Below are 47,618 nucleotides of genomic sequence, written 5' to 3'. Positions count from 1 at the left end.
CTAAACTGGATAGTGAATCGCAGAACCTTCAGCTACTGCCAAAAGACCACCTACACCACCAGCACCTTGCATTGATCCACTGAGATCCATTCCCCAAACATAGCTTTTACTGAGCGTAGTGCCAGTGAATTCTGCTATCGGGTTCCAGCCGTCATAAACGAAGTTTGTGACTACACCTGCAACATCTTTGGTGATTCTACGACTTTGATAGTCATAATCGTATTCAGCGACAGTCACAGCACCTTGCTTCACAGCAATGAGGCGGTTTTCTGCATCCCATTCAAACTGCTTTGTGCCGTCATTTGTGAGATTGCCATCGTCATCAAACGATCTAGCAACTGCACCTACAGCAGGATACTGGTTCAGCGCGTTGCTGGTGTAGTTATCTGTCGCTGGAAGCGTCAGACTATCGGCTGATTTCTTGCGATTGCCTATGCCGTCGAACAGATACGAGCGGTCAAAAGCGTTGTTTGTACTGTGATCGGCACTAACAGTTTCGCCTACGGCATTATAGTTCCAGGTTTCTGTATTAGCGGATGTGAAGGCGGTGCCTGATCGAGATACATCGTCTCGTTGGCCTAGGTCGTTGACGGTGTAGGCGAAGTTGGAGCGGATATTGACTCCCGCTTTGTTTTCCTTGTTGGTCAGGACGTTGCGGTTTGTTTCGTAAGTATTCGTCACTGTGTGGGCTGGGCCGGTGACGGTTTCAAGTAAACTACCGGAGTTCGCCAAGTAAGCATAGCTGAAGTCAGGAGTTGCTGAATAAGTAGCAGCTGTATGCAAACCTGCTAATCTGCCAACTGCGTCGTAGCCGTAGCTTGTTGCGTGCTCTTCTGTCGTTCCATTCATTAACTGGAAACCCGCTGGACGAAGTAGTCCGTCTTGTGAGCGGTCGAGTGTTCTTGAGAGACCATTGCCGTAGGAGATGATTTCTTTGTCGAGAACTAGAGTTGCAGCGTCATAGATGTAAGCATGCTGGTTGGCTGTGGCTCCAGTTCCTTGAGTGACCACAGTTGGACGTCCGAAGTTGTCGTAGGTGTAGACGACTCCTTGGGTGAGTCCATCGTTGTAGGTGGTGGAGACCATTTGGCCTTGGTCGTAACTGTACGTAGTTTTAAGTTTTACGTTTGATGTGTTAAGTCTAGACCATTCACGTGTTTCAAGGCGACCGGCTGAAGTGTAGGTGTAGTCGGTGCCCTTGTTGTCGTCGTAGCGCTTGTTGTCGAGCCAGCCACGAGTTGGGTTATAGTTCCACTTGGTGGAGGCAAATCCAGTAGTGCTAGCAGTAGGCTCAGTGCCGTGTGCTAGGTCCTGGTATGTACGGAGTTCGATGAAACGATTCTGAGAATCATACACATTGAAGCGTGCATAGGTTTGGTCGCCCCAAGTGCCAGCGACTTGGCCATTGCTGTAGTAACTGGTGTGGGTGATGTTATCGATGGTGTTACCGTCTTTGTCGGTAGTATCTGGGGCGTCGATTGTGATGGTGCGTCCGCGGGTGTCATAGGTGTAGGCGGTGGTGCGGCTGCCGGGGTCGGTGACGTTGGTTGGCACATCGGCGGTGGTGGTGAGGTATGCGGTGGTGGTGACGCCGGTGCGGGAGTCCGTGGTGGAGGAGGTGCGTCCTAAGGTGTCGTAGCCGTAGGAGGTGGAGGCGATGCTTACTGGGGTAGCACTGTTGTCGAAGGTTTCGGTTTTTGCGAGTCGGCCAGAGGTGTAGGTCTGGACGCTTTCTGGCCGTCGGGGGTGGGTGGAGGTGAGGGTCCAGTCGCCATTAGCTGGGGTGGAGCTAGAGGAGTAGGTTGTTCCAGCGAGGGTGACGGTTTTGCTGCTCATGCCGTCTGCTGAGCGGAAGCTGGTGCTGACGAGTTTGCCGTTGACGGTGGTGGTTGTCTTGTAGGCAGTGCCGATGCCGCTTTCGGTAGCGGTAGCGAAACTGCGCTCGGTGAGTGTGACCATGGTCTGTCCTCCGGCGATGGGCTGGGAGGTGGTGGTGCGTTCGCCTTCGGTGTTGTAGGTGTAGGTGGTGATGATGTCATCTAGGTCGGTGGATTTATCCATTTGACCGAGGGCGTTGTATTCTACGATGGCGACTGCGCCATCCATGTAGGTGGTGCTGAGCTGGCGGCCAGTCCAGTCAGATTGGCTGGTGGTGGTTTGACGGAGGTTGACGCCATCGAGGTAGGACTGGGTCGTGACTGGGCCAGTGGCATTGACGCTGTAGGCGTATTGCATGGCTGGTGACAGATCGCCAGAGGTGGTAGCAGTGCGCCCGTCGAGGAAGCTGTCGGTGGTTTGGGTGAAGCCGTCAGCAGTGGTGGTGACGGTGCGTCGGGAGAGACCAGCGGATGGCTGGTAGGTGGTGGCTGTGCTGGAGGATTTGATCAAGGTACCGGCGGTGGTGCTGGTGGAGTCGGGGGACCATGATTCAGAGAGCGTGCCGCTGAGGTTACGCACGGATCTGGATACGAGCGTGGCAGTAGTGCCGGCCAAGGTGGACGAGAGTGAGGCGCCAACGGTTTCTGCGTAGCGGTGAGTTTCAGTAATCAGACCGTTGCGGACGGTTTCGGTGGTGACGCCGAGGCGGTTGGTTTTGATCCGGCGTTGGAGTTCGTCGTAGGCGTAGTAGGTGATGATACCATACTGGTCTGTTTGCTTGGAAACTCCGCAGCAATTGTATTCCTGAGTGGTGGTCCATGCGGGGTTGGTGGCTGCGGCGACTTCACCGGTGAGAGTTACGGTTTCTGGATGGTAGAGGGTGGTGAGGGGGCGGCCGACATTGTCGACAGAGGTGACGGCCATAGAGCCGTAGACCTCACTATCTGCTGCGCCGTAGCCGATGGACTGGGTCTTACTAAAAATGGTGGTACCACGGGAGTTGACTGAGGTAGTGGTGCGAGTGCCTTTGGAGACGATGATGTTGTCTGTGGTGGCTCCATTGTCGGTGACGGTGGTGTAGCCGCCGGTGGTGTCTCGGTTATATGAGTAGGTGGTGAGGGTGCCATTGGGATGCTCGACGCGGAAGGGTTTGAGGACGAAGTCGCTGCCTTGTATGATGTAATGGGCCTTTGTCCTGAGCATTTCGCCTTCAGCGGTGTAAACATCGCGAGTTTTGTGGCTTTCGGTTTCGGTGACGAACTTGGCTGTGACGGTTTTAGAGGTTACAACTCCGCCAATAGTGGTGGTTACTGTAGTGGTGTTGCTGCCTGGGTCGTGACTGGTGGTGGTGGTTTTACCAGTCATGTTTCCAGCGTAGGGGGTGGTGATGCTTTCGTAATGTAAAGCGTAGGTGTGCAAGGACTCATAACCGTCATGACGGACATGGTGTTTGAGATTTGTGAGACCTTCGACAGAACCTCCTGGACCGGTGATTTCACCCGGCTGGTAGTAGGTCCAGGTGGAGGTGAGGGCTGCAGCGCCTGGATCGATGATCTCTTTGGTTTTGACCCAGCCACTAAGCTGGTTTTCCCATGTGGTTTCTGTGTCACTGACGGTTTGCCATGGATCGCTGGATGAGCAGCGCTCCTTAATGGTAGTGCGCTTGATTTGGATGCCTGGGGTGCTGGTGTCTTTTGCGAGAGTTTCTAGAGATAGGGGGATGAATGCCCCTGCGATAACGCGGCCTTTTTCGAGAACCGTGGTGCCAGGGCTGGTTTCGTATTGCTCGTGGCGGGTGGTGGAGCCGTCGAAGGTCGTGTCCATACGGAAGCCTGGGAGGCCACCACCAGTGGTGATTTTAGAGACAACTGTATGTCGGAACTCGACACCGGCAGCATCTTTATATGAAATCTCAATCGAATCTGGGGCTGTTCCGTCTTGGATGTCCATGACGCCAGCACCGGTATCAATTTGAGTGATGAGTTCGTTAGTATCACGTGTGACAGTGAAACCAGGTGGCATGATGGCCGTGAGACCAGCGCGCCCCGGGAAGGTAAAGTCGGGGGTAAAGAAATAGAGGGTTCCTTTCGTCATACCTCCATTCGAATAGGGCGTGGGAAGGTCAAGAAGGAAGCTGCCTTGGACCGTGGATCCGCCACATGATCCCCCTATCGAGCAGGACGAGCAGTCTCCTTTCTCGAATTCAACGATATCAATTTTTTCACCATTCACTTTAATATCCCATTTGCTACTTGCGGATATATTTAAGGAATCAAATGTAAGCGTAAACTCCTGTTCAGATTGTTCCTCGGTAAGTGTTACTGATGAAGGGGAAGAGGTTACTGTAACCCCTCCTCCTGATGAGGATGTTGCCGAAGCAGAAACCTCTAATTCATCGCACTCTTCTGAGGCTGTGAACGACACTTTAACCTTAACTATAGACTGACCATTTACTCCTATTGTGGTAATGGGGTATGAGCCAGCCTTACTTGCTGAGAATGTATTCGTTGAGGATTGAATACACGGGGTAGTTCCAGCAGAGGGGTTCAGGCTTGAGCCCGATACTTGCCCGTCAGCAGTATTCTGAAAAAAGAGGCATGCCATGGCCAAGACGGGCAAGGCTCGGGTGGGGATTAGGAAGGACTGAAGGAATTTGGATCGTTTGGAGTTCATGTGGAAAACGTTTGCTGAGGTAAAATTGATAGAAAGTGAGGATGTCTATGGACGTGAGGTGCCGGTGGCTTATTACTCGGTGAAGGTCTTGATGCTGTGGCAAAGCTTCGGTGCCGCGGCTGAAGAAGGAGCTTCGTAGTAGATGGTGGCGATGCCGTTGGCGTCGAAGTCCTCGGCGCGCAGCTCAAGAATGTCGCTGCCATTGGTGAAGAGTGAACCTTGGTTCTTGACTTGGAGTTGGATGAAAAAACCAGGTGGCAGATTCACCGCTACCATGGTGTGGCTCATCAGCCAGGTTCCATCATCGTAGCGAGTCACCACTTGGGCGTCGCTGGTTTCATCCACTCTGCCGATATCGAAGGTGTGAACGGTGCCTCGTGCAAGGATGGCTGATGGAGCGCCATCAATGCCTTCAGGTAGGCGAGCAATCACATGGCGACTGACTGGCTCCTCGGCCTTGACCAAGAACGTGCGTGGCCCGGTCTGCGGGTTGGCGGTGGTTTCAGTGACCACGATGCGCTCGTCGGCTTCGACAACTGCGTCGGCACCAAGTATAAAAATCACAGTTCTGTCCCTTAGTTCTGACAAAAATTCACAGTTGCCTAACGCAACAGCTGCAGCATGCATAAACTGCAATGACCCGACTATTCCTAATATGTTAATGCGATACGCTTTTTTCAGCCTGCTCACTTCTCTCGCCCTAGCCCCGGTTTCCGATGCCGCTCAGGCCATGCTGAGCTTCAACAACAAAACAATGGAAGTGACCGCAAAACCTGGCACCAAGATAGCAAGCACCAACAATAATTTCACCACCGAACTCAAGACCATCCGCGATGGATGGGAATACGAACTCATAGTGACCGCGAAGGACACCTCAAACACAAGCTTCGGAATCCTCAAGATTACCACGGACTCCACCGTGTCCCGATTCAGACGCACCCAGGCCTTTGTCCACGTACGCCGTAAGTCGACCACGAAGAAACAACCGTAACGTCGGCTGCCAGCTCAAAACAAATGAGCATAAAAAATTGCGGAGTGTTCCTGCCACCTGCTTTGCCACGCATTTACTGGAAAATGGGACCTATCTCCGAACGATCCAATGTCTACTGGGCCATGCCAAGCTGGAGACGACGCAGATCTACACCCACCTCACTAAGAAAGTCGGTTGCTCCGGGGTGCGGAGCCCTTTGGAGAGCAGGCGAGCAGTGAGGGAGCCTCGCTGCAACCACTGAACAAGTTCTTTTCTCGATCTTCAATTCCTTTAGGTAACCCAAAATAAATCAAATCTAAATAGTAACTTTGATTGCAAGCTATAATTACAGGTCCAGAAGTACCCATTTAAGCTCAATACAGCCCAGTCAAAACTGGCAGGTAACTGGCAGGTAAGCATCTTCACAACAAAAAACGCGACCTGTAAAAGTCGCGTAATTCATTGAAATGCAGATGGTACCACCGACCGGACTCGAACCGGTACGCCCCGAAGGACAGCAGATTTTAAGTCTGCGGCGTCTACCAATTCCGCCACGGTGGCATTTGCTCTAGAGCTTATAAATAAGCTCTTTTGCAACCTGCGAGGCGGAGACTACTCACGAGATTTGATCTCGTCAATGGTAGCTTTCAAAGACTTTTTCACATCGCCACTAGCTGATTCATACGCAAGGAGTAATGCGGGAAGGGCATCTGGAGTTCCGATCTTTCGGAGCACGCTGGCGGCTGAATCTAGCTCGATAGGCTCAAGCTCAGGCAGCATTTCAATCAAAGCTAGTTCTGCTAGTTTTCCAGCTCGGATCAGCGTAGATTCGTGCACTACACGTTCCTTCATCCAGGCGTAGAGAAGGATGTCACCGACTCCTTCTACCTTTTGTTCGATCAGGTAATTGAGGTAGGTCAGAGGAATTACTTTCTTACTCACGGCCATTCTGCGAGCCTGTGACACCACCGACTCTGAAGCATTATCCTGATCCTTCCGATCCCAGTGAATCAGAGCTTCAACTGTTGCTGCTTGGTGTTCAAACGAATCGAGGGCTAGTAGCGCCCTCAATTGCTTGGCTATGTCTGAGCGCAAAGAAAATTTCTGGGTATTGGAGAGTCGCTGGATCGCCGCTAATTGCCTTTCTTGGTCGATGTGCTTGAGTTCTTCTAAATTTTCCTGATAGAATTTGGCATTACTTTCATCGACTAAGACGTCAGACTTAGAATTCTTGAAGGTGTCGGGGTCGACTAACACTTCCACGATTTGAAGTTTTGGTCGAATTGCCGTCACGGTACCGAATTTACGTATCACCATCGCCGCTTCTCCAAGGGACAGCCGGCTATTCAGATAGACGAGCAAGATACACGGTATACCATTGAGCTGACGGTTTGGGTAGACTCGCGGGATCTCCTCAGTCTTGAGAGCTCTAGCTAGGTAGTCTTTGATCGTATCTAGGTGGGCTGGCTTAACACGCGTCAGCGCAACAGCAATGACGCGTTGAGGATTGGCTGCTTCAGTAATTTTCGCCTCAACCGTCGAGTAGCCTAGACCAAGCTTGTACGCTAACAATTCCGCTTCAGGATCGATTTCTGTCGGCTCGTTCACCTCCAAACTTGAATCATACTCTAGTGCGACTGGTGATAATTGTTCTGGATAAATAATGGGCATGCTGCACACACCTCCCGCTAGGATCAATGCGAAGATTACTCCAAATATTCGATATTTACGAAAACCAAAGATAATCAATAAACTGCCTAAGAATGCTGAAAAACCAGCTAAAACCCAACGTTTATCGTTCGTTATGTCGGTCATTGCTCCTAGTTCCCCATTACCTAGAACAAAGAAGGTGATCACTAGTCCCATCAGTGAAATCCCGACAAATATTGCCAGCAAGCGCTTAGGCCCGAGAGGCATGATAGCATTTGGATCTACCTCTTGATCATATGCCGCTGTTCGGAAATGCACCTCCGCCTCAGTTGACATTTCAGGAGTTTTCTTTGAAAAAGCCTCTAGTCCATTCGCCTTTTCTCCTGGGAAATAGCGCATGGAAAACTTATCAATGTGCTCATCGGTGAGCTCAAACGGATGCTGGCATGCTCCACACTCGACAGGATTCCCCATTAATTCTTCTGGAACATCGAAGCTTTGTTTGCATTCTGGGCATTGGATTTTCATTTCGCTCATCGGTCAGGATTAAGTCAATTTTTGATAGTTCAGATCGTAATCGATGGCTGTTAGTATGGCGAGCCACAAAATTTCCTGAACTATAGCTATAGAAGCACTTGCCCTCACCCACTATCGCAGTTACCTCTTAACCATGTTACCTGAAGTCGAGTCATTACTCATCGTCCAAGATCGCGATCAAAAGATCCAAGCCCTGCGCCAAGAACTTGCTAGAATCCCACGTGACAAGGCCCAGGCTGAGGACAAGCTGAGCTCGGACAAGAAAGCCGTGGCTGACGCTAAGCTGGCTTATCAAGAAAATGAAGTGGCCACAAAAAATGTCGAACTCGACATCGCGACCCGTCGCGACACGATCGAAAAACTCAGGGTTCAACAATTTGAGACCAAGAAGAATGAGGAATTCACCGCCCTAGGAAATGATGTGATTCGTTATGAGGAAATGGTGGATACGCTAGAAACTACTGAGCTAGAGCTCATGGAAATGGCTGACGAACTCCGAGCAACGCACGCTAAGAGCATCGAAGCTCTCGCTGAAACTCAGGTACTCGTCGACAAAGACATTGTAGATCTCGAAGCTAAGGGCACCGAAAGCACAGCACGTCTCGATGAGCTTCTTGCTGAGCGTGCCGAGTTAGTGCAAAAGGTTGACGATGGCCTAGTCGCGCTTTACGACCGACTTCTGGTGAGTAAAGGGAACGATCCCGTGGCACCGCTGAAAGGCTCGCAATGTAAAGGTTGCCACATGAAGGTGACTCAAACCACGATGGTCAATGTGCAGTCTGAAAAAGCAGTCGCTCAGTGCGAGAACTGCGGCCGCATCCTTTACTCTGCCTAATTCACCTGAGTTCAAAAACTCTACTCACTGACACTAACTAAGTAACACCGTGCTTCCCTGGTTCGACAACGACAAGTTCCCACTCTTTCTAGCCCCGATGGCTGGGGTCACTGACGTGACATTTCGCACGATCTGCAAAGAACTCGGCGCCGATGTGATGGTGACGGAATTTGTCTCGGCCGAAGGTATTGTCCGACGCGACGATCGCACTCGGAAATACACAGAATTCCACGAAGGCCAGCGGCCGGTCGGTGTGCAACTCTTTGGAGCGGATGGCGAGCGGATGGGAGAAGCGGCAAAGAAAATAATCGACTGGAAGCAACCAGACTTCATCGACATCAACTTCGGTTGTCCGGTGAGCAAAGTAGTTTCTAAAAATGGAGGGTCGTCACTTCTTAAAGACTGTCCACTACTAGCCTCAGTAGCTGAAGGAGTGGCCAAGGCTGTGGGAGACCAAGTTCCCGTCACTGCTAAAATTCGTGTCGGTTGGGATGAGAAAAGCATCAATGCTGTCGAAGTCTGTAAGACTCTAGAAGACTGCGGAATGCAGCAAATTGCCATCCACGGCCGCACCCGGTCACAGGGATACCGCGGTGAAGCAAACTGGAACATCATCGATGAATGCGCACGCTCTACAGATCTACCTATCATCGGAAATGGCGACATCACTTGCGGCGAAGATATAGAAATGCGCAAGAAAACGACCGCGGTCTCGGGCCTGATGATTGGCCGTGCTGCGATGCAGAACCCGTGGATTTTCCGCGAGGCAAAATACTATCTGGAAACTGGCGAGCATCTTCCTCCGATCACCATCGAGGAGCGTTGGGAGCTGATCATCCGACATTGCACGCTGGCGACGAAGTCAGAGCGCTACGGTGGTGAAGAGCGTCACACAGTGATGGCTATGCGCTCACGCCTGATGGCTTACTGCAAAGGCTTCAGCGGCGCCAAAGCTCTGCGCCAAAAGCTCTGCGCAGTCGTCTCAGTCACCGAGCTGGAAGACATAGCGGCCAACCATCTCTCTGGAAAGTACGACAACGTCGTGCTCGAGGGGCAGTAGGTCATGCGCTGATCGTAGAAGAGGCTTCCAGCCTCTTTGCTTGTTTTTCGATTTAACGAGACTCAGCTCAAAGAGGCTGGAAGCCTCTTCTACGGCCACAATAAAAAGCCAGCCACCGATTGCTCGGGGACTGGCTGCTTGCGTAGACTCACGTGTTAGAATGAGCTTATTCTTTCTCGATACACTTCTCGACGAGCTGAATGAACTCGGCGCGCTGGCCTTTTCCGTCAGTTCCTTTGCCAGATTTGGCGAGACTGAGAACCTTGGCTAAATCTCCATTGCCTTTATTTTCACTATCGCGGAGGACCATACCGAAGAGTCCGACAGAAGTTGCGAATTGTATATCTGTTGTAATCTCCGATTTACCATCCACAAAAGGAACGGTGAAGTAAGTACTTTCATCTTCTATTTTCTGATCTGGCTGCTTGTAGGCGAGCTTTACGAACATCATTTCTTTGCTCTCCTTTAGAGCTGGATTTGGCTTTACCTCAGGTTTCTTGAAGTAGCGTGAGGCATCGATATCGGTGCCGAAGGGTTTACCGTCGGCTGGGATAATTTCATAGAGGGCTGTCACAGTGTGTCCTGCTCCTATTTCGCCAGCATCCACCTTTTTATCGAGGAATGCCTCGGGTGGTAGCATGCGGTTTGCGTAGCCAATCAGGCGATATGCCTTCACATTGTTAGGGTTCATTTCCACCTGCACTTTGACGTCCTTAGCGATGGTCACCATGGTTCCCATCATATCCTCTAACAACACCTTGCGACCTTCCTTGATCGTGTCGATATAGCTGTAGTTTCCATTACCGTTGTTAGTAATAGACTCGAGCATGGCGTCGTTGATGTTACCGCTACCGAAGCCTAACACTGAGATGTAAGTTCCTGACTTGGCCTTCTCTTTCACCATCTTGGTCAAAGAAGCATTGTCTGAGACCCCGACATTGAAGTCACCATCAGTGGCTAGAATGATACGGTTGACTCCCTCTTTTTTGAAGTTTTCCTGAGCCTGCTTGTAAGCGAGTTGGATCCCCTGCCCACCAGCGGTCGGTCCACCGGCATTCAGACTATTCATCTTCTCTAGAATCTTCTGACGTCCAATATCATCAACCTTCGTTGCAGGAAGCGCTAAACCTGAAGCTCCAGCGTAGACAACTATGCTCACTGTGTCGTTCTCGTTCAGCTCCTCTAACAAATACTGCATCGACTGTTTGAGTAGCGGCAATTTATTAGCGTTATTCATCGAGCCCGAGACATCGAGCAGGAATACGAGATTGGTTGCTGGGCGTTGCTCACGGACGATCTCTTTTCCTTGAATACCAATCCGCACAATGCGGTTGTTAGAGTCCCAGGGAGAGACACAGGAATCAACATGCACCGCGAATGGATGCTCGTCAGTCGGCTGGGCGTATTGGTAGTCGAAGTAGTTTACCATCTCCTCGATACGGACCGAGTCTTTCGGAATCGCTTGCCCCTGACGGATCATTCTACGGATATTCGCATAACTCGCAGTATCGACATCCACTGCAAAAGTGGAGAGGGAAGAACGCTCATCTATAGGAGCAGTCCATTTGTTATCTGTGAGTTCGCCATATTTCTCACCTGCAGTATTCGGCTGGACTACGGGTGGATGAACATGTGGGGGTGGGTAAATTGCAATCCTTGAGCGAGCGACATTTGCATCTCTCCCCAATAGACTACTTTCAGGTGTATTCTGTCTCTTTGATTTACCCGCATAACCTAAGACGTGATCATCTAAAGCGATACTCAATTCCTTTACCTCTCTTGCTGGCATGGGTATCTGTTGTGGTGACACTACATTCGAAGCAAGCACCTTCGCCATGCTACCCGATGGAGCTGAGGGCTTGCGCTCTAACGAGTCGCTTTTCTCCTTCTTCTCAGAGTCTTTCCCTCGTAATATACCATCTGAATAGCCACCCACGCTCAGATCCTCTTCATAGGATCTACTCGGTTTATCACCTAAGAGTCGATTTGAATTGCCAGGTGTCTGTGCAGCGGTTTGTTCACCTTCATACATTCTCGGTTTACTCACATCTGACAGAGCTGATTCATTCTCGCTTCTAGTAGAAGCAAGCTGAGCCATATTGGGTTTGGGTGCCATTGGTCTTACCTGAGCTTCTATCGGAAGCTCTAAAATAGCATCGGCTACGAGAACCTCCAGGTTCGCATCATGATAAGCGATCGTATCTTCCTCATTCGTCTTCGTAAAATAATGCACGCTAAACCCAATGGCGAGGCAGGCTGCTATGCCTGATCCTAGCGCCCATCTTGTCCCTGGACTTTGTTGAGGTTTAGGCATTTTCACTACCTTTTCCTGAGCGGCAAGGCGTTCATCTAATTCCTTAAGGAAGGTCTCATCACTTCCTGCTCCGTGTTTTGCGTGCTCTTTGAGCAAGTCATCTAACAATTGATCTTTATGTTTATCCATTTTCTTTCCTCTCTTTATTTAGTTTGGAGACATTGGCGCAGTGCTTGACGCGCTCGTTCGAGGCGCTTGCGTAGTGTGGCGCCTCCAATATCTAACTGTTCTGCTGCTTCATCAGTCGAGCAGCCCTCGTAATAAAAACTCTTCACAGCGCCGACGAGGGCCTCTGGGAGTTTGCCAACACAGTCCTCTAAGCGGATGAAGACACCGGGGCCTCCATCTTGTCGCAACTCCTGCCAGGTCAGCATCTCGGCCTCCATCGATTCCAGAGCATCGTCTTCTAGAGCGATCTGTTTATTATTGCGGCGCATGGTTTCGCGCCATTTATTGCGGACAATACCGCGGAGCCAGGAACCGAAATCGCGGGTCACATCAAAGCGTTCCATATTCTCCCAAGCAGTCACAAAGGACTCCTGGACAATATCTCGGCTTTGGTGATCCTCACGAGTCAGAGCACGGGCGTAGACGAGCAGTTCGCGGTGGTGCAAACGCGCCAAACCCGCAAAGGTCTGCTGTTTAGTTTCATTCATGATTGCTAGAGCTTCCATAGTCTTTCACTTACAATTGGCGTGGGCGATCACATTTGTGACATGTTTCTTCTAAAAATTTCAGATTTCATAGTTTAAGCCCCAAAGACTTAGCCTTTTAGTAAGGAGACCGCAGACCACTCTTTGAAATTCACAGACAAAACACTTAACACTTAACCCATAAAACGTAACACTCCCCCCGTGCAGCAATCCGCTAGAGTCCTCATCGACGGTCCATCCGAGCTCGTCTTCGACTACATGATCCCAGACGGCATGGCTGTCGCGACTGGCTGCCGGGTACGTATACCTCTGCGCAATCGCGACTCTACCGGAACGGTGTTAGAAGTTGGCCCTCCACCACAGACCAACTATAACCTCCGCCTGGTAAGCAAACTGATCGACCCTGATCCACTGATCACTCCGCAGCTGATGAAGCTGGGAAAGTGGATAGCCGAATACTATGTGGCTCCACTGGAGCAAGTCATGCGTGCACTGCTGCCGGAATCAGTGCGGCAAGAGATGCACAGCGAGAAGACGCGTAAAATAGTCGAGATCAAGGAAATGCCGGATGCTGAGGCTCTAGAAAAACTGGCTAAGCGCGCACCAAAGCAACATATCATTCTCAAGCTACTTGAATCAAATTCCGGCATGATGTCACTGAAGGATCTCGGAGGGGGCTCGGTGACTGCTGCCGTAAAATCTTTAGTAAAGAAGGGCCATGTAGTTCTCAAGGAAGAGGCTGTCCGTCGCGATCCCGACGAAGACCAAGAATTCCTCGAATCTGCTCCACTCAAGCTCAACCCGGAACAAGTTGTGGCGCTCGAAAAGATCGTCAACCCGGCCACCAACGACAAAGGCATTCCCAAGCCTATTTTACTCCTTGGCGTCACTGGTTCTGGAAAAACAGAGGTGTACCTACAGGGCGTCCAACATGCTCTAGACCAAGGTAAAAGTGCCTTGATCCTAGTCCCAGAAATTTCACTCACGCCGCAAACTGTACAGCGATTCAAGTCGCGCTTTGCGGCGCTCCATGACCAGGTCGCGGTTCTCCACTCTCACCTCTCTCAGGGCGAGCGCTTTGACGAATGGCATAGGATCCGCAAAGGCGAAGCTAGGATTGTTATTGGTGCTCGCTCGGCCATCTTCGCCCCCCTCACCAACGTCGGAATAATCATAGTCGATGAAGAGCACGAGAATACATACAAACAAGAAACCTCACCGCGCTACCACGGCCGAGACATCGCTGTTCTCCGTGCACATTTTGAGAAAGCTGTAGTGGTTTTAGGATCGGCGACTCCTTCGTTAGAGTCATTTCAAAACACTCAATCAGGAAAGTACGAGCTGGTACGTCTAGACCAACGAGCCGACTCCCAATCGATGCCAATCATGCGAGTGTTAGACATGCGAATAGAGGCACAAAAACAAAAGGGCCGACTCGCTATTCTTTCTGACAAGCTAAGATTATCGATGGAGAAGAAGTTAGAAAATGGCGAACAAATCATTCTCTTCCTCAACCGTCGCGGATTTGCAAGATCGCTCCAATGCCCGCCATGCGGCTACGTCTGCGAGTGCCAACACTGCTCTATCCCGCTCACCTACCACCGCACTGAGGATCGGCTCATGTGTCACATGTGTGGCTACCAATCTCTACCTCCAAAGAAATGCCCCAGCTGTGGTGATGAAGCGATTCGCCTACAAGGATTCGGCACCCAGAAGGTGGAAGAGGTCATCCAGAAAGTCTTCCCGCAGGCACGGATGGCACGGATCGATGCCGACACCATGCGCCGCAAGAATGCTCTACGTGACACTTTAAATAAATTCAAAGCCCATAAAATCGATATAATCATCGGCACTCAGATGATCGCCAAAGGGTTACACTTCCCCAATGTGACACTGGTCGGCGTTCTCAACGCTGACCTAGGACTACAGGTGCCCGATTTTCGCGCTGGCGAGCGCACCTTCCAGTTGCTCACGCAGGTGGCGGGTAGAGCTGGCCGAGGTGAACTAGAAGGCGAGGTCATCATTCAGACTTTCACCCCGCATAGCCCGAGCGTCCAGTTTTCACGCCATCACGATTTCGATGGTTATGCCGAGCAAGAACTACAATTTCGTAACAAATTCCTCTATCCACCTTTTGCTCATTGCGCGCTGTTAGGTACGCGCTCCACGCACGAGCGCCGTGCCGAGTTCACTCTAGAAAATTTACACAAACGGCTCAAAAAAGACCTCCCACCTCAGGTGGAACTCGGCGAGCCTATGCCATCGCCACTGACCCGGGCTCACGGCCAGTTCCGCTACCACCTGATGCTAAAGTCGACTTCAGCCCGCGCCCTGCACCAGCACGTCAAACGCATACTAACAGCCACACCGCCACCAGATGATGTGACCATTGTTTTTGACATGGATGCTCTAGGGTTTTCCTAGGTTAGCAACACACGGCAGTGGCATTCGATACGCTCATGGCGCGAGTGGAGAAGACGTGTTGAGCTTTAGGTGTTTACTCGAATATCCATTTAGACTAGACTGGTCTAAATGAAGGAAATTGGACTTTACGAAGCCAAGACCAAGCTCTCGTCCTTGGTTGCGGAGCTGGAGCAACATGGCGAGAGTATTTTACTCACCCGTCATGGTAAGGTAGTTGCACAACTCTCCCTGCCAACGGCGACTAGAGCGCCAAAGCGGGGTTGCATGAAGTCTGAAAATTTCCATATTTCAGCCGACTTCGATACCGTCGAGCTAGGGTTTGAAGATTTACAAGATCAGCCAAACCAAAAGGTTGCTGAAGATGAAATGCCCTACGGAAATATATAAATGGATCACTTGCTGGACACAAACGCCCTCATTTTCTTTCTAGAAGACTCCCCAAGGCTGAGTTCGAAAAATGCTGAGTTAATCGAAAGCTCGCAGAGTATGAGCCTCATCTCGATGGCGAGCTTGTGGGAGATTACTCTTAAGGCTTCATTGGGCAAACTGCAGGTCAGCTATGACGATCACACAGACTTGCCCAAACTCCTACGCGAGCATGGCTTCGAAATAATTGAAATCACATGGCCAGCGATGAAGCGCTCGTGCGAACTCCCGCGACACTATCGCGACCCTTTTGATCGGCTACTCATAGCTGAATGCCAACTGCGCGGCGTGCCTATCATTTCAGCTGACAGTCAGCTCGACGCCTACGGGATCGAGCGGCTTTGGTAAGATAATACAAAATGCCAGATTAGAGTGCAAACTGGCGTTTTGAAAATTGCTTGAGAAGTTTACTTCTTGTCTTGGAAGTCTTCGGGCTTGTATTCGAAGACGCTTACTCCGGGCGCATTCGTGATGTAACTCCAAAGCCAGTGGATGAACACGCTGAGTTTTGATCTGAAATCGACGAGGAACAAAATGTGGATGAACAACCAGGCGAGCCAAGCAATATAGCCTTTGAGCTGGATCTTTCCAAACTCTACGACTGCGTGAGAACGCCCAATGATAGCCATAGAACCTTTGTCCCAATAGACGAAACCTGGGCGCTCGGCACCAGCATTTCCAGCATTTCCAGCAATGGCCTCACTAACTAACAACTTGCCAATGAAGCGACCCATTTGTGTGGCAGCGGGAGCCACACCCGGTACGGGAACGTCATTTGCATCCTTCATAAAAGTCACATCTCCAGCCACAAAGACATGGGGATAACCTGGCAGTGCTAGACTTAATTCAGGCGTCACTTTGCCTACGCGGTTAGCCTCCACCGGCAACTTTGCCACGATGCTTTCAGCCTGCACTCCAGCAGCCCAGAGAATAGTCCCAGCGAGGATTTCACCCTTTTTGGTTATGACACGACCTTCTTGAATGTCAGTCACCATTGTACTTGTCTGCACTTCCACTCCGAGGCTCTCGAGACGCTGCTTAGCATAAGCTGAGCTTTCCTCTTCGTAAGGAGGTAAAATACGTGGTCCCGCTTCTACTAGCACCACCTTGAGCTTACTCGTATCGATGCGACGGAAGTTGCGCTTCATAGAACGCTGGATGAGTTCGACAAATGCTCCAGAGAGCTCAACCCCTGTTGGACCGCCTCCGACGATAGCTATAGTCATTAATCTCTCTCGTTCAGCTTCGTCATCAGACATTTCAGCCTTTTCCAAATTCTTTAGAACGGTCTCACGCACTTCGTAGGCTTCCGCCAAGGTTTTCATCCCGAGCGTGTACTTTGCCCAATGATCATTGCCGAAGTAGCCAGTCTTTGCACCTGCCGCCACGACCAGCGTATCGAAGGAATACTTTTTACCAGACTGACCGTGAACAAACTTCTCATCAGCATCGATCTCCGTCACCTCATCCATCAACACAGTGATGTTTTCAGCATCAGCCAGAATACTACGCAAAGAACGTGCAATATCATGGGAAGGAAGTGTGGCCGTTGCTACTTGGTAAAGCAACGGCTGGAATAGGTGGTGGTTCGTCCGATCAATCAGAGTCACCTCAAATGTAGGCTTATTTGCCAACTGCTTTGCACACTCTAAGCCTGCGAAACCTCCTCCAATAATCACTACCTTTTTCACTTCAAAACCTGCCATGCATTAGATCTAATCTCGCTCACCACGATAGACAAGTACGACTTCGTCGATTATTTCATAAAATGTGACATCCTCGATTCCATCGCACTTTTGAGAAGTCAAAAAAGCAGGATCCCACGCCGATGTAGCTTAACCCTACTAAGCTGTCTCCCCTCACGTGATTCATACATCCTTTCCAGTACAATCTAACGGTATTTACACAGCTAAAAGAAGAGCAGGAATATTCAAAAATTGACAGTAAATTAAACATTCTCAATTTGACCACCCTACCAAACTACATTTATATCAGCAACTAGTAGCCCAAACTAACGTAAATATAAATTTTACACACCCGTTTAAAAATTACCTGTAAAAGAGCAAGAAGCTTCAATACATTCTACTGACTTCTTCGTATAGTACAAAAGTCTTGGGTGTAATCTACTCTTCCACCAAAGTAGTAAATTCTGAAAAGACTTAGGCAAAATATAATGTCGTGATGCGAACGCTCTGAAGGTATCTAGTCACGATTCCCCCCTAGTACGCTATTTGGCGGGTGAAAGAATCCCCTTCACCCGCCAGGTGGCACCCTCAATTCCCTCGTTCATATAGTCCTGGCTCCTCGCCCCCTTTGCACATGGGCCCCCTAGCCACGAATCACCCTCACCTTTATTGATATGTATGGGTTTGCTTCTTGCAGCAGTTGATTTTTAAAACTCCTATCTGCCTATGCGTTACGGCCCCATCGATCCACAGTTTTTTTATCCGTAACTGGGAATGACTCTCTGAACTTCTCAAATCAAATAGCATCGTTGTTCTTCACTCAAATGAAGTCATGCCAATGTGCACAGACTGAGTAACGCCCTTCGTACAGAACTCAAATATGATTCACCTCACTGGAGATGATCAACAAGAGACTGTATTAATGCTCTATCCAGACGCGCCCAACGAAAAGTAAAAAGAGGTTCTTTTTGTTCGCTAGACCAATGAGCCAGCTCCTATATATTTGGGAATAAGCCAAAATACAAGACAGAGCGATCCACAGAGATCTCCAGTGTCGAGGACCAGCAATGGACATCACACCTCCTTAGGCTCGATGTTCACTACGTGCTCCCACTAAACGAACTATTCGCGATCGAAGCCGATTAGATCGAATCTCTCATGGCCCAATAAGGGCGGCTGAAATTAGGCTCTCACGCCATCGTCCACCATCAAATCTAGCAGCTTTGAATGAGATGTTAGATTGGGATCTTCGTGCAGCAAGGCGTCAGCTAACCTTCTAGCTTCTCTCACTAGGTCGGCATCCGCAAGGTATTCGATAAACCTCAAATCTGCCAGACCACTTTGTTGGGTCCCCAGCACATCACCCGGCCCACGTAGACGCAGATCAGCTTCGGCAATTTTGAATCCATCATCGGTTTGCACTAGCTCTTGAAGCTTTTCAAGAGCTGCAGAGTTTTTTCCATCGGTAACTAGAATACAGTAACTCTTGTGCTCACCTCGGCCGACACGACCGCGAAGCTGGTGCAGCTGGGATAGACCAAAGCGCTCAGCATTGTAAATCACCATGAGATTGGCATTAGGCACATCAACCCCGACTTCAATCACGGTTGTTGACACTAAGACATCAGTTTTACCATCACGAAAGTCAGACATCACTGACTCTTTCTCCTCTGAGCTAACCTTCCCGTGAAGGAGCGCTACCTCGTATTTACTCAGGCGCTTCTGCCATTTCTCAAACTCCACGGTAGCCGACTCAGCGTTCAGCGATTCACTTTCTTCGACCAAAGGGTATACCAAATAAGCTTGGCGCCCCTGATCAAGCTGTTGCTTCACAAATTTAGTCACGTCACTCACCTTAGCCTTTGGCTTCAATGCCGTGATCACCTTACCTCTACCTGCTGGTCGTTCATCTAGGACTGAAACCTCTAGATCTCCGTAGATTGTTAGCGTTAGAGTTCTAGGAATAGGTGTGGCTGTCATCACTAAAACATCGGGCATCACACCTTGCTGAATCAGTCTACTCCGCTGCTCCACCCCGAACTTGTGCTGTTCATCAATGATCACAAGCCCTAGATCCTCAAAAGAATCCTCGTCATAAAGTAGCGCATGCGTGCCAATTAGCAATTGAACCTGACCTGAACCTCCTTGATCTAGCTTCTTCGCCGAGGTTCGCAATCCCACTCGAACCCCCAATGGATCTAACCATTTACAAAAGGTTAGGAAGTGCTGCTCAGCGAGTATCTGAGTGGGAGCCATCAAGGCAACTTGTGCACCACTTTCGATAGCCAATAAGGCAGCACACATCGCCACAAATGTTTTACCAGATCCCACGTCTCCCTGCAGCATTCTATGCATAGGGCTAGGACGCCTCATGTCAGCCACAATCTCTTTAACTGAACGTTTCTGCGCCCCAGTCAGATCAAATGGTAGACTTTCATAAAAGGCCTTAAGCAGACTCGTCTTTTTACCTAAAACTCTACCACGCTGGGCATCATAGCGGCTCTTTCGCCACGCCACATTGAGCTGAAGTATAAAAAATTCTTCCAACGCAAAGAAGCGCCGGGCCGCTTCGGCCTGAGGCATAGCTTCGGGAAAGTGGACTTCCCTATAGGCATCAATACGTGGGTAGCTTTCATCGACTTGGTAGGCCTCGCATAAACTATCTGGGTCAACATCCTTGCGGAATCTATAAGTAATCTCGCGCAAGCGTCGTTGAGAGATTCCCACTATATTCTTATAAATGGGAACAATTCTATCCACATGCACGCTCGCATCCACCATGTCATTAATGATTTCAAAATCTGGATGATCTATGACTAGCTTCCCGGCGGTTTCCTTGAGCTTACCAAAGAAAATCAACTCATGTCCAACTGCCAGAATTTTGGCAATGTAGGGCATATTGAACCACCTCAGCACGATCGTATTATCTGAGAATCCATCATCAGTCCCAACTACAACTTCGTGAAAACCCTTGCGTCCACCAAAACCTTTGCGCTGACAATCCACCACCACTCCCCGAAGGCACATAGGTTTACCTGTCGCTTGTGCGGGAAATGCAGCAAATTGCCGACGGTCTTCGTAACGTTTCGGCAGATGATCTAACACCTGCTGTACGGTCATTACCTTGGCGGTCGAAAAGGCTATAATCTCCTTCGTCGTGAGAAAGCCTAACTCGGTAAGTTCTGCTGACGCAATAAGCCCCATAGGTCTATCCTGAGTGAGATGCTCGCACATCTTGAATCACCATCTGCAAGCTTGTACGTCCCCTAAAGGTATTGCGGTCAATTGTAAAAGCCACATCCCAAGGAGGATCAGGTAAAGTCCGTTCACCTCCACCAAAGAAAATAGCATCGTGCTCAGAGATTCCCTGACGTAAGAACAACTTAAGGTGGTTATTTTTTAGATGCCTCGGCGCTTCTGTTAGCCACACCTCACGGCTCATGAATACTGGCTGCGGATTCTGGCTACCAAAAGGCTGTAACAGGTCGTAGCTGTCCATGAATTCGAGCGATAGCACATCGAAACCAATTTCTGAATCGACGTTCATTCTCGGCGCCCGTTGTTCCTTGCTGGTAGTCTCTAACACATACTCAGAAAAATTCTTGCGGAAGTCAGCTAACTTCTCTTCACGAATGCTCAGCCCAGCAGCCATATCATGACCACCACCAGAGATCAAATCGTCTGGACATGCCTGGATAGCTCCCACCAAAGAAATGCCCTCAACGCTGCGGCCACTTCCTTTACCTAGGCCATCTTCGTCTATTGAGATGATGAAAGTGGGCTTATAGAACTGACGCATCAAGCGTGAGGCCACAATCCCCACCACCCCTGGGTGCCAGTTGCGCGAGCCCAAGACTATCACAGGATCGTTGATTGGATCACATTGCTCGTAGACCATCTTCATGGCCTCCTCCCGGATCTGCTTTTCGTGCCCTTGGCGCTGGCAGTTATACTCATCTAACAATGAGGCAATACGATGTGCAGCCTCGAGATCTTTTTCGACGAGAAGTGAAAGCGCATCTTCGGGACGATCCATCCGGCCGGCCGCATTGATCCTCGGCCCGATTCGGAAGCCCACATCCATACTACTCACATTGTCTGACAAGCCAGCCACCTGCTGCAAAGCTTTTAGCCCTGCGTTACTGGTTTGCGGAAGGCGCTTTAGTCCATGGCGTACGAGCAAGCGATTTTCTTTCACCAGCGGCACAATATCTGCCACTGTCGCCACAGCGACCATATCAATATAGTCTTTGAGGTCGAAGCCTTCGGCTTTCCGACGCTTCAGCAAAGCATGCGCTAATTTAAAAACAACTCCAGCAGCACAGAGATAGTGAAAGTCATCACCTAGCTTTGGGTTCACTACTGCGATACAATCTGGACACCCGCGCACTGACATTTCGTGGTGGTCCACCACGATCACATCAATCCCTAGCTCGCCGAGTCGGTCGATCTCATCTATTGATGCGGTGCCGCAGTCCACCGTAACCACAAGGTCTGGCTTTCCGTGTTTGGCGAGTAAATTGTCGATAGCAACATCACTGAGTCCATATCCTTCTCCGCCACGTTTAGGGATAAATATCCCTCCGGACACACCGTATGCATCTAGCACATTGCGCATCAATGCTACAGAAGTCACACCATCCACATCATAATCACCATAGACGATGACGTGTTCATTTTGGTCGACCGCTTGAAAAATTCGTTCCACTGCAGGCTCCATGTTGGGCAGCAAAAATGGATCGCTCAGATCCTTGAGGCGTGGATTGAGGAAAGCCTCTATATTCTCTTTACCTGTGACACCCCGTTGGCCTAACAACTTCAAAAGAATGCTAGGCACCCCTTCGACATCGACTTCGCTACTCGGCGGATCTTTTTTCAAAATCCATTGTCTAGGCTCCTCTCGCATCTTCAGCGCTCAACCTAGCCCTGCAGTCACAACTCCACAAGAATTCTTTCAGATTTACGAAAGAGATGTGACTAGGCACTGAGCAAGAACGGTTCTACCTCTCAGATTGTAGCAACCACCACTCAGCATCTAGCCACAAAAAAAGCTCGGAACCATTTAGGTCCAAGCTTTTGATTGAACGATTGGTTAGGACTTAGCCATTTACCACATCCTCACAGCGAGCACAGAGGCCGCTGTCTAGCAGTGGTTCGTAGCGGCGGCAGCGTGGACACATGGTGTACTCTGTTGCGCTTGCTTCAGCCTCAAGGACTTCACCTTTTTGGACCTTGAGGTCAGCGAGGATGAAGAACTCTGTTGCGAACTCACGGTCGTTGAGTGCTTCAATAGCAGCAAAGTCCTCAGGGACTGTAACGAGCACTGATGCTTCGTTGTTCTTATTGAATTCTTTAGCCTGTACCTTTTCTTCGATCGCAGTCTGGATGACTCCACGCGCTTCAAGTAGAGCTGCTACCTTAGTGGAGACCACAGACGGAGCCCACTCAGTTTTCGCTTCTGGGAAGTCTTGCTCGTGCACTGAGCCCTCGAAATCAGCGTGCTCCCACGCCTCGTCAGCAGTGTACGCTAGAACTGGGGCGAGCAGTTTAGTTAGAGCTGTGAACACCTCGTGCATGACTGTCTGAGTCGCGCAGCGGCGGAGGCTTTCCTTTGAGTCGCAGTACATGCGATCTTTGGTGACATCGACGTAGATGGCAGAAAGATCGGTCGTACAGAACTGGTTGATCTGGTTGAAAACTTTGCGGAACTCAAAGGCTTCATAGGCAGCACGACATTCCACGATGACTTCGTGAAGACGTTCGAGCACCCATTGATCGAGAATTGGCATATCCGCTTTCGCCACAGCATCTGTCTCAAGATCGAATCCATCCATGTTACCAAGAAGGATACGAAGCGTGTTACGGAGACGACGGTATGGCTCGGTAATTTGCTTGAAGAGGCCTTCACCGAAAGGAACTTCGGTCTGCCAGTCGACGCTGGAGACCCATAGACGGACGATGTCAGCACCGTACTTGTTGTAGTAATAGGCTGCATCGATTGGCTTACCGCTCTTTTCAGCTTCTGACTTGGAAAGCTTAGTGGACTCACCATTGGTTTTGCCTGCCTTCTTAGCCTTGAGCTTATCTTGGTCGACCACGAAACCGTGTGTGAGAACAGACTTGTATGGTGCTGCATCACGCAGACCGACTGAGAGCATGAGTGATGATTGGAACCAACCACGGTGTTGATCAGTCGCTTCGAGGTAAAGGTCGACAGGACCTTCGAGCTCAGGACGACGCTCGACAACAGCTTTGTGTGATGAACCAGAATCGATCCACACATCGAGCGTGTCGCGGCATTTTTTATAACCAGCTGGCAGGCCGAGGCGCTCGCAAAGTTGTTCATCAGAAAGTTTGAACCAGATATTAGAGCCTTCTTTTTCGATGAGGTCAGCGATCTTGTCTGCCGTCTCTGCATTTATCACAGCCTTGCCTTTGGTATCGAAGAATACAGGAACTGGAACACCCCAAGTACGTTGACGGGAAACACACCAGTCCGGACGAGCTTCTACAGTCCCGTAGATACGGTTCCGACCCCACTTAGGAAGCCAGTTGACCTTATCGATTTCTTCGAGAGCCTTCTCACGGATTCCTTCGAGCGAGATGAAGAATTGCTCCACCGCGCGGAAAATGATCGGCGTCTTAGACCTCCAGCAATGTGGGTAGCTATGGTAGTAGTTTTCCTTTCCGAGAAGGAAACCAGCAGCAGCCAAAATCTTGATGATTGGCACGTTGCAATCAAAGACATGTTCGCCGACGAGATCAGGAAGTCCACATTCGTCAGTGTATTTACCTTCGTCGTCGACTGGAGAAAGAACTCCTAGACCATTGAGCTGGCCAACAGCGTAGTCATCTGCGCCGTGACCTGGAGCAATGTGTACTGCACCTGAACCAGATTCAGTTGTAACAAAATTTGCCAGGATCAGCTTGGATGTGCGATCGAGGAATGGGTGCTGGGCTTCGAGTCCTTCGAATTCGGATCCCTTCACCTCTTGGAAAGTCTGTTTCAGAGCGAAGCCAGTCTTCTCCTCGATTGCTTCGAGAAGATCTTTCGCGATGACTAGGTTCTTGGTGATCAGCTCAGCAGCGTGATTCACCTTTTCAAACTTACCCACCACGTATTCGATACGCTCGTGCACTGCTACAGCGAGGTTTGCCGGAAGCGTCCACGGAGTTGTGGTCCAGATCACCATGGAAACATCTTTGCCGAACTTGTCGGAATTCAGCGGGAACTCGACGTAAAGTGAGATCGACTTTTTGTCCATGTACTCGACCTCAGCCTCGGCGAGTGCAGTCTGCGCACCGTAGGACCACTGAACGGGCTTCTTGGATTGATAGACATTGCCACGCTTGATCAGCGCAGAAAAAGTACGCACGACATCTGCCTCGTAGGCTGAGTCCATGGTGAGGTAAGGATTATTCCAGTCACCAAACACACCGAGACGGCGGAACGATGCCTTCTGAGTCTCGATCCAACCACTTGCGAAATCAACACAACGACGGCGGATTTCAGCAGGCTCAAGGTCACGCGCATTCTGGCAAACCTTAAATTCGATCGGAAGACCGTGACAGTCCCAACCGGGGATCATTGGAGTCTCAAATCCAGCCATTGTCTTGGATTTAAGTACAAGATCCTTAAGTACTTTGTTGAGCGCTGTGCCCATGTGCACGTCACCATTGGCAAACGGAGGGCCATCGTGTAAAATATAACGCGGAGCATTCTGATCAATACGGCGCTTTTGAATACGTTGGTAAAGATCGTTAGATTCCCATTGGTCGAGTCGCTGAGGCTCCTTCTTCACGAGGTCTCCACGCATTGGGAAAGTCGTTTGAGGCAGACTCAGGCTGTCTTTGTAGTTTTGGGCGTCCTTGCACATAGATAAAAATAAATTCGGCGGAAGCTATCCAGCAATACGCTAAGGGTCAATCGCGCATTCTGCTAAAGTGATCGTAATGCCTGAGCTCAATTTATCATGCACCATGTGACCCGTGAGAGCTTTGATCATTCATATTTTTTTGCTCAGGCTAGAGCGTCGTTGATTTACTTTATTTGGCTGACTTACCCGCAGACGCAGGTGTCGCTGGTTGGCCAGCATCAGAGCTTAGCCCTAGCATATCCTTTGGTAACCCTTCGGTGACTTCTTTAGCATCCTTAGGCACACGGACACGCGTGATTCCTACAGCCAAATCGCCTTTTTTACCGCGCACCATCATATCCTCAACAGTTCGCTGACTATTGCTCCCAGGAAGATCACCTTCTTTCATGGTGAATTCACCTTCAACTATACCCGTGGTGTATTTACTGAAAGCCGATTCTAGCACCTCGTCAGATTGATCACCTCTAAGCTCTGCCACCTCTTTCCCATTAAGAAAAAACTTAAGCACGGGAACCTTATCAATTTGGTACTCATTCATTGCCATCGTTGCAGCTTCACCGGGCCTCCCAACATTGACTTCCATAATCGCGGAATGTTCAGCGTACTTCTTAGCCATGGCATCCAGCTTTGGACTCAAGGCCTGGCAAGGTGCGGATGTGGAACTATAGAAATCTAGCACCACGAGCACATTAGGCTCAGCCAACCAAAGCTTCACATCTGAAGCCGAAGCTTCGTGTACTCGGCTGATCCCTTGACGGCGCTCAACTGGCAGGCTTTCACCCACCACGCTAGACACCATTGACTCAACTTGGTCGCAAGATACTACACCAAATAGGCAGATAAGTCCGAGACTATGAGATAAGGCATTTTTCCACATGGTGTGGGCTACATAGACCGGATTCTCGTCAGAGACAACCCTAATTCAAGTGATTACAATCAACCTTTACATAGTCTCAGAACCCTAATAACTCAACCAAATTCTAGGTTTCGGTTCTTCTATTGAAGCCTATTCCTGAGCTGGAATCGTGGGAGTGGCAGCCGGACCCGAACTGAAGACATTACTGGGGAGCCCCTCGGTAATCTCAATAGCATCAACTGGCACCTTTGATCTTGTGATCCCCTGAGGAAGCTCATCTAGATTCGTGCGCACCATCATTTCCTCCACCGTGCGCTGAGAGCGCATACCAGGGAGCTCACCATCTCTCATGGTATAGTCGCCATCAATTTTTGAAGTGTACTTCTTAAAAGTAAAATCCAAATCCTCTTCAGTTTGATTCCCTCGAAGCTCTTTTACTTCTTTGCCATTGAAATAGAACTTTAGAATTGGAGTCTCATTGATCTTATACTCGTTCATTGCCACAGTGGCCACATCCCCAGGCTTACCAACATTGAGCTTCATGATCGCTGACTTATCAGCGTATTTTTCAGCCATTTTCACAAGAGCTGGATCCATAGTCTTACACAGCTGACATGAATCACTATAGAAATCTAACACCACAAGCACATTGGGCTCGTCGAGCCACTTCCTAATATCTGAGACTGAGGCTTGGTGCACATTTTTGATTCCGGCTCTACGCTCAGTCGGAGCACTTTTTCCAGTTACATCATTCACAAGACTCTCTACTTGATCACACGAAATCGCACCAAAAAGACAGAGAACACAAACACTAGAGGGGATGATTTTTTTCCACATAACCCTAATACTGTAGATCACATCCCACTCAGGCTCAATCACATTCTGCTAGACTCCCCACAGCACACGGCTCCAGCCTCATATACCAAAGCAAAGAACTCGAGATCTTACGACCTCGAGCTCTACCTGAAATTTAGTTAAGCTATACTTACTTCGTTGCTAGCGATGGCTTGAACTTAGTAATCTTTCTCACAAGAGTACGGATCTCACGCTCGAGCTCAGAAACCTTAGTCTTAGACAGATCAACCTTAGTTGAAATAGCATTCTCAATCAGTGTGTAACGCTCAGAAAGCACGGAGGAAAGCGCCTCGAAACCTTCTTCAGCAATCTTGCGTTTAGGACAAGACTCATCCGCTTTATCGATGCCAGCCTTCACTCGTTTCTGTTCTAAGAGTCGCTGCGCTTCACGCACCTCAGCGAGGATGATTTTCTCATCTGGAACGCGGCGAAGGTTGCTTGTAAGGCCCATCTTAGACAGAAGCCAAATCGCCCACTTAGTTGGATCAAACTGCCAAGACTTCACACCATTACGGTAGTCATGCTGGAATGCGTGATGGTAGTTATGGTAGCCTTCACCACAAGTGAATAAAGCCATGATCGCTGAGTCACGGGCAGTGTTTCCTGAATTGTAAGGACGCGTCCCAAGCGTGTGACATGCTGAATTAATGAAGAAAGTACAGTGCTGCACGATCACGATACGGAGGAAACCAGTCAACAGAAGACAACCGAGAAAGCCTCGTGTGCCGTCGAGCCAAAGGCCAAAAAGTGAAGGGATAACTATACCCGCAACGAAGCCAATAAGGTGGACCCACTTATCCTGCCACATCACTAGCTTATCCTTTTTAAGGTCGTTCACATTATTCATCAATGGCATTGGATCGAGCTTGAAAAGCAACCAACCAACATGCGCATAAAAGAATCCACGGGAAATGTCATATGGATCTCCATCGTGATCCACGTGCTTGTGGTGGTGACGGTGATCGGATGCCCAGCTAAGGCATGAGTTCTCATAAGCGGCAGCACCCATAACAAGCGTGGCAAGCTTCACTGGCCACTTCGCTTTGAAGGAGAGGTGAGAGAACAAGCGGTGATAGCCTAGCGTGATACTCATAATCGTAGCCGAGCAGAAGAACAGGCAAAGCGCGATTTGGAAGATCAGCAGGCTGAGAGGCATTTCGCCTCCGTACTTAATGAAGTACCAAGGTGAGCCAATCAGAGCTACAATGGTCGTAACCATAATGAAGGTACTGGTCTTCCAGTTGACACGGTGGAATGGGAAGTCTTTAAACATAATAATAATTTCTATAACTGTATTGATGGTCTGTCACTTGGGAAGCCACGCTCCGCAGTCCAGACCACTGGACGTAACCCTAGATTCTGAGAATTGCCAACAAAAACCAACAAAAACCAACTTACTCCACGACTTTGCCATGATATGCGCAAGAAATATCATGAATTGCGGAACTCAATGCGGCTTCTATATTCTGTAACTCTGGGGATCCTGGCTCCTCCAGAAGAATACGTACTCAAACTAAAGAAATTCTCACATTTTCGCGAAAAATACCGATTTCCAGCGACTAAAATACAAATTCACGCTCGATTTGGACCATTCGACCCACAAATCACTTTGCGGCAGTCTCCCAAGACTTGACCTCGATCGCGTTGCCCGCGGCAGCAGCCTCAGCCTGCTTCTTGTTTTTTCCCTTACCACTCGCCAGCATAATGTTATTCCAGTGCACTTCGACTACGAAATACTTGTCATGGTCAGGTCCCTCCTCATTTACCACCTTGTAAACAGGGCTTTCCGGTAAAATAGCTTGCAGCGCCTCTTGAAGCCGTCCCTTTGGATTTTCCTCCTCTGGCTTTTCAGAAATTTTATCAACCTCTTCTTTAGCGACCTTAAGTACAACATCACATGCCGCCTCAAAGCCTCCATCTAGATAAACAGCTCCTAGCAGCGCCTCGAAGGCATCAGCGAGCGTTGACGCTCGCTCACGACCACCGCTGGCTTCTTCACCACGGCCGAGCAAAACATAGCCGCCGAGATCAATACCAATCGCTAAATGATGCAAGGCTTCTTTAGACACAAGCCGAGCTCGCATCTTGGTTAAATCACCTTCAGAGAAACCAGGGAAGAGATGGTAGAGGTGCGCCGTGAGCGCCAACTGCAAAACCGCATCCCCCAAAAATTCGAGCCGTTGATTATCGAAATGAGGGCGCTGGGTTTCGTACGCCAAGCTTGGGTGCGTCAGTGCCTCAGCCAATAATAGTGAGTTGCGAAATTTGTATCCTAAAAGTGCTTCGAGTGAATCCATCCTATAAAGTCAAGTAGAGGCTGACCATTCAGAGTGATTCCCTCCCATCAAGCAAGAGAAAACCTTAGCCATGGCACAAAAAAAGACACCCTTAGGTGCCTTTTCCTTAACTTGCTCAAAAGAGCAAAATGGGGTGAATGACGGGACTCGAACCCGCGACAACCGGAATCACAATCCGGGGCTCTACCAACTGAGCTACAATCACCATTTTGGTTTGCTTACGCGGGGCGCAACCTAGCGATTCCCCCCTCATTGGCAAGATCTTTTTTAGGTTAAATTACAATTTATTTTCCGCCACTTCACTAATGGAGACTTTGCCTAGAAGATTTTAGGTTCACAACAATTGCTGTAGCGATCGCATAGAAGCCACCCAAGATAACTGAGGCTCCTAAAATGGCTTGTAAGCCTGCAACACCTACTGGTTGGAGTACTTCATTTTCCGCGACGAAGGCTTCGAAGAAAGGCTTCGCCAAGACAAGTAAGATATACCCATTGAATGCCTTCACCAGCAGCGATCCAGAAACATAAACATTCGAAATACTGCGTCCCCACTTCCTATACTTTAGCAAACCCACACCCGCCACAATCAACGCTATACAAACCAACAGATCGAGCCATAGCAACCAACCATTCGCCTGATCCACGCCATTCAATAATGCCAAAGAACTTGGCGACACGAAAATCGCTCCCTCTACTGCCCCCACTTGCGTTTCCAAAGTGCTCGACAAAGTCCCCCCGCTAAGTAATCCGGATATCGCCGAGACAAGACTCACCCCGCCAAGGATTAGATGTGTAATCCCCATGACCTTCGGAATACTCGAGGGCTTCTTAGGCAATGCTGGCGGTTGGGCATTCTCGGCATCGGGCTGGTAGGGAGACATTCCTTGATTTGGCATGACTCTAATCCTAACCAATAGCCCCCATTGGTCAAGCCCTCCAAGTAGGTGAAATCTCCCAGTTTTCGCACTTCCATTATGAGTGCGCATCATTAGGCTAAGCGGCATGAGCGAGGAAGCTAAAGACACACGCCGCATGGTGGAGGCGATTGAGGAACGCGATTCCGCAAAATTTCTTAAAGTGGCTGATGCGCTGCACTACGCTGACCTCGCTGAAATCTTTGAAAGACTCAACGACGACAAACGTGAATTCTTCTCCGAACACATCGATAAGGAAAAATTTGCTGCCGTCATCACCGAGCTCCCTGACACCCTCGTGGAAGAGACCATGGCGCGTCTCGACACTGAGGGGCAGCGCGAAATCCTCGACCAAGTTTCTGACGATGACCGAGTCGATATCCTTCAAGACGTTTCCGACGACACTCGTGAGCGCCTGTTAGCGCTGATCGAACCCGACGACATCGAGGTCACCAAGTCACTTCTTAAATACGGCGAACATACCGCAGGTGGTCGCATGACAACTCACTTCGGCAGTATTCATGCCGAGATGACAATTAAAGAAGCTCTGCACAGCCTGCGTGGGGCCAGCGATGAGACTGAATCATTTTCTCGTGTTTACGTCGTCGACGCAAAGGAAAGACTCTGTGGCTATGTTCGCTTCCGTGACCTTGCTTTCAACACCTGGGAAACAAAAATATCTGAAATTCAGCGCGAAGTCACCCGCTCCATCCTAGCCTCAGCTGACCAGGAAGAGGCCGCTCAGATGGTATCCAAGTACGACCTCTTCGTGCTTCCCGTCGTCGACGAACAAAATCGCATCTTAGGCATCATCACCCACGATGACGTGGTCGAGATTCTCGAAGAAGAGTCCACTGAAGATATGGAAAAAATGGCGGGTTTCTCGGGTGGAATCTCCGAAGAAACCTACCTCAACACCCCGACGATGACGCACTTCAAGCGCCGCTTCCCATGGCTCTTTGGCCTAGCGATTTTAGCGATCGCCTCGGGCATTGTGATGATCAAGTTCGAACACGTCCTCGAAAGTCTGTTCATCCTCTCTCTCTTCCTTCCCATGGTCGTCGCTGCTGGCGGCAACACTGGCGGTCAAGCATCCACCATGGTGATTCGCGCGATGGCGCTTGGCGAACTCGACGAGGGCACGCTCTGGCGAGTCGCTGGAAAGAACTCCGACTCGGCTCATGCTAGGTTCCTTACTCGGCATCGGTATGGCGCTCATTACTATTTTTGTCGTTCCCATGTTCTACCACGACATGCCCGTCGAAATCGGCTTCGTCAAATTTGGAATCGCGGTTGCCATTTCAATGGCGGTTCAAATCACTTCATCTACCCTCGTCGGCTCCCTTCTTCCGATCGGTGCTCGCGCGGCAAAAATCGATCCGGCAGTCGTCGCAGCCCCAGCCATCACCACTATTGTTGACGTCTCGGGCATGGTGATCTACTTCTTCGTTGCAAAAGCAATCCTCGGCCTCTAAGCCCACTTCACACGCAACTCGCAAGGCTTCATCTAGCTAGGCGCTTTATCCTTTGCCCTTTCACCTTTTTCTTTAAAAAATCATGGCCCGCCCAGACGCAACCGCAGAACTCACAGCCTCCCTTAAAGAACGTATCCTCATGCTCGACGGAGCAATGGGCACCACCATTCGAGGCTACGGACTCACAGAAGAAGATGCTCGTGGTGAGCGCTTCAAGGACATCGAGAAAGACATCCTCAACAATGGTGACATTCTCTCGCTGACACGTCCCGACGTCATCTACGACATCCACCTGCGTTTTCTCCATGCTGGCTCGGATATCGTCGAGACCAATTCATTTTCCGGCACATCCATCGCCCAGTCTGAGTTCTTTGTAGAAGACCCACGTGAATCAGGAAATGGTCGCAAAGACCCAGAGTTCTATCAGAAAGTCATCAACGACCCCTACCTCAAGGACCTTGCATGGGAAATAAATTTCGAGTCCGCAAAGCTGGCTCGTAAAGCCTGTGATGAAGTGGAAGCTAAAACTGGCATCAAGCGCTACGTCGCTGGAGCCATTGGCCCAATGACCGTAGGCCTCAACAACTCGGCGGTGGACCCCGACGACGCAGGATTTCGGGTCGTCACATTCGATCAAGTTTACGAAGACTACAAACGCCAGATCCTGGCTCTCATCGAAGGTGGATGCGATATCCTGATGGTAGAAACTATCTTCGATGCGCTCAACTCCAAGTGCGCCCTCGTCGCCATCCAAGATGTTTACGAAGAACTTGGGATCCATCTCCCGATTATCATCTCCGCAGCTGTCGGCCGCGGTGGTGAGACCATGATTTCAGCACTCAAGATCGAAGCACTCTGGAATGCCTGCGCCCACGTCAAGCCACTCGCTATCGGACTCAACTGCTCGCTCGGCCCCGACGAAATGCGCGAATTCATCGGCGAGCTCAGCGGCTGCGCTGAGACATTTGTTTCATGTTATCCAAATGCTGGAATGCCAGACGCGCTCTCCGAGACTGGATTCCCATTTCTTCCGATCGACATGCACAAAAGGGTCAAGGATTTTGCCGAGTCTGGCTTCATCAATATCGCTGGTGGTTGCTGTGGTAACACGCCGGAGCATATCGCCGAAATAGCCCGCGCGGTCAAAGGCGTCAAACCACGCGAGATCCCAGTCAACGAGCCACTTCTCCGCCTATCCGGAACCGAAGCCTACAACCACACCAAAGATAAGAATTTCTTGATGATCGGCGAGCGCACCAACGTTGCAGGATCTCCAAAATTCCGTAAACTCATCCAGGAAAACAAGCTCGAAGAAGCGCTCGCAGTTGCCCGCCAGCAGGTCGACAACGGCGCTCCAGTCATCGACATCTGTTTTGACGACGGGCTCATCGATGGCGCTCCAATGATGACGCGCTTTCTCAACCTCGTGCAGTCCGAGCCAGACATCACCAAAGTCCCCATCACGGTCGATTCCTCGAAGTGGGAAATCATCTTCGCTGGACTAAAATGCATACAAGGCAAAGGAATCGTCAACTCGATCTCGCTCAAGGAAGGCGAAGAAGTCTTCAAGTCTCACGCCCGTACCATCATGAAGTTTGGTGCGGCAGCTGTGGTCATGGCCTTCGACGAGGAGGGACAGGCTGCCACTTACGAAGAAAAGATCCGCATCTGTGAGCGCGCCTACCGCGTGCTTGTCGATGAAGTCGGCTTCAACCCGCAGGACATCATTTTCGACCCTAACATCCTCACGGTCGCGACTGGAATCGAAGAGCATAACAACTACGCTGTCGATTTCTTCAAAGCTACCAAATGGATCAAAGAGAACCTCCCTGGCGCTAAGATTTCAGGTGGTGTTTCTAACGTCTCATTCTCCTTCCGCGGCAACAACCCGGTTCGCGAGGCGATGCACGCCGCCTTCCTCTACCACGCTGGCAAGAACGGCATGGACATGGGAATCGTCAATGCTGGTATGCTTGAGGTCTACGACGAAGTAGAACCTAAGATGCTCAAGCACGTCGAAGATGTGCTCCTTAATTCTGACCCAGACGCCACGGAGCGCTTACTCGATTTTGCCGAGCAATTTAAAGGAATCAAAAAAGAAGCCCAACTCGCAGACCTCACCTGGCGTGAGACCACTGTGGAGAAGCGCCTCGAACATGCCCTACTCCGCGGTATCGACACATTCATCGTTGAAGACACCAAGGAAGCTCTGGCGCAATACGTCCAACCTCTCAAAGTGATCGAAGGCCCACTGATGGACGGAATGTCCGTGGTTGGTGACCTCTTCGGTGCGGGGAAAATGTTCCTCCCGCAAGTGGTGAAATCTGCTCGTGTGATGAAGAAGTCCGTCGCCTACCTCGAGCCCTTCATGGAAGAGGAAAAGGCGCTAAAGCTCGCTGATAAGATCAAGGAACTGCAAGCTGAAGACCCGTTACTCAACGATACTGAAGCGCTCAACGAAGCTGAGAAATCCGCTTCTGCGGGCCGCGTCATCATGGCGACAGTCAAAGGCGACGTGCACGACATCGGCAAGAACATCGTTGGCGTGGTTCTCGCATGTAATGGCTTCGAAGTCATCGACATGGGCGTCATGGTTTCCTGTGACAAAATCCTAGCAGCTGCGATCGAAAAACGCGCCGACATCATTGGACTTTCCGGACTCATCACCCCATCGCTCGATGAGATGATTCACGTCGGAAAAGAAATGGAGCGCCGTGGCATGAAGCTCCCAATTCTCGTTGGAGGAGCCACCACATCTGCAGCCCACACAGCGGTGAAAATTGCCCCTGGTTACTCAGGACCGATCGTTCACGTACTCGACGCCTCACGCTCAGTACCAGTCACCACCACTCTCCTTTCTAAGGAGAAAAGAGCGAAATTCATCGAAGAAAACAACGAGCGTCACCAGAAGCTGCGCGACAACTTCAACAAGAAGTCCAAGCCGACAATCGAACTCGAACAAGCACGTTCGAACAAGCCAGACTTTGATTGGGCCAACTACAGGCCAGCCCAGCCAGAATTCACCGGCACCCGCGTGATGGACAACCAGTCCCTCCGCGAGCTTTCCGAATACATCGACTGGACTCCCTTCTTCCACGCATGGGAGCTCCGCGGCCTGTGGGATCGTGAAACCAAGGTTCTCAAAACCCGCAACGAAGCGGGAGCGGAACAAGCGCAAGAGCTCTTCGCGGATGCTCAGGAAATCCTCGAAGACATCATCGAGCACAAACGCTTCACCGCACGTGGCGTCTACGGATTCTTCCCAGCCAACGGCAATGGCGACGACATCGACGTCTGGACCGACGAGTCACGCACCGAAAAAGCTGCCACCTTCCACACCCTCCGCCAACAGATCGAAAAGACCTCCAACAAACCACACTTCGCACTCAGTGATTATGTGGCGCCCGTAGAAGAGGCTTCCAGCCTCTTTAGCAACAAGCCAATCAACGACGAATCAACTCCATTCACCAAACGTAAATCAAATCTCCCCCATTGGACTAAAGATGGTGCCATCTACGCGGTCACATTCCGCCTCACTGACTCATTACCAAAGTCAGCAACTGACGCACATCTAGCTCAAACAACAGAGCTTAAGAACCAAATCAAAAAAGCTGAAGCTCAAGGTGATCATTCTTTAGCGGCAAGCTTCAGAGAGCGACTCACTGAGCACTACCAAACCAACCTCGAATCAGCCCTCAATAAGCAAGAAGGTAATTGTTGGATGAACGGTGATGTGATCGCTAAAATCGTCGCATCCGCTCTCACGCACTTTGATGGTGAACGCTACGACCTCGGTTCATGGAGCATCATGCCTAACCATGTCCATCTGATCATCAAGCCTAAATCAGGTTATGAACTCAGTGACATTCTCCATAGTATAAAGAGCTTTTCGGCTAGAGAGGCAAACATAGCTCTCGGGAGAGATGGTGCTTTCTGGCAAAGTGAATCTTATGACCATCTCGTTAGGGACGCCGATGATTTCTTGAACCAGACTAAATATATTCAGTCTAATCCTGAGATTGCTGGTTTGGTCGACTGGAAATGGTGTAGCTCAAAGAGGCTGGAAGCCTCTTCTACGGCCGACTTCGTCGGTGGGTTCGTCGTTGGCATCCACGGTGCGGACGAATGGTCTAAGAAGGTCGAAGAAGCGGAGCACGACCCTTACAAAGGCATCATGATCAAAGCGATCGCCGACCGTCTAGCGGAAGCATTTGCGGAACTGCTGCACCACCGAGCACGTGTGGCATGGGGCTACGAGCGGCCGAACGAGTTCAATAACAACGAGCTGATCAAAGAAATCTACCGCGGCATCCGCCCGGCTCCAGGTTATCCATCCCAGCCAGATCACACTGAGAAACCAACCCTCTTTGACCTCCTCGGCGCTTCCGAAAAGACCGGGGTAGAGCTCACCGAGTCCTGCGCGATGCACCCAGGTGCTGCGGTCTCCGGTCTACTCTTCTCGCACCCAGAGTCGCACTACTTCGCGGTCTCTGAGCTAAAAGAGGACCAAGTCAAAGACTACGCCGAGCGCAAAGGCTGGAGCCAAGAGAAAGCTGAACGCTGGCTCGGACCATGGCTCGGCTACAATGCTTAGCCCCCACCATTTTCTCTTCCCTCAGCACGTCTCAGCGCTGCTCATTGATAATTGCTAAAAATTATCCTCCACAGATTAACTTAACTCGTGTTAAGTGACCCAGAATTTCACCCCCCAAGAATAGAAACCACCCATGAATAGCATAATTATATCCTTTCTAATCTTCACTGGCCTAGTCGGTCTGGTGACTTGGTTAATAACCCGCAAAGACGACCACAGCAGCAGTGATGGTTATTTCTTGGGTGGCCGCAGCCTCACCTTTCCCTTTATTGCTGGCTCACTACTCCTCACCAACCTCTCGACTGAGCAATTAGTAGGCCTCAACGGAGCTGCTTATGAGCACGGATTACACGTGATGGTGTGGGAGGTCTTTGCCGTCATTACGCTCGTGATAATGGCTCTCTTCTTCTTACCTAAGTTCCTCCGCAGCGGTATCGCAACAGTGCCTCAATACCTTGAAGTTCGCTACGACCACAAGGTTCGCATGGTTGTCGACATGATCTTCCTTGTTGCTTACGCAGTGATTTTGCTACCTATCGTTCTCTACTCGGGAGCCAAAGGGCTCTCGGCGATGCTCGACGTACAAGCCTTGACTGGCATCAATAGCGAAACCGGTGTGCTCTGGTTCATGGTTATCCTTATTGGCACAATCGGCTCCATCTACGCACTCTTTGGTGGTCTTCGTACTGTGGCAGTTTCAGACACGCTGAATGGCGCTGGTCTCTTAGTTGGTGGCTTCCTGATTGCTTACTTTGGCCTCAAGGCTGTGGGTGATGGCAATGGCGCAGTAGCTGGCTGGAATACCCTCATGGAAGCAGACCCTGAGCGTTTCAACTCGATCGGCGGCAAAAAGGACAACGTGCCTTTCTCCACCATTTTCACAGGTGTCGCCCTGCTCAACCTCTTCTACTGGTGTACCAACCAACAGATTATCCAGCGTACCTTTGGCGCATCTAGCCTGCAAGAAGGTCAGAAAGGTGTGCTGCTTACTGGCGGACTCAAGCTCCTCGGACCCATGTATCTGGTAATTCCAGGTCTAATCGCCTTCCACCTTTATGCAAATGGCACGATGGTTGACGGTGAACTCACCTTCATTGGCAATGATGAATCTTACGGAACACTCGTCCGCGATGTGCTACCTAAGCCACTCACTGGTTTCTTCGCTGCGGTGATGGTGGGTGCCATTCTTTCATCATTCAACTCAGCGCTCAACTCGACTTGTACTCTCTTTAGTCTCGGCTTCTACAAGAACGTCATCAACAAAGAAGCTGACGAAAAGAAAGTGGTCAAATCGGGTAAATGGTTCGGTCTATTCATCGCGATCACTTCTATCATCATTGCTCCACTGCTTGCTGGTCAAGATAGCTTGTTTGCGTATTTGCAGAAGATGAACGGGATCTACTTCATCCCACTCTTTGCTGTCATTATCGTCGGAATGCTCTCCAAGCGCACTCCGCCAATTGCAGCTAAAGTGGGACTCATCATTGGTTTCACCATCATCCCGTTCTGCTATTTTGTACCTTATGGTAAAGAATTGGTATCCGGCATGAATGACTTCCACTTCTTAGGCTTAGCGTTTGCCATCATCGTCAGTGCAATGCTCTTGATTCGCTTTATCAAGCCACGCACTACCGACTTCGTTCAAGTAGATGTGGGAGCTGTAGACATGACTCCTTGGAAGCATGGTAAAGTCGTTGGAGCTCTCCTCTGTGTTGCCGTAGTCGCTATCTATGCTTACTTCGCCGACACTAAAGCCTTCAATCAGGACCACAATAACCCTGAAGGCAAAGAGAAATTCGACGCTGATCAGAAAGCTCAAAAAGAGCGTGACGAGCTGAAAAAATCAGCCAAATAGGCTGCCACCTAGAAAATCCTAAATGGTCAGTTGGTAAATCCAATTTTTCAGCTGCCGCTATTTCTAACTCAGCCTTCCGACCTCAACTCGGAAGGCTGGTTTTTTAAAAAATCCATGTCTCACAATAATTTAGACCAATTCGAACAGGTATTCGCATCATCCGCCATCCTGCTAGCACAGGCACCAGGCCGGCTCGAAGTCCTCGGAAACCATACTGACTACAACGAAGGCTTCGTCCTCAGTATCGCCGTAGACCGCAACACTCAGATTTCCTTCAAAAAAATAGAAGGAAATTCCTGCCAAGTCTTTAGTCCAGCAATGGCCGATGGCATCCGCGAGTTCGACATTACCGATTTCAGCACGCCTCTTCCCAACAAAGATTGGACCAACTATGTCCGCGGCGTCCTTGTTGAGCTGCAGAAACGAGGTCACACAATCACCGCATTTCAGGCTCTGATCACCTCTGACATCCCTCTTTCTGCGGGTATGAGTAGCTCAGCATCACTGGAGATGGCCATCGTCACAGGACTCGACGCACTGTTTGAACTACAGCTAGAACCCAAAGAAAAAGCCCTCATCGGCCAAGGCTGCGAAAACAACTACATCGGCGCCAACACCGGCCTAATGGACCAACTCACATCGCTCTCAGGCCGCAAAGGAGAAATGGTCGTCAGCGAATACCGCGATGTCACCGTCAGCCACACTCCCCTCCCCGAGAACCTCGCATTCGTCGTTATCAACTCGAATGTCGCCCACGACCTAAGCCAAGAATACAACGAGCGCCGCCAACAATGCGAAAATGCTGTCGCCACTATTGCCCAGGACAAGCCAGAAATCACGGCCCTCCGTGACGTCGACCTCCAGTTGCTAGAACAGTTCAAAAACAAACTCGACCTCTTCGACTACAAACGCGCACTCCACGTCGTTGGCGAAAACTCCCGCGTCCAGCAAGCTCAAGGATTTCTAAGCCAACACGACTTCGCCCAATTTGGCCAATTACTTTTCGATTCGCATGATAGCTCGCAGCAAAACTTCGAGAACTCATGCCCCGAGCTCGACGCATTGGTAAAGATAGCCCACCAATCATCGCTCTGCATAGGCGCACGTCTCAGCGGCGGCGGCTTTGGAGGAATCTCCATCCACCTCGTCCGCGCAATGGACGCAGAGCAATACTGCACCGACGCGACTGAAGCCTACGCAAGGGAAACTGGCAAACAGACCACCGCCTTCATTTGCCGCAGCGCCGGTGGAGCATCAGCCGAGTTCCTAGACTAAACAACAATCCCCCCAAGCTGAGTCACTGCCAGAGCAAGCTCTACTACCCAACACTTTTGACATCACCACAATGACCAGCATACCAGCAAACCAAGCACATCTCGAACCCTTCGTCGCCAACAGCCCAGAACTCAGTGAGCAAGTCGCGGCTCTCGACTGGAACGAACTAAGCAAAGCCGTGGATGAATGCATCAACAGCCACGCCAGCGCTGGACTCCCAGACCACTACGAGCCCGCTGCCTACTTCCCTCTCACTCCGGAGAATGATGCTCAATCCGCCCTCTACCAAAAGGCTGCAGCTCACGGTGAACAGCTCATCTCCGAAGGCAAAACTGCAGCCTTCACCGTAGCAGGCGGCCAAGGCACACGCCTAGGCTATGACGGACCAAAAGGAACCTTCCCAGTCAGCCCGATCCAAAGCAAGAGCCTGTTCCAGCTCTTCGCCGAGCAAATCGCTGGACTCAATGCCAAGTACAGCTGCAACATCCCGTGGTACATCATGTGCAGCCCGCTCAACATCGACGCCACCACTGCCTACTTCAAACAAAACCAATTCTTTGGACTCAATCAAGCCGACGTCCAGTTCTTCACCCAGGGCGTCATGCCGGCAACCGATTTTGAAGGCAAACTTCTAGTAAAAGACGCGGACAACCTAGCTCTCTCACCCAACGGCCACGGTGGCTCGCTCAAGGCACTTATCGATTCAGGATCGATCGACGACATGAAAAGCCGAGGGATCGAACACCTCTCCTATTTCCAAGTCGACAATCCCCTCATCAGCATCATGTCACCACTCTTTGTTGGCCTCCACGATCTGCAGCAGTCAGACATGTCCAGCCGCTCACTCACCAAAACTGGCCCCTTCGAAAAGCTCGGCAACTTCGTCATGGTCGGCGACAGCATGAACATCATCGAATACTCCGACCTCCCCGAGGAAAAAGCACTCGAAACCGACACCGAAGGACGCATCAAATACCGTGCCGGCAGCCCAGCAATGCACCTCCTACGTCGCGACTTCATTGACCAATTTGCCAGCGCCAACCTCAAACTCCCCTACCACAGAGCCGAGAAAAAAGTCCCCTTCATCAACCTCGATGGCGAAGCATTCTCACCAGACACAGCCAACGCCGTTAAGTTTGAAACCTTCGTATTCGACGCCCTCCCACTCGCCAAGAACCCACTCATCCTCGAAGCCATGCGTGAGCAAGAATTCTCACCCGTGAAAAATAAAACCGGCGTGGATTCACTCGAGAGCAGCCAGGCTGATCAGATCAAACGCGACATCAATCGCCTAAGAAACCTCGGAATCAAAGTCGCCGACTCCGCCACCGTAGAAATCTCCCCCACACTCTACCTCGACGACAAAAAACTCACAGCAGCCTCCCCTACATCACTAAAGTCCAACCACAGCTACTACCTAGCATAACCGCACTTTCTCCTTTCTTCCCCATGACATCAAAAATCGCCTTCATCGGATCAGGTTTTGCACAGCAGCACATGCTGGCACTGGCTCAGATCCCCAGTGCTGAAGTGGTTGCTATCTGCAGCCGCAACGAATCCACGGCTCAGGCCCTCATCGGCACCTCGGCTGTCAGATACTACCCATTTAACAACTATCTCGAGATGCTCAAAAAGGAGCAACTCGATGCCGTCTACATCTGCCTCCCCCCACATCTCCATGGCGACATCGAGATCGCATGCGCTGAGCATGTCAAAGGGCTCTTCATCGAGAAACCCATCGCCCTCAACTTAGACCTAGCAAGCCGACTCAGCGACACCTTCAAAAACGCAGGGAACGTCGTCAGTGTTGGCTACATGAATCGCTACCGGCACAATATTCTAAAAGCCAAAGAATACTTTTCTAAAGACCCCGCCATCCTTTTCAACTCGGCTTGGAGCGGCGAACTGCCACCTCCTTATTGGTGGCGACGTCGCGAGCTCTCTGGCGGCCAACTCACCGAGCAGGCCACCCACTTGATCGACTCGATCCGCTATATCAGCGGCGAAATCAAAGAAGTCCAAGCCCTCTCAACCCGTGGTTTCATCAATGATGTCGACGACTTCAATGTCGACGACGCCTTAGTGATGAACTTCCAGCTAGAATCTGGAGCTATCGGCACAGTCCAGACCTCATGCTTCACCAAACAACACGGCGGTGGCGCACTCGGAATCTACCTCGAAATGGCCTCCCGCGAGAAGACCTTCCGCTTTAGCGAGCATTGCATGGACCTAAAAATCCAACACAGCGCAGCCCACACCGAAGAACTCATCTCCATTGATAACCCCTTGCTCGCAGAGAACAGAGCCTTCCTCACCGCTCTAAAAAGTGACTCGCACGCCGGAATCCACTCCACATTCGACGACGCCATCGAAAGCCTAAAAGTCAGCATCGCCGCCGACCTCTCCATCCAAGAATCCCGCCCAGTAACCATCTCCAGCCTCTAAGTGGCGACGGTTTCCAACCGTCTCGCCCAATAACAACGGCACCTCTGTACACCTCTGTAGGCCTGACCCCAAAGTACCATTCGAGGCTCTGAATTCATTTCTCGCGCAGATGCGCAGAGCAAATCCTGATGATTCGGATTTAGGCTTTCGTCATTCTTTGGGTACTCTTGATCCCTGCCTCCCCGACTTCAAGACTTCACTCCTCTGGTGCTGGCCCCATCGTGCCACCCTCAACAAACTCCGCTTTGATCATCGTCTGGCGGGTGTCTTTTTTTCCCTCTCTGATATTCCGGACCCAGCGCACGATGCGGTTCGCGACCGAGCGGCTGCTCCAGCGGATATGCGAGACCGATGGCCGGCACTGGCTGAAATGCGGTTCATCGTCGACGCAGATCAAGGAAAGATCCTGCGGCACCCGGATGCCCCGGTTAAGCAGAAAACTTTGCGTTGCGAAATAGTTGGGACAGGAGCTGGCGATGAGCGCGGTTGGCGGGGAGATTTGGAACGACGAGTCAAGGTGCGCATACAGTCCTTCGAGCCCTCCCTCCCAACCCCGCATGTTGTAGGCGCCCGCAGTGATACCGCTAGCGACAATGCATCGAGAACGGCTCCGCCAAAAGCCCCCGGTTCTGAGAATTTATAAATACTGTCCAGTAACACAATCCGTTGGTGACCGAGGTCGATCAGTCGACGCGTGGCCTCAGTGAGGGCTGGAACATGGTCCGGTCCGATCCCTGCAATTTTCAATTCTCGCCGCCGACCGAAGAGCGCAAAGGCCGGGATCTTTTGTAGCAGGAACCACTCCAGCACCTCACGCGTGCCGCCAAGCACCACCCAGGCGTCCGCCTCGATTTCCCCCACCATGCGTGCGATCCGACGCGCGTCCATCTTGAGTTCCGTTAAGTGGCTCGGCGCATAAAAGGCAGTGTGCCCCGCCGTCTCCAACTTATTTTTGCAGTCGATAAGATAATCCAGAGATTGATCGATTTGTTCGTAACATAATATCGCCACCCGAAAGCCTGGCGGCTTGACCAGATCTTCCGACAGCACGATTTTGCGCTGGGCCCCGCGGCCTTGATTCACCAGCAGTCCCTCGTTCTCGAGCATTCGCAGCGCCGCTTTCACCGTCTTGCGGTTGATGGCGAATTCTTTCGCCAACCGGAGCTCACCAGGCATCGTCCCCGTCCAATGCCCAGACAGTAACCCGGCACGCAGGTGTGCTGTGAACTGGTCAACCGTCGAGAGCCGCTGCCATTGATTCATGGTTTAACCTGACCCTGAACGACCCTAGTTGTCAATCCTGAAAAATCTTGTGTGTGTGTGCGAAAAGCGTGCCAATCAGCGACTCATGTCCGGTTTTATCCTCGGTGGATCGATTCGGCAAGGTCGCAAAAACACAACCAACAACCAAAACTAAAAATATGACACATCAAAAATACCTCATGCCGCTAGTCGGCGTAATGACTCTGTGGTCTGCTCCAGCTTACGCCGTAATTTACGCATGGAATGGTTCAGTTGACGGCGACTGGAACAATGCAGCTAACTGGAATGATGTCCAAGGAGATGCTACAGGGGACGTACCCGTTGACAGTGACCTTTCAACAACTCAATTAGATCTGCTATCGTCTTCAGACGATCGGATCTCATTCAATGCCCTAGGGTCCCCCAATTTGACTCCGACAACGAATATACCCTCTTTGGGTGGTACATCTAACCGCGTAAATTCCACCCCGGAAATAGATCTATTAAATGGTTCCTTAACTTTCACATTGATTGGCTCCTCCAGCGGCTTTCAAATAAAAAAAGCTCAATCCTTCACAAATACTGTGGGCGATGGAAACTCGGCTAATGGACTAGCTTCACTCACGTATGAGGGCAGTTTTGCGAATGGGCTCGTGCGCGACGATAAGGTGTTTGCGTTTTGGACGGTCAACTCTGATGGAGCTCTAACATTTGATTCCTCCCAAACAAACCTCAGGGTAGACCGGTATGACAGTCGAGGAGCTGGTTTCGAACTTAATGGAGGCTCATTAACTTTTCTTAATCCTGTTACTGACTCTAAAACTGGTACTGGTTTATATGGTTTACAGGGCAGCTTTATTGATTTCCAAGCGGTTGGTAGTAGTTTCACGGCCGGATTTGGTGCTGGATCTGATTATGTAATGCTTTCTGATGTCACAGCCGCTATAACAGCCGCAGATTTCTTCACAACCACTACCTCACAGACCTTGTTGGCAACGGACAATCTCAACGGCACTTTCACCATCACGGCCATCCCCGAGCCATCCACCACCGCCCTTCTCGGCCTCGGTGGACTCGCACTCATCCTGCGTCGCCGTAGGTAATCCGGCCTCGGAAAATTAACAAATATCCCAACCCCATTCCCCGTCACGCGGAGGTGGGGTTTTTTCGTATGGTTCAATATCCAGAGAAGGGGCAGAGAAGGGTCCGGACTGACCGCTCTCAGTAACAATTCCACCATTGACTCATCCTGTGAGTGGCCATTCACTACAGCCGATTCACCCATTTAATGCACCCCCATCTTTCCCTCGCAACCACCTATTTCCCCCATGACCGCAACTCCGACCACCTCACCCAAAAAGCAAATCCCTAGCAGTATAATTCACATAAATAGACAAACTAACATTTTCAAATATCCTGCTGGGCATTCCGTATGATAAAATAGGATCATGGAAGCAGACATAAAAATACTCACCGATACAATCAGACAAACCGCCTACGAGCTTCATCGTTACCTACGCCACGGGCATCTTGAAAAAATCTATGAGAACGGGCTGCGCAACAGACTCAGAAAACAGGGGCTGCAAGTAGATCAACAAATACCCCTCAAGGTTTACGACGAGGATGGCAGCTTACTGGGTGATTTCATTTCAGATCTCACTGTAGAAAACAAAATCATCATCGAACTCAAGGCCTGTAAAACACTCGCCCCAGAACACACAGCCCAGATACTAGGCTATCTCCGGGCCAGCCGCACCCAGCATGGAATGCTTATCAACTTCGGAAGCTCCAAACTCGAAATTAGCATAAAAAGGGGTCAGGTGCTTGGCATGGCCAGCTTCATCTCCTTCGCCAATTTGCTCACATAGGGGGCACTGCCCATGTGAAGGGTTTGCGAGATCCATTTTTGCGGCATGCTGGTTTGTTCCGTGATGATGTGCGCGAGCAGGGCTTTGGCTGGGGCGTTCTTCGGGAGATCAGCCAGTTCGCTGCGTTCAAGCCCCAGCTCTTTCAAACCCGCGCACACGATGGTTTCCGCCACTTGCTCATCATAGGCTTTGAGTTCTCCACTGGTGTATCGCCTTGCGGTTTTTCGCTCCAGATTGGCTTTTCCTGTTTCCAGACGGGCCAGTAGTTTTTCCCGAAACTCCTGTGCTCCAAAATACCAGCCTCGTTTCAAGGTGGATTGCAGACTTTGGCCCTGCCAGAGGATTTTACCGGAATCGCTCGGCTGGCTCCAGTCGATGAGGTTTTCCAGACGTGTTATGTAGGCCTTGCGCCCCCGGGAGGTATCTTCTAGCCCAACGGCTTCAAACCCGGCTGAAGTAGCCATCCAGGGCTGGCGTTTGGTGGTAGGTTTGCGGTATTCGCGCAGACTTGTCCAAGGGCTTTCATCAAAACCTTGCCCCTCTTTGATCATTCCGGCTCTGACGGGGTTGAGATGCACGTAGTCGATGAGTGTGCTGAAATAATCACCCTCATCAGACTGAACGAGCACTGCTTTGTAACGGCCACCGAAGAGATGCCCCCAGGCTTTGTGTTTCACATTAAAACGCCGCGTGTAGGTGTTCTGGAACCACTGCATGCCGTCCACGAGGTTCGCCCTCGGGGTCTCGAGCACAAGATGGTAGTGATTGTCGATGAGCGCGAAGGCATGGATAAGAATAGAGGTGCGTCCGGCCATTTCACCCAGAGTGTGCAGGAACATCCAGCGGTCGTCATCACCTTGAACAATGTTCTCCCGACGATACCCGCGTGCCATGACATAGCAGGGGTCCGGGGTATTGGATCCGCGGAGTTCTAGGCATGAAGGGATGCTGGATGAATAAGATTAAATTATGACTCCTTTTTTCTTTTTACCACGCAGCAAACACTGCAGGCAAAAGGCCATTTCGAAATGAGAGGCGTCAATATTCTAAAGCCCGTATATCAATTTTTTGCTGCGGAATATTTTTTAGCTCTTTACGACTCTGGCTGAACTTTTTGCCGTGCTTTGTGATTCTCCCACTCACGCGCTTCCTCCAGCTGCGGAAGCTTGAGGGCTTTAGGTATTTACGCATCAATTTAATAACGTCCGTCTCAGTAAGCCCGGTGTTTTTATAAATTTCATCAAAGCTTGTCCTATCCTCCCAAGCCATACGTATGACTTTGCTCTTTGCTTCATCGTTGATTACCCACTTCATGTGTAACTATAGCGCACATCTGCGACTTTGCTTCATAACAATTTGCAGACCTCTTCATCTGGTCCATGATTAAGCTATGATCATCACTGCGGCGCACATTAACGCTATGAAAAAACTTCCGAAGGTCCAGCTAGCAACTTCTCTTCCTGGAGCTAAACCAATCTGTCTTGTCGGCACTAAATCAATCGCCGGCATAACCAATCTAGCCCCTTTTTCCAGTATTACCCACCTAGGTTCCAGCCCAATTCTGATCGGTATGGTGACGCGACCAGATACTGTTGACCGAAATACTTTAAAAAACATAGTTGATACCGAGTCATGGACGCTTAATCATGTCCATGCTGAGATCCTTGAACAGGCACACCAATGCTCGGCTCGCTACCCTGCAGAAATCTCAGAATTCTCAGCCGTAGGAATGGACGAACATTTCCACCCAAATATTTCTGCACCATTCGTCAAAGAAAGCCGTATCAGGTACGCTCTAAATCTAGAGGACATCGTCGATATTAAGACCAACAATACTAAGCTTATTATCGGTCGCGTGCAGCTCATTGAGATGCCCGACGAAGCCCTTCATAGCGATGGCAGCATCAACCTGATAGAGGCTGCGTCGCTGGCTTCTACCGCGTTAGACACCTACTTCTCACTCAGCAAAGTCGCTCAGTTTAGTTACGCAAAACCATAAGGATAAAAGTCTACTCATCGACATGAATCACCCTACTGACCAACAGCGGATCGATGCCCGTAAAAAGCCGAACTCAGCCGTGGTGATGCGCCAGGACTGGAGTCACTTACTCTTTCTCCACTGGCAGGTTTCTCCTGAAGTAATCCAGCAAAGGCTGCCAAAAGGCCTTTTTGTAGACAGTTTCGAAGGGGAAGCCTACTTGGGGGTCGTGCCTTTTTTTATGGAAAAGATACGCCCGTCCTACTGCCCTAGTGCTCCCGGCTTATCATGGTTTCAGGAATTGAACCTCAGAACCTACGTCTATGACAAACACGGTAAACCTGGCGTCTGGTTCTTTACGCTCGATTGTAATCAATGGCTAGCAGTTAAGATAGCTCGCAGCCTATTCCACCTTCCATATAACCACGCCAAGATGACTTCTGAACAGCTATCTGATCAGCTTGTTTACACATCAAAACGTAGCGGTGATTCGATAAATCAAGTCTTCCAATACCCGCAGAAACTTACTACTCAGCAAATAGCGAAACTGGGCTCACTCGAGTTCTTCCTGTTAGAGCGTTACCGCCTATTTAGCCAACGTAAAAATGGCTCCATCTACGAGGGTCGTGTGCATCACCAACCCTATCAATACCAACACCTTGATCGGACGCCGCAACCCACTAGACTATTTTCACTCTGCAATTTTACCGAGCCGGAGACGCCCCCCATGTCGGCCATCATTGCGGCCACTGTTTCTGTCAACATTCATCCTCTCAAACTGTCTATTTAGTGCCTGGCTGGAAGCGTCAGTATTTGTGAAAAATTGGGGTGGAGGTTTATTAGACTCTGCTAATTTGGCGATAATCGGTGCGACTTGTTGTGTTTGGGGCTGAATAACGAGCGGCTTCATTGATCATCTGTGTTTTTGATGACGGCTGGGCACGGAGTGACCTCCAACTCACTAGGAGGGATACTTTTTAAG

At 50.3% G+C, this 47,618-nt stretch carries 33 protein-coding genes, 2 tRNA genes and 3 pseudogenes; 18 read left to right on the top strand and 20 right to left on the bottom strand.

Annotated elements, in window-relative coordinates:
- Both BSZ32_RS09720 and BSZ32_RS09715 read right to left on the bottom strand, forming a co-directional pair.
- Entirely contained in the window at nt 1–3,972 is a 3,972-nt protein-coding gene (locus BSZ32_RS09720) for an RHS repeat domain-containing protein (RefSeq protein WP_129589686.1), read from the bottom strand.
- Nucleotides 3,973–4,623: 651 nt separating this feature from the next.
- Nucleotides 4,624–5,115: a hypothetical protein gene (locus BSZ32_RS09715; RefSeq protein ID WP_129589685.1), complete on the bottom strand. Its 492-nt coding sequence runs from the start codon at nt 5,113–5,115 to the stop codon at nt 4,624–4,626.
- A gap of 97 nt (nt 5,116–5,212) precedes the next feature.
- On the opposite strand from BSZ32_RS09715, the gene BSZ32_RS09710 reads away from it, so the two are divergent.
- Together BSZ32_RS09710 and BSZ32_RS20350 are read left to right on the top strand one after the other, a co-directional pair.
- Entirely contained in the window at nt 5,213–5,542 is a 330-nt protein-coding gene (locus BSZ32_RS09710; RefSeq protein ID WP_105043242.1) for a hypothetical protein, read from the top strand.
- A 61-nt stretch (nt 5,543–5,603) separates the two neighbouring features.
- A pseudogene (locus BSZ32_RS20350) lies at nt 5,604–5,783 on the top strand (tyrosine-type recombinase/integrase); the annotation flags it as partial.
- A gap of 212 nt (nt 5,784–5,995) precedes the next feature.
- Here the strand turns inward: BSZ32_RS20350 and BSZ32_RS09700 are convergent.
- Nucleotides 5,996–6,082: transfer RNA gene (locus BSZ32_RS09700), tRNA-Leu, on the bottom strand.
- A gap of 51 nt (nt 6,083–6,133) precedes the next feature.
- Nucleotides 6,134–7,708 carry a hypothetical protein gene (locus BSZ32_RS09695; protein WP_105043240.1) on the bottom strand — a complete coding sequence of 525 codons (1,575 nt, stop codon included), beginning with the start codon at nt 7,706–7,708 and terminating at the stop codon, nt 6,134–6,136.
- 133 nt (nt 7,709–7,841) lie between these two features.
- Between BSZ32_RS09695 and BSZ32_RS09690 the strand changes: the two genes are divergently transcribed.
- Both BSZ32_RS09690 and dusB read left to right on the top strand, forming a co-directional pair.
- Nucleotides 7,842–8,543 (top strand): zinc ribbon domain-containing protein, encoded by a 702-nt coding sequence (locus BSZ32_RS09690; RefSeq protein WP_105043239.1) that lies wholly within the window; start codon nt 7,842–7,844, stop codon nt 8,541–8,543.
- Between the two features lie 49 nt (nt 8,544–8,592).
- The gene (dusB, locus tag BSZ32_RS09685; RefSeq protein ID WP_105043238.1) at nt 8,593–9,603 is read left to right on the top strand and encodes a tRNA dihydrouridine synthase DusB; all 1,011 of its coding nucleotides are present in this window, start codon (nt 8,593–8,595) and stop codon (nt 9,601–9,603) included.
- A gap of 166 nt (nt 9,604–9,769) precedes the next feature.
- On the opposite strand, the gene BSZ32_RS09680 is transcribed toward dusB, so the two are convergent.
- Both BSZ32_RS09680 and BSZ32_RS09675 read right to left on the bottom strand, forming a co-directional pair.
- Nucleotides 9,770–12,046, bottom strand: coding sequence for a vWA domain-containing protein (locus tag BSZ32_RS09680; protein WP_105043237.1), 2,277 nt, complete (start codon nt 12,044–12,046; stop codon nt 9,770–9,772).
- A 14-nt stretch (nt 12,047–12,060) separates the two neighbouring features.
- The gene (locus BSZ32_RS09675) at nt 12,061–12,573 is read right to left on the bottom strand and encodes an RNA polymerase sigma factor (RefSeq protein WP_206018798.1); all 513 of its coding nucleotides are present in this window, start codon (nt 12,571–12,573) and stop codon (nt 12,061–12,063) included.
- A 198-nt stretch (nt 12,574–12,771) separates the two neighbouring features.
- On the opposite strand from BSZ32_RS09675, the gene priA reads away from it, so the two are divergent.
- From priA to BSZ32_RS09660, 3 genes are all read left to right on the top strand, one after another.
- The gene (gene priA, locus BSZ32_RS09670) at nt 12,772–14,994 is read left to right on the top strand and encodes a replication restart helicase PriA (RefSeq protein WP_105043235.1); all 2,223 of its coding nucleotides are present in this window, start codon (nt 12,772–12,774) and stop codon (nt 14,992–14,994) included.
- A 108-nt stretch (nt 14,995–15,102) separates the two neighbouring features.
- Entirely contained in the window at nt 15,103–15,381 is a 279-nt protein-coding gene (locus BSZ32_RS09665) for a type II toxin-antitoxin system Phd/YefM family antitoxin (protein WP_105043234.1), read from the top strand.
- The gene (locus BSZ32_RS09660; protein ID WP_105043233.1) at nt 15,382–15,768 is read left to right on the top strand and encodes a type II toxin-antitoxin system VapC family toxin; all 387 of its coding nucleotides are present in this window, start codon (nt 15,382–15,384) and stop codon (nt 15,766–15,768) included.
- A 59-nt stretch (nt 15,769–15,827) separates the two neighbouring features.
- Here the strand turns inward: BSZ32_RS09660 and BSZ32_RS09655 are convergent, their stop codons facing one another.
- From BSZ32_RS09655 to BSZ32_RS09610, 10 genes are all read right to left on the bottom strand, one after another.
- On the bottom strand, nt 15,828–17,126 hold the full coding sequence (locus BSZ32_RS09655; RefSeq protein WP_105043232.1) for an NAD(P)/FAD-dependent oxidoreductase: 1,299 nt from the start codon (nt 17,124–17,126) through the stop codon (nt 15,828–15,830).
- A 1,161-nt stretch (nt 17,127–18,287) separates the two neighbouring features.
- Nucleotides 18,288–20,309: an ATP-dependent DNA helicase RecG gene (gene recG / locus BSZ32_RS09650; RefSeq protein ID WP_105043231.1), complete on the bottom strand. Its 2,022-nt coding sequence runs from the start codon at nt 20,307–20,309 to the stop codon at nt 18,288–18,290.
- A gap of 4 nt (nt 20,310–20,313) precedes the next feature.
- Nucleotides 20,314–21,984 carry a single-stranded-DNA-specific exonuclease RecJ gene (recJ, locus tag BSZ32_RS09645; RefSeq protein ID WP_240610607.1) on the bottom strand — a complete coding sequence of 557 codons (1,671 nt, stop codon included), beginning with the start codon at nt 21,982–21,984 and terminating at the stop codon, nt 20,314–20,316.
- A 220-nt stretch (nt 21,985–22,204) separates the two neighbouring features.
- Nucleotides 22,205–24,982 carry an isoleucine--tRNA ligase gene (ileS, locus tag BSZ32_RS09640; RefSeq protein WP_105043229.1) on the bottom strand — a complete coding sequence of 926 codons (2,778 nt, stop codon included), beginning with the start codon at nt 24,980–24,982 and terminating at the stop codon, nt 22,205–22,207.
- Nucleotides 24,983–25,151: 169 nt separating this feature from the next.
- On the bottom strand, nt 25,152–25,859 hold the full coding sequence (locus BSZ32_RS09635) for a thioredoxin family protein (RefSeq protein ID WP_105043228.1): 708 nt from the start codon (nt 25,857–25,859) through the stop codon (nt 25,152–25,154).
- Nucleotides 25,860–25,988: 129 nt separating this feature from the next.
- Nucleotides 25,989–26,675 (bottom strand): thioredoxin family protein, encoded by a 687-nt coding sequence (locus BSZ32_RS09630; protein WP_129589684.1) that lies wholly within the window; start codon nt 26,673–26,675, stop codon nt 25,989–25,991.
- Nucleotides 26,676–26,823: 148 nt separating this feature from the next.
- On the bottom strand, nt 26,824–27,966 hold the full coding sequence (locus BSZ32_RS09625) for an acyl-CoA desaturase (RefSeq protein ID WP_105043226.1): 1,143 nt from the start codon (nt 27,964–27,966) through the stop codon (nt 26,824–26,826).
- 331 nt (nt 27,967–28,297) lie between these two features.
- The gene (rnc, locus tag BSZ32_RS09620; RefSeq protein WP_105043225.1) at nt 28,298–28,990 is read right to left on the bottom strand and encodes a ribonuclease III; all 693 of its coding nucleotides are present in this window, start codon (nt 28,988–28,990) and stop codon (nt 28,298–28,300) included.
- Nucleotides 28,991–29,119: 129 nt separating this feature from the next.
- Nucleotides 29,120–29,195: transfer RNA gene (locus tag BSZ32_RS09615), tRNA-His, on the bottom strand.
- Nucleotides 29,196–29,292: 97 nt separating this feature from the next.
- Entirely contained in the window at nt 29,293–29,886 is a 594-nt protein-coding gene (locus tag BSZ32_RS09610; protein ID WP_129589683.1) for a hypothetical protein, read from the bottom strand.
- A gap of 106 nt (nt 29,887–29,992) precedes the next feature.
- Here BSZ32_RS09610 and mgtE point away from each other — a divergent pair.
- From mgtE to BSZ32_RS09580, 7 genes and pseudogenes are all read left to right on the top strand, one after another.
- Nucleotides 29,993–31,033, top strand: a pseudogene (gene mgtE, locus BSZ32_RS09605) (magnesium transporter); the annotation flags it as partial.
- A gap of 52 nt (nt 31,034–31,085) precedes the next feature.
- Nucleotides 31,086–31,379 carry a magnesium transporter gene (locus BSZ32_RS20345; protein ID WP_343125943.1) on the top strand — a complete coding sequence of 98 codons (294 nt, stop codon included), beginning with the start codon at nt 31,086–31,088 and terminating at the stop codon, nt 31,377–31,379.
- An 82-nt stretch (nt 31,380–31,461) separates the two neighbouring features.
- Nucleotides 31,462–35,973, top strand: coding sequence for a methionine synthase (gene metH / locus BSZ32_RS09600; RefSeq protein WP_105043223.1), 4,512 nt, complete (start codon nt 31,462–31,464; stop codon nt 35,971–35,973).
- A 133-nt stretch (nt 35,974–36,106) separates the two neighbouring features.
- Nucleotides 36,107–37,828: a solute:sodium symporter family transporter gene (locus tag BSZ32_RS09595; RefSeq protein ID WP_105043222.1), complete on the top strand. Its 1,722-nt coding sequence runs from the start codon at nt 36,107–36,109 to the stop codon at nt 37,826–37,828.
- Nucleotides 37,829–37,942: 114 nt separating this feature from the next.
- Nucleotides 37,943–39,103: a galactokinase gene (galK, locus tag BSZ32_RS09590; protein ID WP_105043221.1), complete on the top strand. Its 1,161-nt coding sequence runs from the start codon at nt 37,943–37,945 to the stop codon at nt 39,101–39,103.
- A 70-nt stretch (nt 39,104–39,173) separates the two neighbouring features.
- Complete coding sequence (locus tag BSZ32_RS09585; RefSeq protein WP_105043220.1) at nt 39,174–40,529, top strand: UTP--glucose-1-phosphate uridylyltransferase; 1,356 nt, start codon at nt 39,174–39,176, stop codon at nt 40,527–40,529.
- A 23-nt stretch (nt 40,530–40,552) separates the two neighbouring features.
- Nucleotides 40,553–41,548 carry a Gfo/Idh/MocA family protein gene (locus BSZ32_RS09580; protein ID WP_105043219.1) on the top strand — a complete coding sequence of 332 codons (996 nt, stop codon included), beginning with the start codon at nt 40,553–40,555 and terminating at the stop codon, nt 41,546–41,548.
- Between the two features lie 196 nt (nt 41,549–41,744).
- Here BSZ32_RS09580 and BSZ32_RS19765 read toward each other — a convergent pair whose 3' ends face one another.
- Together BSZ32_RS19765 and BSZ32_RS20085 are read right to left on the bottom strand one after the other, a co-directional pair.
- The gene (locus tag BSZ32_RS19765) at nt 41,745–42,107 is read right to left on the bottom strand and encodes a substrate-binding domain-containing protein (RefSeq protein ID WP_105043218.1); all 363 of its coding nucleotides are present in this window, start codon (nt 42,105–42,107) and stop codon (nt 41,745–41,747) included.
- A 518-nt stretch (nt 42,108–42,625) separates the two neighbouring features.
- A pseudogene (locus BSZ32_RS20085) lies at nt 42,626–42,811 on the bottom strand (GntR family transcriptional regulator); the annotation flags it as partial.
- Nucleotides 42,812–42,969: 158 nt separating this feature from the next.
- Between BSZ32_RS20085 and BSZ32_RS09565 the strand changes: the two are divergent.
- On the top strand, nt 42,970–43,893 hold the full coding sequence (locus tag BSZ32_RS09565) for a PEP-CTERM sorting domain-containing protein (protein ID WP_105043216.1): 924 nt from the start codon (nt 42,970–42,972) through the stop codon (nt 43,891–43,893).
- 345 nt (nt 43,894–44,238) lie between these two features.
- A complete protein-coding gene (locus BSZ32_RS09560; RefSeq protein ID WP_105043215.1) occupies nt 44,239–44,658 on the top strand; it encodes a GxxExxY protein in 420 nt (139 codons plus the stop codon).
- Here the strand turns inward: BSZ32_RS09560 and BSZ32_RS09555 are convergent.
- Nucleotides 44,607–45,551 carry a transposase gene (locus BSZ32_RS09555; RefSeq protein ID WP_105043214.1) on the bottom strand — a complete coding sequence of 315 codons (945 nt, stop codon included), beginning with the start codon at nt 45,549–45,551 and terminating at the stop codon, nt 44,607–44,609. The genes BSZ32_RS09560 and BSZ32_RS09555 overlap by 52 nt on opposite strands.
- A 145-nt stretch (nt 45,552–45,696) precedes the next feature.
- Entirely contained in the window at nt 45,697–45,972 is a 276-nt protein-coding gene (locus BSZ32_RS09550; protein ID WP_105043213.1) for a TIGR03643 family protein, read from the bottom strand.
- A gap of 106 nt (nt 45,973–46,078) precedes the next feature.
- Here BSZ32_RS09550 and BSZ32_RS09545 point away from each other — a divergent pair, with 106 nt between their 5' ends.
- Both BSZ32_RS09545 and BSZ32_RS09540 read left to right on the top strand, forming a co-directional pair.
- Nucleotides 46,079–46,657 (top strand): flavin reductase family protein, encoded by a 579-nt coding sequence (locus BSZ32_RS09545; protein WP_240610606.1) that lies wholly within the window; start codon nt 46,079–46,081, stop codon nt 46,655–46,657.
- Between the two features lie 22 nt (nt 46,658–46,679).
- Entirely contained in the window at nt 46,680–47,426 is a 747-nt protein-coding gene (locus BSZ32_RS09540; RefSeq protein WP_105043211.1) for a YqjF family protein, read from the top strand.
- Nucleotides 47,427–47,618 lie beyond the last annotated feature (192 nt).

This window comes from Rubritalea profundi (assembly GCF_002954445.1).
Lineage (GTDB): Bacteria > Verrucomicrobiota > Verrucomicrobiia > Verrucomicrobiales > Akkermansiaceae > Rubritalea > Rubritalea profundi.
Note: the sequence above shows the minus strand (reverse complement) of the source record. Positions and strands in the feature narration are given on the sequence as shown.

Excerpts from the sequence above, each read along its gene's own strand:
- BSZ32_RS09720 (WP_129589686.1), bottom strand. The coding sequence starts at position 3,972 with ATGACGAAAGGAACCCTCTATTTCTTTACCCCCGACTTTACCTTCCCG.
- BSZ32_RS09710 (WP_105043242.1), top strand. The coding sequence starts at position 5,213 with ATGCGATACGCTTTTTTCAGCCTGCTCACTTCTCTCGCCCTAGCCCCG.
- BSZ32_RS09695 (WP_105043240.1), bottom strand. The coding sequence starts at position 7,708 with ATGAGCGAAATGAAAATCCAATGCCCAGAATGCAAACAAAGCTTCGAT.
- BSZ32_RS09690 (WP_105043239.1), top strand. The coding sequence starts at position 7,842 with ATGTTACCTGAAGTCGAGTCATTACTCATCGTCCAAGATCGCGATCAA.
- BSZ32_RS09680 (WP_105043237.1), bottom strand. The coding sequence starts at position 12,046 with ATGGATAAACATAAAGATCAATTGTTAGATGACTTGCTCAAAGAGCAC.
- BSZ32_RS09675 (WP_206018798.1), bottom strand. The coding sequence starts at position 12,573 with ATGAATGAAACTAAACAGCAGACCTTTGCGGGTTTGGCGCGTTTGCAC.
- BSZ32_RS09665 (WP_105043234.1), top strand. The coding sequence starts at position 15,103 with ATGAAGGAAATTGGACTTTACGAAGCCAAGACCAAGCTCTCGTCCTTG.
- BSZ32_RS09660 (WP_105043233.1), top strand. The coding sequence starts at position 15,382 with ATGGATCACTTGCTGGACACAAACGCCCTCATTTTCTTTCTAGAAGAC.
- BSZ32_RS09655 (WP_105043232.1), bottom strand. The coding sequence starts at position 17,126 with ATGGCAGGTTTTGAAGTGAAAAAGGTAGTGATTATTGGAGGAGGTTTC.
- recG (WP_105043231.1), bottom strand. The coding sequence starts at position 20,309 with ATGGGGCTTATTGCGTCAGCAGAACTTACCGAGTTAGGCTTTCTCACG.
- ileS (WP_105043229.1), bottom strand. The coding sequence starts at position 24,982 with ATGTGCAAGGACGCCCAAAACTACAAAGACAGCCTGAGTCTGCCTCAA.
- BSZ32_RS09635 (WP_105043228.1), bottom strand. The coding sequence starts at position 25,859 with ATGTGGAAAAATGCCTTATCTCATAGTCTCGGACTTATCTGCCTATTT.
- BSZ32_RS09630 (WP_129589684.1), bottom strand. The coding sequence starts at position 26,675 with ATGTGGAAAAAAATCATCCCCTCTAGTGTTTGTGTTCTCTGTCTTTTT.
- BSZ32_RS09625 (WP_105043226.1), bottom strand. The coding sequence starts at position 27,966 with ATGTTTAAAGACTTCCCATTCCACCGTGTCAACTGGAAGACCAGTACC.
- rnc (WP_105043225.1), bottom strand. The coding sequence starts at position 28,990 with ATGGATTCACTCGAAGCACTTTTAGGATACAAATTTCGCAACTCACTA.
- BSZ32_RS09610 (WP_129589683.1), bottom strand. The coding sequence starts at position 29,886 with ATGCCAAATCAAGGAATGTCTCCCTACCAGCCCGATGCCGAGAATGCC.
- BSZ32_RS20345 (WP_343125943.1), top strand. The coding sequence starts at position 31,086 with ATGCTAGGTTCCTTACTCGGCATCGGTATGGCGCTCATTACTATTTTT.
- metH (WP_105043223.1), top strand. The coding sequence starts at position 31,462 with ATGGCCCGCCCAGACGCAACCGCAGAACTCACAGCCTCCCTTAAAGAA.
- BSZ32_RS09595 (WP_105043222.1), top strand. The coding sequence starts at position 36,107 with ATGAATAGCATAATTATATCCTTTCTAATCTTCACTGGCCTAGTCGGT.
- galK (WP_105043221.1), top strand. The coding sequence starts at position 37,943 with ATGTCTCACAATAATTTAGACCAATTCGAACAGGTATTCGCATCATCC.
- BSZ32_RS09585 (WP_105043220.1), top strand. The coding sequence starts at position 39,174 with ATGACCAGCATACCAGCAAACCAAGCACATCTCGAACCCTTCGTCGCC.
- BSZ32_RS09580 (WP_105043219.1), top strand. The coding sequence starts at position 40,553 with ATGACATCAAAAATCGCCTTCATCGGATCAGGTTTTGCACAGCAGCAC.
- BSZ32_RS19765 (WP_105043218.1), bottom strand. The coding sequence starts at position 42,107 with ATGCGGGGTTGGGAGGGAGGGCTCGAAGGACTGTATGCGCACCTTGAC.
- BSZ32_RS09565 (WP_105043216.1), top strand. The coding sequence starts at position 42,970 with ATGACACATCAAAAATACCTCATGCCGCTAGTCGGCGTAATGACTCTG.
- BSZ32_RS09560 (WP_105043215.1), top strand. The coding sequence starts at position 44,239 with ATGGAAGCAGACATAAAAATACTCACCGATACAATCAGACAAACCGCC.
- BSZ32_RS09555 (WP_105043214.1), bottom strand. The coding sequence starts at position 45,551 with ATGGCACGCGGGTATCGTCGGGAGAACATTGTTCAAGGTGATGACGAC.
- BSZ32_RS09550 (WP_105043213.1), bottom strand. The coding sequence starts at position 45,972 with ATGAAGTGGGTAATCAACGATGAAGCAAAGAGCAAAGTCATACGTATG.
- BSZ32_RS09545 (WP_240610606.1), top strand. The coding sequence starts at position 46,079 with ATGAAAAAACTTCCGAAGGTCCAGCTAGCAACTTCTCTTCCTGGAGCT.
- BSZ32_RS09540 (WP_105043211.1), top strand. The coding sequence starts at position 46,680 with ATGAATCACCCTACTGACCAACAGCGGATCGATGCCCGTAAAAAGCCG.